General features: G+C 32.3%; 45 protein-coding genes, 1 tRNA gene and 1 pseudogene (1 of these 47 running past the window's edge). 23 read left to right on the forward strand and 24 right to left on the reverse strand.

The window, feature by feature from the left end; genetic code table 11:
- Positions 1–259: 259 nt before the first annotated feature.
- Positions 260–1,453 (forward strand): isocitrate/isopropylmalate family dehydrogenase, encoded by a 1,194-nt coding sequence (locus WC223_03930; protein MFA6923384.1) that lies wholly within the window; start codon positions 260–262, stop codon positions 1,451–1,453.
- Between the two features lie 17 nt (positions 1,454–1,470).
- Here WC223_03930 and WC223_03935 read toward each other — a convergent pair whose 3' ends face one another.
- From WC223_03935 to WC223_03960, 6 genes are all read right to left on the reverse strand, one after another.
- Entirely contained in the window at positions 1,471–3,327 is a 1,857-nt protein-coding gene (locus WC223_03935) for an LTA synthase family protein (GenBank protein ID MFA6923385.1), read from the reverse strand.
- A gap of 68 nt (positions 3,328–3,395) precedes the next feature.
- Positions 3,396–3,992, reverse strand: a complete 597-nt coding sequence (locus WC223_03940) for a hypothetical protein (protein ID MFA6923386.1) — start codon at positions 3,990–3,992, stop codon at positions 3,396–3,398.
- A gap of 59 nt (positions 3,993–4,051) precedes the next feature.
- Complete coding sequence (locus WC223_03945; GenBank protein ID MFA6923387.1) at positions 4,052–5,497, reverse strand: O-antigen ligase family protein; 1,446 nt, start codon at positions 5,495–5,497, stop codon at positions 4,052–4,054.
- 9 nt (positions 5,498–5,506) lie between these two features.
- Positions 5,507–6,484, reverse strand: coding sequence for a Wzz/FepE/Etk N-terminal domain-containing protein (locus WC223_03950; protein ID MFA6923388.1), 978 nt, complete (start codon positions 6,482–6,484; stop codon positions 5,507–5,509).
- 14 nt (positions 6,485–6,498) lie between these two features.
- The gene (locus WC223_03955; protein MFA6923389.1) at positions 6,499–7,482 is read right to left on the reverse strand and encodes a Wzz/FepE/Etk N-terminal domain-containing protein; all 984 of its coding nucleotides are present in this window, start codon (positions 7,480–7,482) and stop codon (positions 6,499–6,501) included.
- Positions 7,483–7,684: 202 nt separating this feature from the next.
- Positions 7,685–9,163, reverse strand: coding sequence for an oligosaccharide flippase family protein (locus WC223_03960; GenBank protein ID MFA6923390.1), 1,479 nt, complete (start codon positions 9,161–9,163; stop codon positions 7,685–7,687).
- A gap of 214 nt (positions 9,164–9,377) precedes the next feature.
- On the opposite strand from WC223_03960, the gene WC223_03965 reads away from it, so the two are divergent.
- Positions 9,378–10,505, forward strand: coding sequence for a glycosyltransferase family 1 protein (locus WC223_03965; GenBank protein MFA6923391.1), 1,128 nt, complete (start codon positions 9,378–9,380; stop codon positions 10,503–10,505).
- Positions 10,506–10,573: 68 nt separating this feature from the next.
- On the opposite strand, the gene WC223_03970 is transcribed toward WC223_03965, so the two are convergent.
- From WC223_03970 to WC223_03990, 5 genes are all read right to left on the reverse strand, one after another.
- Positions 10,574–11,488, reverse strand: a complete 915-nt coding sequence (locus WC223_03970; protein ID MFA6923392.1) for a dihydroorotate dehydrogenase — start codon at positions 11,486–11,488, stop codon at positions 10,574–10,576.
- Positions 11,476–12,240, reverse strand: a complete 765-nt coding sequence (locus WC223_03975; GenBank protein MFA6923393.1) for a dihydroorotate dehydrogenase electron transfer subunit — start codon at positions 12,238–12,240, stop codon at positions 11,476–11,478. The genes WC223_03970 and WC223_03975 overlap by 13 nt, the downstream gene beginning before the upstream one ends.
- Positions 12,241–12,349: 109 nt before the next feature.
- Entirely contained in the window at positions 12,350–12,988 is a 639-nt protein-coding gene (locus WC223_03980) for a DUF255 domain-containing protein (GenBank protein ID MFA6923394.1), read from the reverse strand.
- 172 nt (positions 12,989–13,160) lie between these two features.
- Positions 13,161–13,784, reverse strand: coding sequence for a LysE family transporter (locus WC223_03985; GenBank protein MFA6923395.1), 624 nt, complete (start codon positions 13,782–13,784; stop codon positions 13,161–13,163).
- 31 nt (positions 13,785–13,815) lie between these two features.
- The gene (locus tag WC223_03990) at positions 13,816–15,360 is read right to left on the reverse strand and encodes a GH3 auxin-responsive promoter family protein (protein MFA6923396.1); all 1,545 of its coding nucleotides are present in this window, start codon (positions 15,358–15,360) and stop codon (positions 13,816–13,818) included.
- A gap of 634 nt (positions 15,361–15,994) precedes the next feature.
- On the opposite strand from WC223_03990, the gene WC223_03995 reads away from it, so the two are divergent.
- The 3 genes from WC223_03995 (at position 15,995) to nadB (ending at position 18,945) form a co-directional block, all read left to right on the forward strand.
- Complete coding sequence (locus WC223_03995) at positions 15,995–16,429, forward strand: single-stranded DNA-binding protein (protein MFA6923397.1); 435 nt, start codon at positions 15,995–15,997, stop codon at positions 16,427–16,429.
- Between the two features lie 210 nt (positions 16,430–16,639).
- The gene (gldD, locus tag WC223_04000) at positions 16,640–17,266 is read left to right on the forward strand and encodes a gliding motility lipoprotein GldD (protein ID MFA6923398.1); all 627 of its coding nucleotides are present in this window, start codon (positions 16,640–16,642) and stop codon (positions 17,264–17,266) included.
- 119 nt (positions 17,267–17,385) lie between these two features.
- On the forward strand, positions 17,386–18,945 hold the full coding sequence (gene nadB, locus WC223_04005; protein ID MFA6923399.1) for an L-aspartate oxidase: 1,560 nt from the start codon (positions 17,386–17,388) through the stop codon (positions 18,943–18,945).
- A 326-nt stretch (positions 18,946–19,271) separates the two neighbouring features.
- Here the strand turns inward: nadB and WC223_04010 are convergent.
- A tRNA-Leu gene (locus WC223_04010) sits at positions 19,272–19,355 on the reverse strand.
- A 108-nt stretch (positions 19,356–19,463) separates the two neighbouring features.
- Here WC223_04010 and WC223_04015 point away from each other — a divergent pair.
- The 8 genes from WC223_04015 (at position 19,464) to WC223_04050 (ending at position 32,879) form a co-directional block, all read left to right on the forward strand.
- The gene (locus WC223_04015; GenBank protein ID MFA6923400.1) at positions 19,464–21,017 is read left to right on the forward strand and encodes a DUF4301 family protein; all 1,554 of its coding nucleotides are present in this window, start codon (positions 19,464–19,466) and stop codon (positions 21,015–21,017) included.
- Between the two features lie 310 nt (positions 21,018–21,327).
- Positions 21,328–21,903: an RNA polymerase sigma factor gene (locus WC223_04020; GenBank protein MFA6923401.1), complete on the forward strand. Its 576-nt coding sequence runs from the start codon at positions 21,328–21,330 to the stop codon at positions 21,901–21,903.
- On the forward strand, positions 21,887–23,170 hold the full coding sequence (locus tag WC223_04025; protein ID MFA6923402.1) for a PKD domain-containing protein: 1,284 nt from the start codon (positions 21,887–21,889) through the stop codon (positions 23,168–23,170). The genes WC223_04020 and WC223_04025 overlap by 17 nt, the downstream gene beginning before the upstream one ends.
- Positions 23,171–23,371: 201 nt before the next feature.
- Positions 23,372–25,534: a helix-turn-helix domain-containing protein gene (locus tag WC223_04030; protein MFA6923403.1), complete on the forward strand. Its 2,163-nt coding sequence runs from the start codon at positions 23,372–23,374 to the stop codon at positions 25,532–25,534.
- A gap of 30 nt (positions 25,535–25,564) precedes the next feature.
- Positions 25,565–27,094, forward strand: a complete 1,530-nt coding sequence (locus tag WC223_04035) for a cytochrome ubiquinol oxidase subunit I (protein MFA6923404.1) — start codon at positions 25,565–25,567, stop codon at positions 27,092–27,094.
- An 88-nt stretch (positions 27,095–27,182) separates the two neighbouring features.
- On the forward strand, positions 27,183–28,301 hold the full coding sequence (gene cydB / locus WC223_04040) for a cytochrome d ubiquinol oxidase subunit II (protein MFA6923405.1): 1,119 nt from the start codon (positions 27,183–27,185) through the stop codon (positions 28,299–28,301).
- A 201-nt stretch (positions 28,302–28,502) separates the two neighbouring features.
- A complete protein-coding gene (gene fusA, locus WC223_04045; GenBank protein MFA6923406.1) occupies positions 28,503–30,572 on the forward strand; it encodes an elongation factor G in 2,070 nt (689 codons plus the stop codon).
- 183 nt (positions 30,573–30,755) lie between these two features.
- The gene (locus tag WC223_04050; protein MFA6923407.1) at positions 30,756–32,879 is read left to right on the forward strand and encodes a Tex family protein; all 2,124 of its coding nucleotides are present in this window, start codon (positions 30,756–30,758) and stop codon (positions 32,877–32,879) included.
- Positions 32,880–32,952: 73 nt separating this feature from the next.
- Here WC223_04050 and WC223_04055 read toward each other — a convergent pair whose 3' ends face one another.
- Positions 32,953–34,815 (reverse strand): ABC-F family ATP-binding cassette domain-containing protein, encoded by a 1,863-nt coding sequence (locus WC223_04055; protein ID MFA6923408.1) that lies wholly within the window; start codon positions 34,813–34,815, stop codon positions 32,953–32,955.
- 511 nt (positions 34,816–35,326) lie between these two features.
- On the opposite strand from WC223_04055, the gene WC223_04060 reads away from it, so the two are divergent.
- Both WC223_04060 and WC223_04065 read left to right on the forward strand, forming a co-directional pair.
- Positions 35,327–36,571: a site-specific DNA-methyltransferase gene (locus WC223_04060; GenBank protein MFA6923409.1), complete on the forward strand. Its 1,245-nt coding sequence runs from the start codon at positions 35,327–35,329 to the stop codon at positions 36,569–36,571.
- The gene (locus WC223_04065) at positions 36,568–37,224 is read left to right on the forward strand and encodes a hypothetical protein (protein ID MFA6923410.1); all 657 of its coding nucleotides are present in this window, start codon (positions 36,568–36,570) and stop codon (positions 37,222–37,224) included. Before WC223_04060 ends, WC223_04065 begins: the two co-directional genes overlap by 4 nt.
- Positions 37,225–37,320: 96 nt before the next feature.
- On the opposite strand, the gene WC223_04070 is transcribed toward WC223_04065, so the two are convergent.
- The 11 genes and pseudogenes from WC223_04070 to WC223_04120 form a co-directional block, all read right to left on the reverse strand.
- Positions 37,321–39,231: a tetratricopeptide repeat protein gene (locus WC223_04070; GenBank protein ID MFA6923411.1), complete on the reverse strand. Its 1,911-nt coding sequence runs from the start codon at positions 39,229–39,231 to the stop codon at positions 37,321–37,323.
- Positions 39,232–39,268: 37 nt separating this feature from the next.
- On the reverse strand, positions 39,269–39,712 hold the full coding sequence (locus tag WC223_04075; protein ID MFA6923412.1) for a hypothetical protein: 444 nt from the start codon (positions 39,710–39,712) through the stop codon (positions 39,269–39,271).
- A gap of 20 nt (positions 39,713–39,732) precedes the next feature.
- Positions 39,733–40,647 carry a DUF6624 domain-containing protein gene (locus WC223_04080; protein MFA6923413.1) on the reverse strand — a complete coding sequence of 305 codons (915 nt, stop codon included), beginning with the start codon at positions 40,645–40,647 and terminating at the stop codon, positions 39,733–39,735.
- 215 nt (positions 40,648–40,862) lie between these two features.
- A complete protein-coding gene (locus tag WC223_04085; protein ID MFA6923414.1) occupies positions 40,863–42,014 on the reverse strand; it encodes a nickel-dependent hydrogenase large subunit in 1,152 nt (383 codons plus the stop codon).
- Positions 41,988–42,326, reverse strand: a pseudogene (locus WC223_04090) (nickel-dependent hydrogenase large subunit). Before WC223_04090 ends, WC223_04085 begins: the two are co-directional and overlap by 27 nt.
- Positions 42,327–42,391: 65 nt before the next feature.
- Positions 42,392–42,796 (reverse strand): four helix bundle protein, encoded by a 405-nt coding sequence (locus WC223_04095; protein ID MFA6923415.1) that lies wholly within the window; start codon positions 42,794–42,796, stop codon positions 42,392–42,394.
- A gap of 36 nt (positions 42,797–42,832) precedes the next feature.
- Positions 42,833–43,807 carry a F420-nonreducing hydrogenase gene (locus tag WC223_04100; protein MFA6923416.1) on the reverse strand — a complete coding sequence of 325 codons (975 nt, stop codon included), beginning with the start codon at positions 43,805–43,807 and terminating at the stop codon, positions 42,833–42,835.
- Positions 43,808–43,822: 15 nt separating this feature from the next.
- Positions 43,823–44,248, reverse strand: coding sequence for a hydrogenase iron-sulfur subunit (locus tag WC223_04105; GenBank protein ID MFA6923417.1), 426 nt, complete (start codon positions 44,246–44,248; stop codon positions 43,823–43,825).
- Complete coding sequence (locus tag WC223_04110) at positions 44,245–46,008, reverse strand: CoB--CoM heterodisulfide reductase iron-sulfur subunit A family protein (protein MFA6923418.1); 1,764 nt, start codon at positions 46,006–46,008, stop codon at positions 44,245–44,247. The genes WC223_04105 and WC223_04110 overlap by 4 nt, the downstream gene beginning before the upstream one ends.
- A 24-nt stretch (positions 46,009–46,032) precedes the next feature.
- Positions 46,033–47,175, reverse strand: a complete 1,143-nt coding sequence (locus WC223_04115) for a 4Fe-4S dicluster domain-containing protein (GenBank protein MFA6923419.1) — start codon at positions 47,173–47,175, stop codon at positions 46,033–46,035.
- Positions 47,172–48,986, reverse strand: coding sequence for a CoB--CoM heterodisulfide reductase iron-sulfur subunit A family protein (locus WC223_04120; protein ID MFA6923420.1), 1,815 nt, complete (start codon positions 48,984–48,986; stop codon positions 47,172–47,174). Before WC223_04120 ends, WC223_04115 begins: the two co-directional genes overlap by 4 nt.
- Before the next feature lie 246 nt (positions 48,987–49,232).
- Between WC223_04120 and hypF the strand changes: the two genes are divergently transcribed.
- The 8 genes from hypF to WC223_04160 form a co-directional block, all read left to right on the forward strand.
- Positions 49,233–51,548 carry a carbamoyltransferase HypF gene (gene hypF, locus WC223_04125; GenBank protein MFA6923421.1) on the forward strand — a complete coding sequence of 772 codons (2,316 nt, stop codon included), beginning with the start codon at positions 49,233–49,235 and terminating at the stop codon, positions 51,546–51,548.
- A gap of 89 nt (positions 51,549–51,637) precedes the next feature.
- Positions 51,638–52,804 (forward strand): ATP-binding protein, encoded by a 1,167-nt coding sequence (locus tag WC223_04130; GenBank protein MFA6923422.1) that lies wholly within the window; start codon positions 51,638–51,640, stop codon positions 52,802–52,804.
- A 16-nt stretch (positions 52,805–52,820) separates the two neighbouring features.
- Positions 52,821–53,045 (forward strand): HypC/HybG/HupF family hydrogenase formation chaperone, encoded by a 225-nt coding sequence (locus WC223_04135; GenBank protein ID MFA6923423.1) that lies wholly within the window; start codon positions 52,821–52,823, stop codon positions 53,043–53,045.
- Positions 53,046–53,139: 94 nt separating this feature from the next.
- Complete coding sequence (hypD, locus tag WC223_04140) at positions 53,140–54,219, forward strand: hydrogenase formation protein HypD (protein MFA6923424.1); 1,080 nt, start codon at positions 53,140–53,142, stop codon at positions 54,217–54,219.
- Positions 54,220–54,236: 17 nt separating this feature from the next.
- The gene (gene hypE / locus WC223_04145; GenBank protein MFA6923425.1) at positions 54,237–55,253 is read left to right on the forward strand and encodes a hydrogenase expression/formation protein HypE; all 1,017 of its coding nucleotides are present in this window, start codon (positions 54,237–54,239) and stop codon (positions 55,251–55,253) included.
- 132 nt (positions 55,254–55,385) lie between these two features.
- Complete coding sequence (gene hypA, locus WC223_04150; GenBank protein MFA6923426.1) at positions 55,386–55,727, forward strand: hydrogenase maturation nickel metallochaperone HypA; 342 nt, start codon at positions 55,386–55,388, stop codon at positions 55,725–55,727.
- A 103-nt stretch (positions 55,728–55,830) separates the two neighbouring features.
- Positions 55,831–56,736: a hydrogenase nickel incorporation protein HypB gene (gene hypB / locus WC223_04155; GenBank protein ID MFA6923427.1), complete on the forward strand. Its 906-nt coding sequence runs from the start codon at positions 55,831–55,833 to the stop codon at positions 56,734–56,736.
- A gap of 75 nt (positions 56,737–56,811) precedes the next feature.
- Positions 56,812–57,671 carry the 5' portion of a hemolysin family protein gene (locus WC223_04160; protein MFA6923428.1) on the forward strand. 418 nt of this gene lie beyond the right edge of the window, so only the first 860 of its 1,278 coding nucleotides appear in the window; the start codon lies at positions 56,812–56,814; its stop codon lies beyond the right edge, outside the window.

Genomic DNA, 57,671 nt, shown 5'->3' on the forward strand with positions numbered 1-57,671 from the left:
GATGCATCGCAGCAATTGAATCACAAAGAATTCTCGGAATTGTTCGAAACATTGAAACCCATTGCAAAAGCTGTAAACAGAAATATTATTTAAAAAAGGTTTTATTTTAATATTAAAGCTTTTATTCATTTTTTCTTTTATAGCATTATTCTTAACATATAATAAATCCCCTGAATATTTTTTCAATTATCCATTTTTGTTAAATTTTTGTTTATTTAAAAACATAGTTTATTTTTGAGAAGAAATTAAAAAAGTAATTATGGCAAAAAGAAAAATAATCACAATGCCCGGAGACGGAATTGGAAAAGCAGTATTATATGAATCTATAAGGGTTTTAGATGCCGTTAAATTCGAAGCTGAATATATACATGGTGATATTGGCTGGGAATTCTGGTGCAAGGAAGGCAACCCATTACCTGAACGCACTGTTAAACTTCTGGAAGATAACAAAATAGGATTGTTCGGCGCTATTACTTCCAAACCAAAAGATAAAGCAGCAGCAGAATTAAATCCCGAACTTAAAGATAAAGGTTTTGTTTATTACAGTCCTATAGTTGCAATGCGTCAGCATTTCGACCTTGATATTTGCATGCGTCCCTGCAAAACATTCAAAGGCAATCCGCTTAATTTCATCCGTAAAGGGAGAAAAAATACAATTGAAGAACCCGAAATTGATACGATGATATTTCGCCAGAATACTGAAGGATTATATGGCGGAGTTGAATGGACAAACCCTCCCGACAAAGTTTATGATGCACTTATGACTCATCCTAAATTCAGAGAAAATTTCGCATGGTGTCCGAGAGAAGAGCTGGCAGTTTCCACAAGAATTTTCACAAAAAAATATGTTACAAGAATTGTAAAAGCAGCATTTGAATACGCAAAAAAAAGAGAGTTCAAAGAATTAACAGTTTGTGAAAAACCAAATGTTATAAGAGAAACATCGGGAATGATGCTTAAAGTAGCTCAGGAAATGAGCAAAAATGAATACCCCGATATTAAAGTTGTTGATGTAAACATTGATGCGCAAATGATGTGGCTCACAAAAAATCCCGAAAAATATAATGTAATTGTTGCAGGAAATATGTTCGGAGATATTGTTTCCGATGGTTTTGCTGGATTGGTGGGTGGTTTGGGATTTGCTTGCAGTGCAAATATCGGTAAAGAAGTTGCAGTATTTGAGCCTACGCACGGTTCGGCTCCCAAATATGCCGAATATAAAACTTCTATCGTAAATCCAATAGCCATGGTACTTTCGGCTTGCATGATGCTCGACCATATAGGCGAAATAGAAAAAGCAGAAAAAATAAGAAAAGCTGTTGCAAAGGTTATTGAAGAGGGAAAAACAAAAGCTTACGATATGCTTAAAATGTCCGGCTCACCAGACGTAATTGAAAAAGGTGCTGCCTCAACAAAACAAATGACCGATGCGGTAATTGGAAAACTAAAATAATGAGTTGAGGAATGCTTTTAGTAACTAATGTATTCCTGAAAAAGCACCTGCAGATAAGATTTTCCTTCTTTCAGCAAACTATCTTTATTAATATTTCTAATTGAAATTTCGTAAAAAGAGTTTGTATTTTGAGCCCAAACAAAATGATTATCCGGTCGAATCCAGCCCATGCCGCCGTCTTCAACAGCAAAATAAGCATATTCGGGACAATAAGGATTTAATAAATTTTTACTCCATTTAAAATTTTTATTGTCATAACCGAGTTGAGATAGAAGTGTTGCAGCGATATCGCATTGTGAGCCGATTTTTGAAATTTGTTTTCCGCGATATTCTTTTTTAATTACATTTCCGAATAAAAGAAATGGGATTTTGTGATATTGTGGTGAATAGAAATTCCAATTTTTATAAGTATCGTGTCCGTGGTCGGAAACAAAAACAAATAAAGTATTATCGAACCATTTTTGTTTTTTTGCTTCATTTATAAAATCATAAATGCATCTGTCGGCATAATGCACAGATTTAATATAATCTTCGCCGTGTTTTTTCCAGATAAAATTTTCTTTTGAGGGAATGTCGTAAGGGCTATGTGTGCTTAGAGTGAAAACAGAATATAGAAAAGGTGGTGTTTCTGTTTTTAAATCATAAAGCATTTTATTAAAAATAAATTCATCATGAATTCCGAGTTTGCCTTGTGGAATATTTTTAGAAAAATCAGATACTTCGGTGATTTTTTCAAACTGATTGAATAAAATGTATCCTTTTATATTTCCATAAATTAATTGTCCCCCGAAAAAAAATGAAGTTTTGTAACCATCGTCGTGCAGCGTTTTGCTGAAGCTTGGAAGCTTCACAAACATGCTTGGCTGATTTGTTATTGCAGAATAAGGAGTGGATGGAAAACCACCAAATATGGCAGCCATGCCTTGTTCTGAACGGGCTCCGCTTGCATAAAAATTTGTAAAAAGCATTCCTTCTTTTTCCATTTCTCTGAAATGCGGAGTAATACCTGCGTCACCGCCGAGCGATTCAATCACATCAGCCGACCAACCTTCAAGAATAAATAAAATTACATTCGGTTTTTTTGACTTAAGTATAATTATAGTTGTGTCTTTTTGATTTTTTTTAATCATGTCAACAGTATTATTCGCTTCAATAGTTGAAAAATATATAAAAGGATTTTTGTCAATATATTTTTTATTTTCCTGAATGCTTTGAATAATATTCCATCCCGAATTAACTGCTGCAATATTTAAGAACATGTTTTTTGAAAAATATGATTCGCTTTGATTGATGGGAATTTGCTGTGTGCCTCCGCGAAGTCCTATGAACAAAAGAACAGGAGCGGCAATTAAAAAAAATACCGAGAAAAGAATATTTCTTTTTAAATAATTAATTTGAGTAAAAAAATATTTCTTATAAAAATAAAATCCCGCAAAGAATTGAAATAAAAGCAATGCAATTAAAACAACAAAGTATATTGAGGAAACCGAAGAAACAATTTCTCCCGGATGTTTAAGATATAAAAGAGCTTTATAATTTAGTTTGGTTTGCCATTCTTCATATAAACCAAGTTCTGCCGAAGAAATCAATGAGTAAACAAAAATAACTATTGTGTAATATAGTTTATTAATGAAATTTATCCATTTCAGATTGAATAATGATTGAATAAAAAGAAGAAATGATGGTAAAATAATAATATAGCAGGCGGTTGATAAATCAAGTTTCAGCGAATGAAAGAAAACTGCTGAAATTGAAATGAAATCAATATCATTTAATTTGTTGAAATAAAAAATCAGAAAAATAAATTTTGCAAATGCAAAAAATAAAAACAAGAAAATAAACTGTTTTATTAAAGAAATGATTATTTTTTTCATTTAAAAGATTATAAAATACAAAGTGTCTAATTAGAGTTTAAGTTTTTTAACTTTAAGTATTGATTATTTTATTTTACTTCACAAAAATCCAAGTCGGCATTCATAATTATTTTTAACGGCAGAATCAATATTGTACATTTTTTAATTTTCGCGGCTATTTTTTTTACAGTATTGTCAGGCATTGAAAAGGGCATTTCCGATTGATATGCAAGTGGACCATCGAACTCGAGCGGGTCTTTATAAAAATCAGCAAGGTCGATTCTATTCACAACAATTTTTTGACCCAAAACTTTAGTGTAAATTTCAAATATTGCAGTTACAAGTTTCAATTCAAGCTTGTTTTTTTGCTGATTGTATGATACCTTAATTTCACCTTCAACCTCATCGGTATAACTTAATGAGCCGACTTCCACTTTTATGTTTGAAGTAAAACGGGCTTTGTTTTCCTGTAAAGTTACTTTTGAATCAGTGGCTGTCCATTTGTATTTTCCGCTTAACAGAAAGGTTTTGTATTCATTTTCACCACTGAAAGAACCAATTGCCTTGAGAACCTTGTTGACAGATGATTCGTAAAGTACTACAGCTAAATCACTGTTTTGAGAAAACAAATCTTGCTTTGTAATCAATAGTAATGCTGCAGTTAGAAACATCAAATATTTTCTCATAATATTTAAAATTAAGAATGCATTTTATTAATGCAAAATTATCAATTAAACAAAATAATTTACTGATTATTAGAAGTCGTATTTTTCTCTGCTTTTTGTTGAATGTCAAGAATTGTAAAAATTGCCAGAAATGCCCAGAATGGAACAGAAGCTTTATCGGTGTCAAGGAAATTATTCATTGTGCCGTGGGTGAAATATGTAATTAATCCAAGTATCAACGCAAGGACAATGAGTTTTACTTCTTTGTCGGCAGCTCTTTTGTAAACTTTAATTCCTGTAAAAAGAGAAATAAACGTGATTACGATAAAAGTCAGACTGCCGAGTATTCCCGATTCAGTTAGTGGTCCGATGTACTCGCTGTGAGCATTTCCGTTATCACCGAAATTTGTACTTATTATTGTTTTATCTTTTGAAAGTTGGTAAGGTGCATATTCAAACTGATATGTACCAGGACCCCAGCCAAAAATGGGTTTTTCCTTAAACATTCTTATTGCGGAATTCCATCTGTTTATTCGTTCCAGATTAGATGCGTCCGATGAAACATTTGATATGGATTGAAGGTGTTTTTGTATATCGGTAGATGAATCCTGTTTGTTTTTCTCAATATTAAAAAACAATTCGTTTTTAAAGGAAAAAAATAAGCATACGGAAACTACAAAAATCATTATTACATAATGTGTTTTAATTTTAAAAAGAAGAATCAAAAGTACCAATAACGCGGGAACTAAACTTACCCATGCTGCTCTTGCATACGATAATACGATACCTGTGCAAAAAAGAGCAAATAAAATGAAGCATATAATACGAAGGTTAGGAGAATATTTTTTGTTGAAAACAAAACTTCCTATAACCGGTAAAAACATTGCTAAGGCAGCTCCGTAAGCAGTATGGTCGTTGTAAAAAGGTGTCATAACCCAATTTGCTGATTTGTGAGTGAGACCGTTTGCAATATGATTTGTTATAGTATAAACTATAACTCCGGCAAATGGAATAATATACAACCATAAAAATGTTTTTGCATTTTTAAAATTTTTGAATAATTCAACTCCGATAAAATAAAATACTATAACAAACCACAATCTTGAAGTGAAATATTTTAGTGAAACAATAATGTCGGTGCTGGTAAGAGAGGTGATAGCCATCCATATCAGATTTGCAATGATAGCAATTGTTAAAGGATGTTTCAATATTTTCCTGTCGGGAGTTTCATTGAGTAAAATTTTAAAGAAAAACAAAAGCATGATGCCGAATATCAATGGTTCAGTGGGTATTGACGCTCCTATGTCGTAATTGAGTGTTGTATCATCCAGCTTTATTGAAAGAGGCGTAAAAAAAACGATAAGTAATATGAGTTTATCAAAGGAAAAAACAAACATCAGTGCAACAAGAACTATAAATGGAATTGCATAAATCCAATAATTCTCAAATGCAACAAACAAAGTTGTAAGTGCAATAAAAATCACACTTATAACATACACCCATTTTATTTTGTATTGTTCGAGCAAGAGAAAATATTATTGAATTTTTTGTATTTCACTTTTTATATAATCCATGAAGGACTTGTATTTTTCGACGATGTTAACGATTAGAATCATCATAACAAAAGTTCCGACTGCTGTACATAAAACTATGAGCCACCTTATTGGATAAGATTTTTTATCAGCAGGGTAGGGGCTTGTTACAACTGTGCAATACGATAATTTTTTTTCATAGTCATTAATTGTATTTTCATAAGTTGTTTTGAGGTCATTATAACTGCCCCGTATTCTCCATAAATGTTCACTTGTAGAAGCATAAAGTCCTCCTTTATGTTCGAGGTTTTTTACAAGAGTATCAATTTTCGGAGAAGATTTTCCTGATTGAGATATTTTTTTTAATTGTGCTTTTGTTGCTTCTCTTGCTTGTGCAGGATAGTCGAGTATTTCATAATTAATTCTAAGATGCTGAAGTACATTTTCCATTGAATCCATTTCTTTTCTTTTGCTTTCAAGCCGGTCTTTATTTATTTTAACAACTTCGTTTACTTTTATGCGAAATGATGTGGTGATTTTTTTGTTCACATAATCAATAAATGATTGTACAATCAATGAAGCTGTGTCAGGGTCAATATCGTAAACAACTATTTTAACGGACTCATATTCTGTTTTCTTAATTGAAATGTTCGATTTGAATTCTTTTAAGAGCTTGCTGTAGTATGATTTTGTTTTGCTTTTAATCCTATAATGGTTACCCAGATTGAATTTTTTAATAATGTCATTTGTTACATCCATTGCTTCGAACATTTGGATTAATTGTTCGGTAGGTGTTTCACCTGAATATGGCTGAAGATTTATTGGATATACTATTGCCTCCGATTTATATTTTGGCTTAATAAAAAAAGGTTCGGAGAATATTGCCGATAAAACTACCGAAATGCCAACAATGATTATAAAATGTTTTCGCCATTTGTATATTGTTCCAATAATGGCAATACTGTTAAATTTATTTTCCATGATAATTTTTATGTTTATGGTTTTTGTTTTTCAATAATAATAATTACTATAATACTGACTAATAAAGTGCAAAAAGTGGTAAGTGCTGTGAGCAGCCATCGTATGGGATATGATGCTTTTTCGGGTTTCAGTGCTTTTTCGATTATAAACTTCTGTGGAATATTTTGCTCGGCATCAATTTTTGCTTCCTGATATTTAAGTTTTAAATCACTTAATTTTTCTTTGTCATAAATTACTTCATCTCTCAATGAAACATATTTTCCTCCATATTTCGCAAGCACTTGTAATTTTTCTTCAAGTATTTTAGCACCAGAATTGTTGTTTCTTGCTGTTGCTGCACTCATTTGATCTGTTATGACTTCGGCTTGTTTTTCGTATTCAAGAACACCCAATCCTCTTAATTTATTTAGCGAATCTTCCAAATCTTTAATGTGTTTTTCGAAAAGGTCATATTCATTCTTAACTATATTAAATCCTATTTTTGCTCTTTCTTTTTGTGTTTTATTTATAATAGTATCGAATGAATTTGTGATTTCGTTTGCAATATCGGCTGCAGTTTGGGGGTTGCAATCAAGTACGTCTATTTCAACAGCCATATATTCATTTTTTTTGAAAGTAATCAGTTTTTTATATTTATTGTAAAGTTTTGTATATGGGTATCTTGAATTGAAATTGATATCGTAATGCTCCATCAGGTTGAATTTATTTATAATTCGGTCCCTTACTTCACTTGAATTAAGTATTTGCAGCATTTGTTCTACTTTTTCATCGCTGCCGAATTCCATGATATCCTCTTTGCTTGTTGGGTTTATACTTATTAATGCTTTGGAAATTGAATTTGTTGAACAGGGCAAGAGTATAACGGTTGCTTTATATTTTGGTTTTATAAGAAATGTGCCGGAATATGAAATGATTAAAGTTACACTTATTAATATCAGCAGAATTTTTCGCCACTTGTTAACAACTTTGAAAAGATTTTCGGAATCAAAATAATTCATTGCCGGTTCATTTATTGTTTTTGAAGTTTTTTGCAAAGTTAGAAAAATATTTAAAAAATAAAATTATCTGTTAAGCACTTCAAAAACTGAAAATTGAGTTTTTGTAGATACCTTTTTGTTTCATAATGTATCGTGAGCTCAAAATTAAAACAATAGATAATTAAAAAAAGATAATTATTTTATTTTGGTGATATTTTTAATGTCAACCATATTTAAGTATGTTGTAAATCGCTTTTATACTTATTATTCTAATTGCAAATGCGAGGATAAAACAGGAAATAATCATAATGCAGAAATTGACAAACCATTTGAAATGCAAATAATTTTTTGAAGCGTAATTTATTATAAATATTCCGATAATAAATATGAGTAATAGACCAAGTAACTTATAATTTATTTTAAAACGGAAAATTTTTTGTACATAAAAAACCTGCGTTGTGGCAACCAGAAATTGGGTTGTTAAGCTTGCAAGCGCCGAACCTATTGCCTGATACCGCGGAATAAGAAATATATTTAAAGTTATATTTATAATCATTCCGCACCCCGCAATAATGTTAAGTTGTTTTAAATTTTTATTTGCCGTAAGCAATGTGCTGAAAATATACATTGTTGAAATGCATATAAAGCAACCCATTAAAATAGAAAATATCACCGACGATTGGTGTATCCGTATGTTATATATTTCTGCTATTTCGAATTTTTGTTTAGGATACAAAAGCATCATGATTTCTTTATTATAGAAAAAAGAACCTGCGGCTATTATCAATGCAGGAACAATAAGCAAAGTATAAGATAACTTTACCATATCTTCAACATTATCTTTAAACTTCAGCATTCTTGCATAAATAGGCAATAGCATGCCTGCAAACAAAAATGCAATCATATTTGTTCCGTCAAGCAAACGATATGCAGAAGCGTAAACTCCTGACTGTTCTGCTCCATTAGGCAGCATTCTTTCAAGCATAACTGTATCAATTCTATTGTAGAAAGTCATTAGTAATACAAGAATTGCGAAAGGAAAGCTATGTCTTATTATCATTAGCGAAAATGGAAAATTCCATTTTAGTTTCAGGAATTTTGATTTTGCTTTTCTGAAAACAATAATCATTGCAATTATTGCTGTTACCAAATATCCGAAAGTAATTATTGCAGCATATATTCCGATTGTAAACTTTATCGGAAGATTTCCCCATAAAAATAAAGCACAAATGGGTATCATAATTAATCTGTCGAGAATGGAAATAAAACTATCAATTTTGAATAAATGCAGTCCCGAAAGATTTGAACGGAGATACATTATAAAAGAAATTAAAAATTGCTGAAATGCAAGTAAAATCAAAAAGAGCAAGTGGTCAAAGGAATATTTTATGAAATACGCACAAATAAAAGTTATTATCAGATAAATAATACCGAGAATAAGTTTTAATACAATAATGCTTGAAAGATGCTTGCGTAACAAATGATTATTCTGCGCAATATTAATATTATTGAAATTAATTATTCCGAAATCAAGAAGAATATTAAAAAGAAATGAGAAATTTAATACGGCAAAATAAAAACCATAGTCGGCAACTCCAACCTGATTCTGCACTACTCTGTCAAACCCAAAAATCCAAATTGGTTTTATCAGCAGGTTTAGAAATAGAATTAAACTTATATTCTTTATAAATTTTTTATGCATAAAACTTGAAGTGCAAATGTATCAATTTTAGAAAATATTAGCCATAAATTCACAGATTTAAAAGCAAATAATTTTAAATCTGTGGCTAATTTATGACTTTGTATACATACGCCAATATATAAAACAATTTTTTTTGTAAATAACAAATTTTAACTTTGTTGATTATTAAAAAAACTTTAAATATATATTGTTTATTGTAATTGTTAAAAAATAAATGAAAATTGCTGTAAATACCCGACTTTTAATAAAAAACAAGCTTGACGGCATAGGTTGGTTTTCGTATGAAACGCTGAAAAGAATTACTCAGCAGCATCCCGAACATGAATTTTATTTCATTTTTGACCGGCAACATAGCAGTGAGTTTATTTTTGCAGAAAATATCAAGCCAGTTATTATTGGACCTCCCGCCCGTCACCCATTTCTTTATGTTATTTGGTTTGAATATTCAATTAACAGAATTTTAAGAAAAATCAAACCCGATGTATTTCTTTCTCCCGATGGTTTTGTTTCTCTTTCGTCTCAGGTGAAAACCATAAGCGTAATACATGATATTAATTTTGAACATCTGCCCGAGCATTTACCTTTTTTAACAAGAACTTATTATAGGTTTTTTTTCCGCAGGTTTGCACGAAAATCAAAACGTATAGCAACAGTTTCGGAATTTTCAAAAAATGACATAGTTGAACTTTATAAAATAAATCCCGATAAAATTGATGTCGTTTATAACGGTTCAAACGAAATTTATAATCCACTTTTTGAAGTTGAAAAAAAGGTAGTACGCGAAAAATATACTGATAATTCTCCATATTTCGTTTTTATAAGCTCAATACAGCCGAGAAAAAATCTTATTAATCTTTTTAAAGCATTTGAAATTTTCAAGGAAGAATACAGTTCGGATATAAAACTATTGGTGATTGGTGAAAAGCAATGGTGGACAAAAAAAACAAATACTGTTTTTGATGAAATGAAACACAAAAATGATGTGATTTTTTGTGGTTGGCTCTTGCCAAACGAATTAAAAAATGTTCTTGGTGCCGCTCTCGCTCTCACTTACGTTTCATATTTCGAGGGATTCGGAATTCCGATAGTTGAAGCAATGTATTGCGATACTCCTGTGATAACTTCAAACTGCACGTCAATGCCCGAAATTGCAGGCGATGCCGCACTTCTTGTTGACCCGTTTTCTCCCAAATCAATTTGCGATGCAATGCTGAAAATAGCTAAAGATAAAAGTGTAAGCGCAGATTTAATAAAAAAAGGACAAATTCGCCGTCAGAGTTTTTCATGGCAAAAAACTGCCGACCTGCTGTGGAATTGTGTTATTAAAGCTGTTAATAGTTAATGGTTTGTTCTTCTTATCGGATATCTCGAATAATTTAATTCCAAAATCGCAAATCCTAAATCCTAAATTTATTCTATTGACAATTTACCTACGAGTTCGTTTATGGAATTTATTTTATGTTTACTTAAATAATTTTCAATTCCTTTTATGACTTTTAAGCTTGTTTGCGGGTCAATAAAATTTGCCGTGCCGATTTGAATTGCGGTAGCACCGGCAAGAAAAAATTCAATTGCATCGGCAGCATTCATTATTCCACCTAATCCGATTATCGGAATTTTTACTGCTTTATATGTTTGCCAAACCATTCGCAATGCAATTGGTTTTATACACGGACCCGATAATCCTCCTGTAACAGTTGATAATACGGGCTTGCGGATTTCGGCATCAATTGCCATACCAAGCAATGTATTGATTAATGAAACTGCATCAGCACCTTCAGCTTCAACTGCACGTGCTATTTCGGTGATGTCTGTTACATTAGGGGAAAGCTTAACGATAAGAATTTTTTTATATGTTTTACGTATTGCTTTAGTAACTTCGGCTGCCGATTTGCAACTTGTTCCGAAAGCCATTCCGCCTTGCTTTACATTCGGGCATGAAATGTTTAATTCAATTGCAGGGATTTTTTCAAGAGCATTTAATTTTTCAGCCACTGCAGTATAATCTTCAATTGTAGAGCCGGAAACATTAACAATAATATTTGTATTTAAATCTTTTATTATAGGGTAAGTGGTTTTAATAAAATAATCAATGCCTTTGTTTTGAAGCCCTACTGCATTCAGCATTCCCGATGCTGTTTCGTGCACCCGCGGATAAGCGTTTCCTTCGCGGCTTTTCAAGGTCGTTCCTTTTGTAATAAAACCACCTAATTTATTCAAGGCAATGAAATCTTCAAATTCCTCACCATATCCGAATGTGCCCGATGCAGTGAGAACAGGATTTTTGAACAATAATTTTTTTATGTTAATGCTTAAATCTGCCATGTTAAATCATTTATGTTAAAAACAGGACCTTCGGTGCAAACACATTGGTTTCCTTTTTTTGTTTCAACTACGCAACATAAACATGCACCTATTCCGCATGCCATGATGTTTTCGAGTGAAACTTCACATTCGGTATTTTTTTCTTTTGCGATTTTTGCAACAGCTTTAAGCATTGGAGCTGGACCGCAAGCATATATTTTGTCGAAATTATTTTTTAAAACTGAATTTTGTGTGAGCAGTCCTCTTTCGCATAAAGAGCCGTTTTCAGTAGAAATATAAACCTTTCCGTATTTTTTAAACTCTTTAATTTTAATTATATCTTCTTTGCTTCGTCCTCCGAGCAAAACATGAATTTCGTTATTATTTTCATTCAAACGTTTTGATAAATACAGCAATGGTGCTATTCCACAGCCCCCGCCAATCAATAAAACTTTTTTATTTTTTACCAGATTAAATCCTTTGCCAAGCGGAAAAATTATATTTACAATATCTCCAACTTTATATTTTGAAAGTGCTTCGGTGCCTTCACCAACTTTTTTAATAAACAAACTTATTGTGTTTTTTGATGTGTTTACATCATGTATTGAGAATGGTCGTCTTAAAAAAGTGTTTTTTGATTTGTTGATTAAAACTTCTACAAATTGCCCTGGAAATATTATTGGTAATTTTTGTCGCAATTGCAATTCAAGTACAAAGGTATCGTCCGAAATTGTGATGTTTTTTAATATTTTGAAATCTTTTATATATTTCATTGTGAATATTTAACAAAAGTAATAAATATTGGTCTCTATGTATGATGTTGCACCTTTTTGCTTTGATGTCATACCTTTTAGGTTCGATGCGTAACCTTTAAGTTTAAATTTATTCTTTTATTTCTTTTACAAAAGAATTTTTAAAGCTTTCGAAATCCTGCTTTTTGTAAGCATCTTCGCCGAAGAATTTCATTATTGCTTCGAACTCAGACGGAGGATGATAACCCGGAACATTTTGTATAACATTCATGGATTCGTCCATGAAAACAAAATTGGGATATGACAACTGTCCTTTAACCAGAGTAATTGCAAGCTGATGTGCTGAACGTGGAACCGTCGGGTTAGGATTGATATATGTAGCTTCTTTAAAAATAATTGTGTCTTTTCGTTCGGAATTAAATTTTACGCAATAATAATGTGTATTCATGTATTTGGCAATTACTTTGTTTGTAAAAGTAACGGCATCCATTCTTTTGCACCATCCGCACCAGTCGGTGTATAAATCAATTAATATTTTTTTTGGATTTTGTTTGTTCAAAATTATGGCTTCCTGAAAAGTATACCATTTTATAACAGTGTCGGGAGTTTGCTCTTTTGGCTGTGTTTTAACTTTGTTTGCTTTTGCCTGAGATTGAGCCGGCTTTGGCTTTTGTGTGGTTTTTTGTTTTGGATTAGTATTTTGTATAACCTGACTAAATCCTATTACCGTAAATAGTAATACAATTAAAATAAAGAGTTTCTTTTTCATTTGTTTTGGTTTTTTAAAAAAAAGTTAATTAAGAATATTAATATTATAAGTATATAATACTATAAATGGCTTTATTATTAAATTGCCTAATTGTTGTTTTTATCCTCTGTTAATACGGTTTATAGCTGGTTTATAACAATTAAGCAATAAAATAATTTTATTTCGGCAAAAGCTATGCCAATTTCAGAAAAACCCTGCAAATTAAAATAATTCCGAATAAAATCAACAATATTCCGCTAATTCTGTGAACCCATGATAAAAATTTTTGTGTCAGAAAAAATTTAGTTTTATTAGCAATAAAAGCTTTTAATGTATCGGTTGATATAGCCGTACACAGAGTTGCTAAAAAGAAAACCGAAATTTCTGCTGAAGAATCATATTCGGTATGAACAATTCCTGATGCAGTAAGCCAGAATATTATTACAAAAGGATTGATAGTGTTGAGAACAAATGCCTTCAAAATATAAATTATTTTTTTTGGTGGTAAGCTTTCAACACCAACATCTTCTTTTATTTTATCTTTATAAAAAAATTCATAAATTCCGAATAATATCATAATAATTCCACCTGTTACGCCAATTCCTATTTTATATTTTGTTTCATAAGCAAATTGAGATAATCCGAGATTTGAAAGAAATATACATGTTAAATCGCTGAGAAAAATTCCGAAGGCAAAAGCAAATCCTGCACTAAAGCCGCGTTTTATACTTGTATGAATTAAAGCAAAAAAAACAGGACCAATAAGAATTGATAATCCTAATCCAAATAATAATCCTTTTAATACAATACTTATCATTTAATTTCTTTTCGCTTGTTCATTTGTTCTTTTATTCGATTGTTTTTTTATTTTGTTTAATATATTCTTCCCAATCAGATAACTTGGCATTTTTTAAAACTCTCGGAAATTTATTTTGACCTCCTTCTTTTCCGTGTTTTTTCATCCAGTCGTAAAACATTTGAGAAGGTAGTATTTCTACAAAAACATCTTTTATGGCTTCAATTCTTTCAACGCGATAGTCGTCATTTAATATTTTAAGGTTTTGGTCAATAAGTTTACTTAATTGCTTTGGGTCAACATCTACATTGTCGATACCTACAAACCACTTGTGAGCAAATAAACTTCCGTATTTGATGCCTGCAACGCCAAATTCTCTTATATCAACATTCATTTGTTCTTCTGTCATTTGAATTGCCCTGTTCATATTATCCTGCGATAAATGTTCACCACAAATACTTAGGAAGTGTTTTGTTCTGCCTGTAATTATTATTTCGCATTTGCTTTTTGATGTAAATTTTATGGTGTCGCCTATAAGGTAACGGTAAGCTCCGGAGCATGTTGTAAGGAGTAATGCATATTCTTTATCTTCTTCAATTTGTTCAATTGTGAGAGTTTTGGGATTTTCATTAAGATTTCCGTCATTATCAAAATTTTCTTCATTGAATGGAATGAATTCGTAAAATAATCCGTTATTCAAAACCATCTGCATCGAATTTGTATTCGGACGGCTTTGATAAGCAATAAATCCTTCGGATGCCAGATATGTTTCAATATAAGTCAGAGGTTTTGCAAGTAATTTTTCGAACCCCTTGATGTATGGAGCCAATGAAACACCACCATGCACATAAATAGATAAATTAGGCCAAATGTCGTGAATGGTTTTAACGTTATAATAGCTTATTATTTTTTCAAGTAAAATTTGTATCCATGCAGGAACACCGGCAATAATGCCAATATCCCAATTTTTTGCACTTTTAACTATTTCGTCGAGTTTTGTAGGCCAATCGCGTCCTCTGGCAATTCTTCTGCCGGGTTTATAAAAGTGTTGAAACCAAAAAGGGATGTTTCCTGCTGTAATTCCCGATAAATCACCCTCGTAATAAGTTCCGTTAAAATTCAAATGGGTGCTGCCGCCAAGCATTAAAATACCTTTTTCGTAAAACTCTTTCGGAAAATCATAATATGCCAAAGAAAATATCTGACGAATACTTGTTTTTTTAATTGATTTCAGCATGTCACTTGTAACCGGTATCTGCTTACTTGATGCTTCAGAAGTTCCCGAACTCAATGCAAAATATTTTACATTTCCGGGCCAGCAAACATATGGTTCTCCGTTTAAAGAACGATACCACCATTTTCTAAATATAAGATTGTAATCAAATAGCGGAACATTCTTTTGATAAGCTTCGACAATATTTTTTTCTTTTAAAATTTCCTGAAAGTTGTATTTTTCGCCGAAAGCTGTGATGCTGCCTTTCTTTAGCAATTTCTTCAGAGTTTTCTTTTGGAGTTTATAACCATTTATTTTTTCAGAAGAAGGTAGCTTTTTCCTTAAGTCAATTGCACTTTTAATAATCGAACCTAATATTGGCATTTTTATATCTTCAAATTTGAAAGGGTAAAAATAATAAAATTTATTTTAATGCACATTTTTTAATTAGAATAATAAAATATAAACACAGAACAACAAACAAGAAGGTAACGGGGTATGGGGCAGAGGGCATGGAGCATAGAGCGTAGAGCATAGGGTGTAGAGTTTGGGGACTAAGAAGCAATCGGTGATTAGCAAAAAAAAATAATACTTTTTCGCTATTGTCCGGCTAAATTTTGTTTGCATTATATAATTTCGTGCCTACGGCACTTTAATAAATTGAAATTTGCTTATTCTACCAGAATACCGTACCTACGGTACTTTTTTAGCCTCGTTAGAGGCGACATTTTGGTAGAAATAAAACTTTTTCTATGTTCGACGGAAACTACACAATATTGGAAAGTTTCTACTGCTGAAACAATTTAGTGAAACCGATTACCGATTACCATGTTTTTCAGCGAATTCTAAAAAAAGTGATTCGAATTCTAAAAATATTCCAGCTAATTCTAAAATGTGCTTGACACGTTTGTTTTTTATATGTTATTTTGCTACCGATAAAAATATGATTAATAATTTTCATAAATTTGTCTGTTAAAGAAATAGTTCAATTTATTTACTAATTTAAACTTAATAAACAATGGCAGGAGTAAACAGAGTAATTTTAATCGGTAATCTAGGTAAGGATCCTGAAGTCCGACACTTGGAAAATAATGTAAAAGTTGCAAGTTTTACCATGGCAACAAGTGAGTCGTATAAAAATAAGGAAGGGCAGAAAGTTACAACAACGGAATGGCATAATATTGTTGTGTGGCGCAATCTGGCTGAAATTGCAGAAAAATATCTGCATAAAGGCAGTCAGATTTATGTTGAAGGCAAACTGAGAACCCGCTCATGGACAGATAAGGAAAATAACAAGAGATATATCACCGAAATTATCGGAGATAATTTTGTTATGCTCGGTTCTAAAAAAGAAGATTCATCGGGAGAACATGCGGTGTCTGATAATGCGGTTGCTGCTACCGAAGCTCCGGCTGTAAACGAAACTCCGGTTGAAGACGACCTCCCGTTTTAAAAAGCGAAAAAACAAGTTTCTACTTTATTATTTGCAAAAAAATAAAACGTTTGTAGTTTGTGGCTTGTTGTTAATTTCTATTTTTTTTCTCATAGCTCGGGGGCGTACAGTTCTGAGCTATGATTGTTAAAAGGTTATTAATAAATCAGGTTAAACAAAGGGTTTATTTGTATCTTAGCAATTTCATTTCTCATTTAATGCCATAAAATAATGTATAATATACGTTTGCTCAGTATTATTTTTTCTTTTTTTATATTATTCTTTTTTTGCTCCTGCGGAAATGATAATAATTTTATTCCAAAACCGATAGGATATTTAAGAATTGATTTACCTGAGCATTCATACAAATCATTTGATACATCTTATCCTTACAAATTTGATTATTCTTTGTATGCAAAAGTTGTTAAAGATACCGAACGTAATAAAGAGCAATACTGGATTAATATTGAATATCCGAAATATAAAGCTAAAATATATATTAGTTATAAAACAGTTGATGATAATCTTGGAAAATATATTGAAGATTCTCATACTTTTATTAATAAACATATTCCAAAAGCAAATTCAATTAATGAAAATACAATTATAAACTCCAAAAAAAGAGTTTTCGGAGTTGTATATGATATTGAAGGAATAGGAGCAGCATCACCGCTTCAGTTTTATTTAACCGACAGTACAAAAAAATTCATCAGAGGTGCTTTGTATTTCAATACCAAGCCAAATAACGATTCCATCGCTCCGGTTATTGGATATATTAAAAAAGATATTGCTCGATTTATTGAGTCGTTTGAATGGAAGAAAGTCGATAGTCATAAGTCAATAGTAATTTGTTATTAGAAAAATACGAGGTATGAAGTAATAGGTATGAAAAATATCCTGCTTCATAACTTCATTTTTCATTTTTTTTCTCTCTCTAAAATCTTTGTATCTTTGGTGGAAATAATTAAGTGTTATAAATGCAAAAAAAAGTTGACTTTTTGGTTATTGGTTCAGGAATTGCAGGATTGAGCTATGCATTAAAGGTTGCGGAACATGGAAGGGTCTGTGTCGTTACAAAATCAACTGCTGCTGAAACTAATACGAGATATGCACAAGGTGGAATTGCAGCAGTGTTATACACTCCCGATACTTACGAAAAACATATTAAAGATACGCTCGAAGCTGGTGCTGGTTTATGTGATGAAAAAATAGTGAGAATTGCAATTACGGAATCAACCGAAAGAGTTCAGGAGTTGATTGACTGGGGAACTCATTTTGACAAAGACAAATCGGGAAAGTATGCTCTTGCAAAAGAAGGTGGTCATTCAGAATTCAGGGTTTTGCATTTCAAAGACAATACGGGTTATGAAATCCAGAGAGCATTACTTGAAAAAGTAATTCAGCATCCTAATATAGAAATTTTCGAATATCATTTTGCGATTGAAATAATCACTCAACATCATCTTGGCATAAAAGTAACAAAAGACACTCCCGATATTATGTGTTATGGAGCATACATTTTAAATCCATCTGGAAAGGTTGATACTATTTTGTCAAAAACAACATTAATTGCTACAGGTGGAGCAGGTAACGTATATAGTACTACAACAAATCCTGAAGTTGCTACAGGCGATGGAGTGTCCATGGTTTACAGGGCAAAAGGCAGGGTTGAAAACATGGAGTTTATACAGTTTCATCCTACATCTTTATATAATCCAGATGAAAAGCCATCATTTCTTATAACCGAGGCATTACGCGGTTTCGGTGCAATATTAAAAACAGCCGATGGAAAAGAATTCATGGAAAAATACGATAAGCGTAAATCGCTTGCTCCTCGCGATATTGTGGCGAGAGCAATTGACAATGAAATGAAACTCAGCGGTGATGACTATGTTTGCCTTGATTGCAGGCATATTGATAAAAATGAACTAATAAGTCATTTTCCCAATATTTATGCTAAGTGCCTGAGCATTGGTGTTGACATTTCTAAAGATATGATTCCTGTTGTGCCTGCTGCACATTATATTTGCGGTGGAATTAAAACAGATGAATTCGGAAAAACATCAATAAAAAATCTATATGCTGTTGGTGAATGTTCTTCAACCGGATTGCACGGGGCAAACCGTCTTGCTTCAAACTCTTTGCTTGAAGCAATTGTGTTTTCGCACAGAGCAAGTATTGACGCTGTTAAAATAATATCTTCAGCCAGTTATTGCGAGAAAGTACCTGAGTGGAATTCCGAAGGAACTGTGTTGAATGAGGAAATGGTTCTTATTACTCAAACTCTGAAAGAATTGCAGTTTATTATGAGCAATTATGTTGGTATTGTTCGTTCAAATTTAAGGTTAAAACGTGCTTTGGACAGGCTTGAAATAATTTATCGCGAAACAGAGGATTTATATGTAAAATCTATCATAACACCTCGATTATGTGAATTGAGAAATTTAATAAACTGCGCATATATAATTATCAAATCAGCAATTAGAAGAAAGGAAAGTAGGGGATTACATTATTCATTGGACTATCCGCAGGAATAAAAATAGTTTAAAGTTTGAGTCCACTCCGAAAAGTAAAATTAAAAATGCCACAAAATCACCAAAGCACCAAATATTACAAAATAAAGAATATCAACCAAATACTTTTAGTAGAATTTTGTGTTTTGGTGGCGAAAAAATGGGTTTTCGGAGGGGACTCAAGTTTAGAAAATTTTAGTAAAATAGGGCTTTTAATAATGAATGGCTTAGCATCTAATAATAAATGCGGGGTATGATGTAGGAAGTATGAGTTAAGAGGGGAATTTGCTAAAATATTTTTTATAAAAATTATTATTAATAGCAATCAATTTAACTGTAAACTAAATCAGTGCCCGGAACAGGACTCGAACCTGCACAATCTTACAATCACTAGTACCTGAAACTAGCGCGTCTACCAATTCCGCCATCCGGGCTGTGTTAGTTTAAAGTTTTCAGTTTAAAGTTAATTTTCAGATTAAAGATTTCAGTTTATATTTGCAAAGATAAAAAAATAAAAACTTTTTAAACTTTAAATTTGATTTATGTTTTCCGAAAAAGATTTACAGCACATATCGGCAAAAGGAATAAGAAAAGAAGCAATAATAAGGCATATCGAGCATTTTAAAAAGGGATTTCCTTTTGTTGTTCTTGATGCGCCTGCAATAAATGGCAACGGAATAAAAGTTTTTACGAAAAATGAAACAGGCGATTTATGCCGGAAATATGATAAATACGTAGCTTCGGGAACTAATGTGATGAAATTTGTTCCTGCATCGGGAGCCGCAACAAGAATGTTTAAAACATTATTTTCTTTTACCGAGTGGTATAAAAACACAGAGCATGATTACGAAAAATATTTGTCTGATAAAAGTTTTAATTCAGTTTTTAATTTTATTTCCAATATTAAAAAATTTGCTTTTTATGACGATTTAAAAAGTGCATTAAAAAAAAATAATTTAGATATTGATATTTGCCTGAAAGAAAAAAAATACAATGAAATAATAAATTGTCTTTTGAAAGTAGAAGGACTTGATTATGGAAATCTCCCGAAGGGATTATTGAAATTTCATAAATACGAAAATTCAAACAGAACTTCTCTTGAAGAACATTTGGTGGAAGGAGCAAATTACTGTAAATGCTGTGGAAATACAGTAAGCATTCATTTTACTTTTTCACCCGAACATATTGAAAGATTTGTTGAGCATATTAATTCTGTTCTTCCTTCTTATGAAAAAATGTTTAAAGTAAAATTCATGATTTCATATTCGGTTCAGAAATCTTCAACCGATACAGTTGCTGTTGATATGAAAAATGAATTGTTTAGGGAAAAAGACGGTTCGATTCATTTTCGCCCTGCCGGTCATGGTGCTTTAATCGAAAATCTGAATGATATTAAAGGAGAAATTATTTTTATTAAAAATATTGATAATGTTGTTCCCGATATTTATAAAGAAACAACTTATACGTATAAAAAAGTATTGGCAGGCTATCTGATAGAAATAAGAGAAAAAATAAAAAATTACCTTCAGAAACTTGAGAATAATATTAATGATAAAAAAATTGACGAAATAAAAGAATTTTCAATGAAAACACTTTGCATCGGTTTTCCTGAATATTTTGACGAAAAAGAAAAAGATGAAAAGATAAAATATTTATTTAATGTTCTTAATCGTCCTGTGAGAATTTGTGGAATGGTTAAAAATGAGGGTGAACCAGGAGGAGGTCCATTTTGGGTGAAAGATAAAAATGGTCAAATATCATTGCAGGTAGTTGAGACTTCTCAAATAAACATGAATGATGGTGAGCAAAAAGAAATTCATAAAGCATCTACTCACTTCAATCCGGTTGACCTCGTTTGCAACGTAAGAAATTATAAAAACATACCATTTAAGTTGCTTGACTTTACCGACCCCGATACAGGTTTTATTTCAACAAAATCAAAAGATGGCACCGAAATAAAAGCTCTTGAACTCCCTGGTTTATGGAACGGAGCAATGGCAAAATGGATAACAATATTTGCAGAAGTTCCGCTTATTACATTTAATCCTGTTAAAACAATAAATGACCTTTTGAGAAAAGAACATTTGAATCAATGAAACAATAATTTCTGAAGGCATAAAAAATGGAGAGCAGAAATTATTAAGCCGAATTAATATTTTTTTGTATTAAAGAGGATTTGAATTATTGCACTCTAAGGATGAGATGCGGGTTTTTAATGATGCCCTCACGAATATTTTCGGTATAATAATAAAAAGGTGTTTTTTTGTAAAAAAAAATCTTTAAAAAAATACAAAAAATAACTTGTAAATCAGTTTGTTGTGAAATTTATTTGTAAATATTAGTAAAAAAAATAGAAATTCTGCAACCATCAGGCGTTTTTTTTTGTCTTTAAAATAGAAAGTCATCATGAACTTGAAAAACGATATAAATGCTGAAAACTTATTAAAAAGTTGTATAAAGGGTGACAGAAAGAGTCAGCAGAGTTTGTATGAGGGGTTTTATAAAAAAATGTTACTTGTGTGCTTGAGGTACTCAAATAACATGGATACAGCCAAAGATATTTTACATGATGGTTTTATAAAGGTTTTTGAAAATTTAAAAAAGTTTGAAAATAAAGGTTCTTTGGAAGGCTGGATTAGGAAGATAATGGTTAATACGGCGATAGATTATTTGAGAAAAAAAGATTTCAAAAATCTGGATTTAGAAAATGAAGTTTTGTTTGAATGGCATGAGAGCGAAGATGAAATCCAAATTGCTGAGGAATATCTGGAGTTAAAAGGAGAATTGATATTAAAAAAGCTTCAGGAATTAAAACCATTATACAGAGCTGTTTTCAATTTGTTTGTTATGGAAAATTACTCACATATTGAGATAGCAAAAGAACTTAATATAAATATTGGAACTTCAAAATCCTGCTTGTCAAGAGCAAAATTGAAATTAAAGGAATTATTAAAAATATATGAAAATGAGTTTAGCAGATAAAAATATGAATTTTGATGAATTAATACGGAATAAACTCGAAAACGTAGAGCTTCCTTACGATACGAAAGGATGGGAAAAACTCGAAAAGAGTTTGCCTCAAAGCAAAACCATTATTCCTAAAAAGTTTATTTTTGGTGCGGCATCTGTAATTATATTAGTTGCAGTGTTAACCACATATTTATATGTTAATAATAAAAATAATATCAAACAAAGCAATAACAAAATAAATAATATTGAAATTAACAAAAAGGATAATATTAATACATATGCTGATAATGATGTAAAGAATACAAATGACAATATGAATTCTCAGCAAAATAACACAGGCAATGAAAATATAGCAATGCATGGAGTTTATGAAAATGCAAAGAGGAATACAGAAACCAGACAGATTACGCCGGTTGTTTCGACTCAATCATATAGCAACAACAATTGGAATAATATTGTTGAAAATAATAATCCCGTAGCCATTGTTAATCCTAACAATACTGCAAATATACTGAGAAATCCTAATGCGGGATTCAGCATCAGTTCAAGAGAAGGATGTTCACCTTTGAAAGTAACTTTCGCACCTGAAGAAAAAAATGATAGTTTGCTTTATTTTTGGAATTTCGGAAATGGTATTACATCTGCTCAAATGAGTCCATCATATATATATAATGATGCCGGAAATTATAATGTAACACTTACAATAAAATATCCTAAAACAAAAAGAACATCAACATCCGGTCTTGCTGTTGTAGTTAAAGCATCGCCGAATGCTGAATTCACATGGGCGGTTAACGATGGCAAATACTCTTTCAGTCCTAATAACAGGAACTCTGATAAATACATATGGAACTTCGGTGATGCCGGAAATTCTGATGAGTTGTATCCCGAACATCAATTTGTTACAAACGGCAGCTATAATGTTCAGCTTACTGTAACTAATGGCAACGGATGTTCTGTAAATAGTTTAAAGAAAGTAGATGTAAAAATAAAATTGTTTAGAATGGCAAATGCTTTTTCACCCAACGGTGATGGGTTAAATGATAAAATAGGACCTGAAGGAAATTTGTCTAACTACGAATTTAGAATGAGAATTTTCGATAGCAGAACAGGAAATAAGGTATTTGAAACAACAGATTTTACAAAGAAATGGGATGGAATAATACAAAATAATGGGCAAAAAGCTGCACCTGGTCTTTATGTTTGGGAAGTAATTTTAAAAGACCAAAATGGAAACATCAACCCGCCAGAAAGAGGTACCATAACACTATTACCATAATGAATCTTTTTTCACTTTCAATACATATAATTAGTCAGAAGCCCCGTTTTTTCGGGGCTTCTTTTTAGTTATTTTTCTTTTGTAAATTTTTTTTGGGGTTCTAAAACTTTCCTGCGAATTCTCAAAAATCCCATACAAATTCTAAAAAGTGTTTTCCTGTATATTTTATTTTTTAAATTTGCAGTCGAAAAAATAAATTAAGTGGAAAATTACGAATTCGATTTAGCTTATGAATTGGTTGAGAACACCGGCAAATCTCTTTTTCTTACAGGGAAAGCAGGTACGGGAAAAACTACATTTTTAAAATACGTTGCAAATAAATCAAAAAAGAAATTAATTATTGTAGCACCAACCGGTGTTGCTGCCATTAATGCAGGTGGAGTTACCATTCATTCAATGTTTAATTTGCCTTTGCTGAGTTTCATCCCATCAAATGATTTTGTTGACCCGAATATAGCAATTAACAGAAATGAATTAATAAAACATTTTCATTACAGCAAAGAAAAACTCAATGTGCTTGTTAAATTGGAATTGATGATTATTGATGAGGTAAGCATGGTAAGAGCCGACATGCTCGATGCCGTTGATATTGCGTTGCAATTTGCAAGAAGAAACAAAAAGCCATTTGGCGGAGTTCAGGTTCTTTTTATTGGCGATATGTTTCAATTGCCGCCTGTTATTAAGGATGAAACAAAAGAAATTCTGGATAAATATTATAAGAGTCCTTACTTTTTCGATAGTTTGGTTTTAACCGAGAATCCTCCTGTAAGCATTGAATTGCTTAAAGTTTACAGGCAGGAAGATGAAAATTTCATCAATATATTAAATAAAATCAGACATCAGGAATACGATAAAGAAGCATTTGATATGCTGCATTTAAGGTACAATCCAACATTTGAACCCAAAGAGAACGGTTATATTTATTTAACAACTCACAATGCCACTGTTGACCGCATTAATCAAACTCAACTCGAAAAAATAAAATCACGAGCATATTTTTTTGATGCCGAAATTTCAGGTGATTTCAGAGAAAATATGTATCCGAATGACAAAAGAATTATTTTAAAAGTCGGGGCACAAGTAATGTTTATTAGAAACGACATGGGTGTTTCAAAAAAATATTTTAATGGGAAAATGGCAACCGTAACATATTTAACTGACGATATTATAAAAGTTAAATTTGAAAATGAAAGTGATGATTATATTGTAGGAAAAGTTGAATGGGAAAATAAACAATACTTTGTTGATAAAGAAACAAACGAAATAAAAGATGATGTTATGGGAATTTTTTGTCAATATCCTATTCGTTTGGCATGGGCTGCAACCATTCATAAAAGTCAGGGCTTAACTTTCGACAAGGCAATAATTGATGCCGGACGTTCATTTGCACCCGGTCAGGTTTACGTTGCTTTAAGCCGTTGCAGAACGTTGGAGGGAATTACTTTAAAATCAAGAATAAATCAGGATGTAATATTTTCCGATGATGCAATAAATTCATTTCAGGATGAATTGTGGAATTTGAGTGCGATACAAGAAATTATTGAGAAAGAAAAATTGCCATATAGCTTGGAAAAAATATATAAAGCTATTAATATGCAAAATCTGATTTATGGTTTTATGGAGTGGAACAAAGTAATTGCCGAGAAAAAAATTCCCGATAGAGAAAAGGTGTTTGAATTATGTAAAAACATCAGTGATTCGTTAAGCGAATTAAGTGATGTCGAACAAAAGTTTGTTAAGCGATTGAAAGAAATGTATGACAGCCATGAAAAAAAAGAAATTACATGGCAGCAAATTGAAGATAGATGTGTGAAAGGAATAGAATATTTTGTAAAATTATTAAATGAAAAAGTTTTATTTCCATTTGAACAGCACGGGGAATCAATAAAGAAAGCAAAAAAAATAAAAGGATATCTGAAAATTGTAACAGGACTTAAAGCGGAAACAACAGGAAAAATAAAACAATTAAAAGAACTTTATCTTTTAGAGAAAAAATTATACACTTCAAAACCTGAAGATGAACAAAAAAATATTGTCAAAACCAAAGAAGAAACTGAAAAAGAAAAACTATCAACTTACGACATAACATTTGCTTTATTGGAAGAAGGCAAAAGCATTGAAGAAGTTGCGGAAGAAAGACACATGGCAACGGGAACCATATATTCTCATGTTTCAAAATTAATATTGGAAGAAAAAATAATTGCTGCGAAATATATTGAGCAGGAACGCCTTGATACAATTTTGAATATCATAAAACAACAGGAAAAACCATCGTTGAAAGCTATTAAGGAAAGTTTGGATGAAACTTTTTCTTATGGAGAAATAAATATTGCAAGTGCTGAATTTTACAGAACAAAATCGTAAAGTCAATTTATTAAGATAATTATTTATAATATGGCAAGCATTGATTTATCATTAGCAGATTGGTCGAGGGCGCAATTTGCGTTAACAGCCATTTATCACTGGTTGTTTGTTCCGTTAACACTTGGTTTATCAGTGATAATGGCATTAATGGAAACCATTTATATAAGAACAAAAAATCCCGAATGGAAAAGAATCACAAAATTCTGGATGTCTTTATTTACTGTAAATTTTGCAATTGGTATAGCAACAGGATTGATTTTAGAATTTGAATTCGGCACAAACTGGTCAAATTTTGCATGGTTCGTCGGAGATATTTTTGGTGCGCCATTGGCAATTGAAGGATTAGCAGCGTTTTTCCTTGAAGCTACTTTTTTTGTGGTAATGTTTTTCGGCTGGAATAAAGTTAGCAGAAAATTCCACTTGCTTTCAACATGGCTTGTTGCAATTGGTTCAAATTTATCTGCATTCTGGATTTTAGTTGCAAATGCCTGGATGCAATATCCTGTCGGCACAAAATTCAATATGGATACAGCTCGAAATGAAATGCAAAATTTTTGGGATGTTGCATTTTCCCCTGTTGCCAATGTAAAATTTATTCATACTGTTACTTCAGCTTTTGTTCTTGCTTCGGTTTTTGTTATCGGAGTTAGCGCATGGTATTTGTTAAGAAAAAGAGAGTTTTTTTTAGCAAAAAAAAGTATTTATATAGGAGCTGTTTTCGGATTATTATCATCGCTTATACTGGCTTTTACCGGAGATAAGTCTGCACAGCACGTTGCAAAATATCAGCCGATGAAACTTGCTGCAGTTGAAGGTTTATACCATGGACAAAAAGGTGCGGGACTTGTTGCTATCGGAATTTTAAATCCTAAAAAAAGATTTGATAATAACGAAAATGAATTTTTATTCATGCTGAGATTTCCAAAATTACTTTCATTGTTGAGTTTCCATGATAAAAATTCTTTTATTCCGGGAGTGAACGATTTAATAAATGGAAATATTGAAAACAGAATTATTCCTGCAAAAGAAAAAATTATACAAGGTAAAAATGCTGTTCTTGCGTTGGCAAATTATAAATATGCTGCAAAAAAAAACGACACGGATTTAATGAGTATTTATAAAAATGAATTTTATGAAAATTATAAAAACATTGGTTATGGCTATGTTGACGAAGTAAAATATCTTGTACCAAATATTCCTTTTGTTTTTTACAGCTTTCATTTCATGGTTTATTTGGGAGTTTACTTTATGCTCTTTTTTGCATTTATAATTTATCTGTCATACAAGAAAAATTTCGAAAAGCAAAAGTTGCTTTTACGAGTTGCTGTTTGGTCAATACCTTTGGCATATATTGCATCAATGCTTGGCTGGCTCGTTGCTGAAGTTGGTCGGCAGCCATGGGTGATTCAGGATATAATGACTACGAATGCTGCAACTTCAAATATACCGGTAAAATCGGTGCAAATAACTTTTGTGATTTTTGCAATTATTTTTACAATATTATTTATAGCAAATATTAAAATTTTAACGAATTTGATAAAACAAGGACCAAAAGAATAATGATTTCTGGTTCTATTATATTTTGAGTTTGTAAAAATAAAAATGTCAAAGATTCACAGATAAAAAAAAGATTAATATGTTTGAAACAATGTCTTTGTACCAACTACAGCAATACTGGTGGATAATAATTTCTTTGCTTAGCGGTATTTTTGTTTTTTTAATGTTTGTACAGGGAGGTCAAACATTTATGAAAACTCTTCCGCAAAACGAAGAAGAAAAAAAAATATTGATTAATTCACTCGGCAGAAAATGGGAATTAACTTTCACTACATTGGTAATGTTTGGCGGTGCTATGTTTGCTGCGTTTCCATTATTCTATGCAACAAGTTTTTCGGGAGCATACTGGCTATGGCTGCTGATTTTATTTTGTTTTATAATACAAGCTGTTTCTTATGAATTCAGAATAAAAAAAGGAAATTTTCTCGGACATAAAATATATGAAGGTTTTTTATTAATCAACGGATGCTTTGGAAGTTTTCTTATCGGAATTGTTGTTGCAACTTTTTTCAATGGCTCGGGATTTTCTCTTAATCAAAATAATATAGTACATTGGCAAAGCAGCATGCAGGGACTCGAATCAATTTTTAATGTTTTTAATTTGTGTTTGGGAGCAAGTGTTTTATGGTTAACCCGCTTGCTCGGTTTGATGTATTTTATAAATAATATTGAAAATGAAAAAATATTAGAAAAAGCTTTTAGAAAGCTTAAATTTAATACGGTTTTGTTTTTATTGTTTTTTCTTGCATTTATTTTTCAATTATATTTATTAAAAGGGTATGAAACGGACAGCCAGTTCTCCATTGTGTTTCTCGAAAAAAATAAATATTTTCACAATCTTGTTCAAATGCCTTTAATTGGCTTTTTATTTTTAACCGGAATTGTTTTGGTAATATCCGGGCTTGCAATTTCAATATTTAAAAAGTATAAAAATGGAATCTGGTTTTCGGGTATAGGAACAATTTTAACTGTGTTTGCATTAGTTGCTATCACAGGGTTAAATCATACTGCTTTTTATCCGTCGAACTTCGATTTGCAAAGCTCATTGACAATCGCAAACAGTTCATCAAGCAAATATACTCTTGCTGTAATGGGTTATGTAACTCTTATAATTCCGATTGTCCTGATATATATATGGTATGTCTGGAAAAAAATGGATTCAAAAAGTATTAGTGGTGATGAAATAAAAGAAAATTCTGATACGTATTAACCACATTTGTTTTTTTCTCCTGCAATTATCAGAAAGGCAGATTAGGAAAATTCCTTTATATTCCTTACTTTTGCGCTTATTAGAAAACAACGTAGGTGTTAAAATCCGCAATAAACAAATAACCAGTAGTTAGCAGAAATACCCCTTTAGAAAAGTTTTCCGAGAAAAATAAATTTTAAGCGGAATAAATAAAATTTTAATATGCCACTGAATAAATTAAGAAACATTGGAATTGCTGCTCATATCGACGCAGGCAAAACAACATTAACAGAAAGAATATTATTTTTTACAGGGGTTACAAGAAAAACCGGAGAAGTTCACAACGGAGAAGCAACCATGGATTTCATGAAACAGGAACAGGAGAGAGGTATTACCATTGCTTCGGCTGCAATTACATGTATATGGAAAAATTCGCAAATTAATTTAATTGACACTCCGGGACATGTTGATTTCACAATTGAAGTAGAAAGGTCGTTGAGAGTTATTGATGGAATGATAGCTGTGTTTTGCGCAGTTGGAGGAGTTGAGCCACAATCGGAAACAGTATGGAGTCAGGCAGACAGATATAAAGTTCCGCGTATTGCTTTTGTAAATAAAATGGATAGAACAGGTGCTGATTTTTTTGATGTGGTTTCAATGATGAATAAAAATCTTGATGCTAAAGCTATTCCTTTTCAAATACCAATAGGCGAAGAAGAAAATTTTAATGGTTTTATAGATGTCCTCGAACGAAAAGCATATATATTTTCCGAAAACGAATCTTATGCAAACGAAGTTCCAATAGAATATAAAGAAAAATGCGAAGAAATAAGGTCATTAATAGTTGAGAAACTTGGCGACTACGATGAAGAAATAATGGAGCTTTTTATTAACGAAAAAGATATTCCCGCTGAATTGCTCAGAAAAGCTGCAAGAGTTACAACTCTTAAACTTATGATAACACCCGTATTTTGCGGAGCGGCATATAAAAACAAAGGAATTAAGCAATTGCTTGATGCAGTTGTTGACTATTTGCCTTCACCTGTTGATGTGGGAGCTGTTATCGGAATTGATGTTGATGACCCCGAAAAAACACGCTCGCGTAATCCTTCTATAAAAGAACCTTTTGCTGCACTTGCTTTTAAAGTAATAAATGACCCGTTTGTTGGTCAGCAAAATTTCATAAGAATATATTCGGGTATTCTTAAAGGTGGCATGCAGGTTTTGAATTCCACAAAAGATAAACACGAAAGAATTGGAAGATTTTTTAAAATACATGCAAAAGACAGAGTGGAGATATATGAAGCCGGACCCGGTGATATTGTTGCACTCGTTGGAATGAAATATACTAAAACAGGCGATACTTTGTGTGATAGCGAACATAAATTGCATTTAGAATCAATACATGTACCACCTTCTGTTATTGAACTTAAAATAACTCCGGCAGAACAAAAAGATAAAAGTAAACTTGGAGAATCATTGCATAAACTAACAAATGAAGACCCATCTTTCTGCGTAAGATATGATGAAGAAACGTGTGAAACAATAATTGCAGGAATGGGTGAGTTACATCTGGAAATATTAATTGACCGGCTTAAACATGAATTTGGCGTTGATGTTGTTGTTGGCGAACCGTCAGTTTCGTACAGGGAAACAATAACTCAGGAAATAGAATGTGAATATAAACATGCAAAACAATCAGGTGGTAAAGGACAATTTGCTCAAACAGAAATGCGCATAGAACCTAATATGGGAAAAGGATATGAGTTCATTGATAAAATAAAGGGAGGAGCAATACCGGCAGAATATGTTACTTCTGTTAATAAAGGAATCATGAAAACTTTAGAAGCAGGGGTTCTTGCCGGCTTTCCTGTTGTTGATGTTAAAGTTACATTGATTGATGGAAAGTATCATCCGGTTGATTCATCTGACATGGCTTTTCAGCTTTGTGCTTCCAAATGTTTTAAACGTGGTTTTTTAAAAGCAAATCCAATACTTCTTGAGCCAATAATGAAAATAGAAATTAATACTCCCGATGAACACATAGGCGATATATCCGGAAATCTAAACAAACGAAGAGGCAGAATTGAAGCAATGCGAAGATTTAGAAAAGGTGCACAAAAATTAAATGGTTTCGTTCCTCTTATGGAAATGTTCGGATATGCAACACAGTTGCGAAATATTTCGAGCGGAAGAGCAAACTATTCAATGGAATTTTTTAATTATTTGCCTATACCAAAATCCGTACAAGATGAAGTTATAGAGAAAATTGAGAAAAAAAAGGAAAAGTAAAAATCTGAAATCATCCTGCTTTGGCTGTTAGTTGCTTGATGTTTGCAAATTATATTAATATTATTTTCAAACCGACAAACATTTTTTATAAAATTCTTATTTTAGTAATATGATACTTCTGTAAGTTTATAAATAATATTATAATTTTACTTTATAAATCTTAAAATTTCCAACGATTTTTTTATGGCTCAGAAACATGTTGAAATAATATCAAAACAATTAAACCTAAGTAAAGAACACGTAAATAAAACTATTGAATTGTTCGAAGGCGGAGCAACTATACCATTTATCAGCAGGTATAGAAAAGAACAAACCGGAAGCATGGATGAGGTTACGGTTGCGGCAGTTAAAAACTTAATGGAAAAACTTATTGAAATTGATAAACGTCGTGAAACCATTATTAATTCAATAGAAGAACAAGGAAAGATGACTGATGAGTTAAAACAGAAATTAACTGAAAGTTATGTTTTATCGGAGCTTGAAGATATTTATCTGCCATATAAACAAAAACGTAAAACCAAAGCAAGTATAGCGAAAGAAAAAGGACTTGAGCCTTTGGCAATTGCTATTATGAATCAATTAGAGAAAGATATAAATTCTTTTGCCGGAAAATTCATTAATGATAAAGTTGAAACTATTGAAGAAGCATTGCAAGGAGCCAGAGATATAATTGCCGAATTGATAAATGAAGATTTAAAAGCAAGAGATTCTATTCGCAGGTTGTTTATTAATGAAGCAAAAATATATTCGAAAGTAATTAAAGGTAAAGAAACAGATGGTGTTAAATTTATAGATTATTTTGATTACAACGAATTGCTTAAAAGTTGTCCATCGCACAGATATATGGCTATGTGCAGAGGAAATGAAGATGAAATACTAAGAGTTTCGGTTGAACCGGAAGAAGAAAAAGCTATTAAAATATTAGAAAATATTTTTATTAAATCTTCAAATGAATGTTCAAAACATTTGAAGAAAGCAATTACAGATTCATATAAACGACTTTTATATCCATCAATAGAAAATGAAATTAAAGCAATAACAAAAGAAAAAGCAGATGATGAAGCAATAATCGTATTTACCGAAAATCTTCGTCAGTTGTTGCTTGCACCGCCTTTGGGGCAAAAGAGAGTTCTGGCAATTGACCCTGGATTTAGAACAGGTTGCAAAGTTGTATGCTTAGATGCACAAGGAACATTGATGCACAACGCAACCATATATCCTCATCCACCGCAAAAAGAAACAGGAGCTGCCGCAGCAAAAATAAATCAACTTGTGAATGCATATAAAATAGATGCAATCGCAATTGGCAACGGCACAGCAGGTCGCGAAACAGAAACATTTATAAAGAAAGTGAAATTTGAACGCGACATAAAAGTTTTTGTTGTAAGCGAGAATGGCGCATCTGTTTATTCCGCCTCGTCGGTTGCCAGAGAAGAATTTCCTGAGTATGATGTAACCGTTAGGGGCTCTGTTTCTATTGGAAGAAGATTGATGGACCCGTTGGCTGAACTTGTTAAAATAGATGCTAAGTCAATAGGTGTGGGGCAATATCAACATGATGTTGACCAAACAAAACTTAAAAATAGTTTGGACCAGGTTGTAACGCTTTGTGTTAACAAGGTTGGTGTTAATTTGAATACTGCCAGCAAACAACTGCTGACTTATGTTTCGGGTTTAGGATCGGTTTTGGCTCAAAATATAATTGATTATAAAAAAGAAAAAGGAGTTTTTAAATCGAGAAAAGAACTTATGAAAGTTGCCCGTATGGGCGATAAGGCATTTGAGCAATGTGCCGGTTTTCTTCGCATTCCCGATGCCAAAAATTTATTGGATAATAGTGCCGTTCATCCCGAAAGATATAAATTGGTTGAGAAAATGGCATCTGACCTTAATACAACTGTTGATGTTCTTTTGAAAGATGATGCTGTTCGTTCAAAAATAGATATTAATAAATATGTTTCTGATGAAATTGGTTTGCCAACACTTCGGGATATTATTCAGGAGCTTGCAAAACCCGGAAGAGACCCGCGTGAAACCATTAAGGTGTTTGAATTTAATCCAAATGTTCATTCGGTTAAAGACCTCGTTGTTGGCATGACATTGCCCGGAATTGTTACAAACATAACTCGTTTCGGTTGTTTTGTTGATGTCGGTGTTCATCAGGACGGTCTTGTTCATATTTCACAACTTGCAGATAAATTTGTTTCCGACCCGAATGAAATTGTAAAATTGCATCAGCATGTTAAAGTAAAAGTTTTAGAAGTTGATGAGGAAAGAAAGAGAATACAATTGTCTATGAAAATTTAAAAAGCTGCCACAGATTCACAGATTATAAAAAAGTTTTTTTTCTGTGAATCTGTGGCAATTTTAAGATTACAGATTACGTCTTTTCACTCAACTCAAGCCAGCGATTTGATTTTTCTTCAAGTTGTTTTTGTATTTCGTTGTAACGAATAGTATCTGTAGTTAATTGTTCATTAGTGCTATTTCCCAAACTAAAAGCTAACTCGATAATTTTTTTTTCATTCTCTAAAATTTCAATTTCTTTTTCTAATGCTTCAATTTCAATTTTTTCTTTAAATGTGAGTTTTGCTTTATTTTTTATTTTAGGAATTTCGCTTTTTGTATTTTCGTTTTTATTTATTGCTGCTGCATTTTGTTTGAGCTGCTCACAATAATCTCTGTATGCAAAATAATTTCCCGGAAAATCTTTAACCACACCATTTCCTTCGAAAACAAATAAATGGTCAACTATTTTGTCAATAAAATATCTGTCGTGAGTAACTACAACAACGCATCCTTTAAAAGAGGTAAGGTAATCTTCCAAAACATTTAATGTTAATATATCGAGGTCGTTTGTCGGTTCATCAAGAATAAGAAAGTTGGGATTTCGCATCAAAACAGTTACTAAATATAATCTTCGTTTCTCTCCTCCGCTTAATCTGCTGATAGAATTATAATGCATTGAATAAGGAAACATAAAATAATTCAGGAATTGTGCTGCGGTAACAATACTGCCGTTTCCCATATCAATAACTTCTGCAATTTCGTTTACTACATCAATTACTTTTGTATCCTCATTAAAAGTTATACCTTCCTGTTTATAATAACCGAATTTAATGGTTTCTCCTATTTCAATTCTGCCTGAAGCGGGTTTTAAATCTCCTGAAATAATATCTAAAAAAGTAGATTTTCCTGTTCCATTTTTTCCAACAATTCCTATCTTTTCGTTTTTATTAAAGTTATATGTCAAGCCGTTCAATATTTTGAGTTCACCCCAATTATAACAAATATCTTCAAGTTTAATAATTTTATTACCCATTCTTGAACTCTGAATATTTATTTTAATTTTATTATTCTGAATTTTATTTTCTGCTTTTGATTTTAATTCATAAAAACTATCGATTCTGTATTTTGCTTTTGTGGTTCGTGCCTTTGGCATTTTGCGCATCCATTCCTGTTCTTTTTTCAATAAATTGCGGGCTTGGGCAGTTTCCTTATTTAAGTTATAATATCTCTCTGCCTGCTTTTCAATAAAAAAAGAATAATTCCCATTATATCTAAAAACGGAGCCATTGTCTAATTCAATAATTTCGTTGCAAACCCTGTCTAAGAAATATCGGTCGTGGGTAACCATTAGCAAAGTTAAGTTTGATTTTGAAAGAAATTCTTCGAGCCATTCTATCATTTCCATATCGAGATGATTTGTCGGTTCATCAAGAATCAGAAACTCCGGTTCGGTAATCAATATTTTTGCTAATGCAATGCGCTTACACTGTCCGCCCGAAAGCTCGCTTATGTTTTGTTTTAAGTTAGAAATTTTAAGCTTATCTAAAATTTGTTTAATGCGGTTTTCATATTCCCATGCATTGTGCAAATCCATTTTTTCTGAAGCAATTTGTATTTCGTTTTTATTATTGCTTAAAATTGCTTTTTCATAATTTGCAATAGTTTTGGTAATATTATTTGAAGATGAATATACTTCATCGAATATATTATTTTCGGAATTTAAAACGGGTTCTTGTTTTAAATAAGCAACAACTATATCTTTGGTAAGCTTCACGGTTCCGGAATCGGCGCTGTCAATGCTTGCAATAACATTAAGTAAAGTTGTTTTACCTGAACCGTTTGTTGCAATTAACGCTATTTTTTGATATTGATTAACAACAAAAGATATATTTTCAAATAAAACTTTTTCTCTGTATGTTCTGGTAAGATTTTCAACCTGTAAATAAGTCAGCATAATTTTTTTTTCCTGATAGCTGCAAATATAGTTAAAAGAGCGAATAAGTGTTATGTCAGGCATAAAATGTTATAAAAATAAAAACCGAAGTACGATGTGGGAAGTACGAAAAAAATCGTAAATAAAATTGAATTAACGAAAGTGAAAATATTATATTTGTATGAGAAATAATAAAGTAAATAATGTTTTGAAAGGTGTTCGAAGCTATACAAATTAGGGATGCCGGAATATCTTTATTAAACATTTAAGATAGTTATAAGCCATTTTAAAAGACATGTATATGAGAAAATATTTATTTTCAATTTTGTTAACTTTAATAGCAGCGACTTCATTTGGGCAAATATTTTAGGACTTAACTTTTGATGACACCAACTACCTCGTTAGCGGCAAGTTTTATAGCGAACTGCTACTATAATTCAAAGTAAAAAATAATAGTAAAGATAAACTTTTTACTCAAAAAATATTAAAAAAATAAAGTGTATTTTTGCGATATTATATTAATTTTACATAAATGATAGATAAAAAACCATATATAGAAACAATTATTGAAATAAGCCGCTCCTATTTGGAAGAAACATTTTCAAATAAAGAAAGGCTTATGGAGTTTTTGCAAACAGTTGACTATTTAAAAACAAAAACAAACAGAAAAGAGATTATTGATAATTTTACAGATATTTATATTGATTTTGTTAAAAAGGATTATCAAAATCAATATAAAAAAAATAACACAAAACTTGTTAATTTTCTTGAAAATAAAGACGATGGCGTAAAAATTATATGGGGAAATTGTTTTGATGTAATGCGTGGGATGAAACCGGAATCAATTCATTTAATGGTTACATCGCCACCATATTATAACGCTCGTGAATATTCTCAATGGAAAAATTTGAATGATTATTTAGACGACATGAGAATGATAATTCGTGAGGCGTATCGTGTTTTGGACAACAATAGAGTTTTTGTTTTTAATGTGGGCGACATTTTTGATAATGACAATATTACAACAAAATCAACATGGGGAAAAAGACGTATTCCGCTTGGTGCTTATTTTACAAAAATATTTGAGGAAGAGGGTTTTACCTTTGTAGATGATTTTATTTGGGACAAAGGTGAGGTACAAAGCGAGCGACATAAAAATGGAAACAAGCCCTATCCTTTTTATCAATACCCGATGAATTGTTATGAACATATTTTGATTTTTCATAAACACAGAAACGATACAACACGATATCCTTGCCCTGTTTGTGGGTGTATAAAAGTTAATGGCAATGCTTATTCGGAAATTGGATTAAAAAGTTGGGAATGTAAAAATTTTGAATGTTTTGAACGCAGTGAGGCAAATCGTGGGAAAAGATTTTCGCTTAAAACGATTACTACACAGGGTAGGCAAGAAGAAAAATTTGCTATTGAAAAAGAATATATAAAAAAATGGCGCAGAGATATAATTAAAATCAATCCTGTCATAAAAATAAATTCAAAAGGAGAAAATACTTTGGGACATACTGCACCATTTCCTGCAGAAATTCCCGAATTTGCTGTAAAAATGTTTTCTTATCCAAATGAATATGTTTTAGACCCTTTTGGTGGCAGTTTTACTTCTGTAATAACAGCAAAACAACTTGGAAGAATTGGTGTTGGAATTGAATTAAATAAAGAGATGTTTGGCAAAAGCAGTATGCAAAATTTGACGAAATCTTTGCACCCGCAATTATTTAATACAAAAAATATTCAAATTTCAGAAATTAATTTATTATGAATGAGTTAGAAGAAAAGAAAAAACAAGTCATTGGACTTTATGGCGAAATGCGTTTATCAATGGAATTGCACGAACTTGGTTGGCAAGTTCATAGGGCTTATATTGATGAAGGCATTGATTTTACAATCACAAAATACTATTGCCAAAGTTGTAAAAAATACAGTAATCAATATATTCGCTACACTATTCGCAATGGGAAAACGGTTAAATGCGTTACTAATCTGTGTGAGCATTGCAAAGAAACGGAGTTAGAAGTAATTTCTCGGTATTTACAAGTAAAAACTTCCGAAGGGATTAAAACCGAAAAAGACGATGTGAGAAAATTTAGTTTCCACCCTAAAATTAGGTATAATATGGGTAAAGAGGTGTTTTATGTTTGGATTGCTATTTTTGATGACACAAAAGAGAAAAAATGCCATTTTTACATTCTCAATACAAAAGATGTTAAAAAATTTGATAACATAAAATTAGACACATACCAAATTACAGATAATCAAAAAACTGAATTACCAATCAAAAATGATGGTGTTGTATTAAAAAAAGGAACAGTAAATACAGGATACGACTATTCTGTATTTAACACACGGTTTTACAATGATTTTGGTGCATTAGAAATTGAAACAAAAAAACAGCAATACAAAACCAGCCGCTAACATGGGCTTAGTGTTAGCGGGCAGAAATTAGTATTTGATAATTCGGTAATTATTTGAAACGAGAGTAACGAAGAAATCGGACATTCTGGACAAACTCTAATTAACTACATCGCCTCTGAGTGTTCTGAATCTTTTTCGGGCTTCAATAACGAAAACACTTCCGGGATATTTTGTGAGGAGTTCCTGATAAAATTCTTTTGCTTTCGGAATATCGTTTAAAAATTTTTCATTTAATTCTGCAAGTTTAAAAAGAGCATCGTCGCCACGTATGTCGCTTTCGTATTCGTCATAAACTTTTTTGTATAATTCTGTAGCATCTTTATAATTGCCAACTGCAAAAAACAATTCTGCTTTTTTATAAACAGCATCATCGGCTATCGGATGTTGTTTGAAGAAGAGAAGAATTGAGTCAAGTGTTTTTTGAGCTTCATCATATTTATTTTGAAAAGCAAGTAAATCGGCTTTTGCATAAAGAAGGAGGGGAGTTAAATTGCTGTCGGCATCAATATTGTCGCTTATCAGCAATGAGAGTTCAATGGCATCGTTAGATATTAGTTTTGAAGTAGCGGCTTTAAGAATGTCAAGTTGCGCCTGTGCCCATTTAAAATCGCCTCTGTAAAAAGACAATTTTGCATTTTTAAATCTCGCAAAATGTCCGAGCGGGTCATTTTTTAAAGCTTTTTCAACCTGTGAATACAATAGTGTTGCTTCCCAAACTTCTCCCGTGAGAACATAAACATCGGCAAGTTCGATTTTACATTGTGCTTTTGCCTGCTGTGAACTACCTGAAATATCAATGGCTTCACTTAGTATATTTATTGCCGTATCGGTATTGTTAAGATAAAAAGCTTCGAGATGTGCGTAATCTTTCAGAAGATAAACAGTATTCGGATTTTTTCCCAGCTCTTCAATTGTTGAAGTATAAATTTTTTCAAGTTCTTTTAGTTCTTCGGTTGTATAATTTCTTTTGGTTGTAATCTTTTGCATCATTACATTTGCCAGATAAATTTTGGCGGAAATAAAATAAGGATTATCTTTTCCTTTATTTATAACATGTTGGTATGCTTTTATAGCAGTTTCATAATCTTCGTTATCCAAAAATATTTTTGCCACTTCAATTAATCTGTGTCCGTCTTCTTTAAATCTTCTGTCAATTGCTTTTGCCTGAATGAAAGCCGATTCGAAATCCCTGAGTTGAATCGCAAGCCAGACAAGCATTTCGGAGAAAATAAGATTTTCGGGATTTTTCTGAGATTTGGTGATAATAAGATTTTTCAAAATATCGGTTTTCTTATTGTCCTGGTCGTTGGTAATCACAGTTTGAAAAACACCCTGAATCTGCTCGAGATATTCGGGATTTGTTTCTATGGCATCAAGATACTCGCCAAACATCGAAGTGTAATCATTTATTTTTCCGTAAACATTTGCCAGTTCAATGAAAAAGGGATAATAACCTTTTAATAATTTTCTTCCTTTAAGATATGTTCTTATTGCAAAATCAAATTCCTGTTTATTTTCAAAAGCTGCTCCAAGTTCGAGTACCTGCTGTTGATTTGGCATCAACTCATCAATTATATTTTTGAATTGTTTTTCAAATTTTTTATTTTTATTTTGAAGCTTGTAAACATATCCAAGGTCAACTTTATATTTTGAGGATTCGGGATTTTGCTTTATTTGTTTTTTTATAAATTTTTCGGCTTTATCATATTCTTTGAGTTCAATAAAACAATCAAGGTATGGCTGATAATATAAATAAGGATTAGTGTTAAAAAGTTTTGAATATAATCCTATTGCTTTATCGTACTCTTTATTTTGAAAATATTGTGCTGCAAGCTGCTCATCTTTATTTTGACGACCATTAATGTTTTGAGAAAAGGAATGATTATTAAAAATCAAAAATAAAAAAACAAAAAGAAATAAAGTTTTGAATACGCTATGGCAGATGAGTTTCAAATTATGTCCTTTGATATGTATGGTAAACAAATTTTGAGATTGAGGATTGAACATTTGTTTTTTTTAACAACAAACCACAAACGTATTTCATTTATTTTTTCAATTCTCCGGCTGGAGTGAAAGCAATATATGGTTTATCTTTTTTATCGCATTTCAAATAAAGATAATACAAAGTTTCCATATTTGTTGAAGATGCCATGACTTCTTTTATAGGGCAATCTTTAAATTCGCTTTTTTTAAAACCTTCTTTCACAGCAGCGGGCAGATTGTCGAAACTCATGCCTATTGTGGCACCGTCGCATTTGCCATCAGCAGTATTATATGCAGTGAAACATTTGAAATTATCTATTTTGAATTTTACATTGTATGTTTTTTTTGTTTTACTCCATTTTGCAGAAGTTGCAGTAGGATATTTTTCTTTAAAAGTTTGTAATATGTTTTTCGGAACTTTTGCTTCATCAATTTTGTCTTCCTGTGCTTTTACAATTGCAAACTGCACGAATAATGCTGTTAGCAGAATGATTAGTTTTTTCATATTTTTTTTGATTTTTAAATTTATTTAACAGGCAATTTATATTTAATTCCGAATTCGCTTAAATATTCGGATAGTGAGCCGAGTCCTAATTCTTTTCTTCTTTTGTCAACATTTTTTTCATCGTCAATAGGGTAAAGTTCATTTTTCTTCGTTTTTTCGTTTAATTTAATTTGAGTACCGTAAGTTTGTTTTCTGTTTTCGGCAACGGCAATTTTATCAACGATAACAACATAGTTTGATGCACTTGCTTCTTTATTGTCAACAGCATTTTTAAAAAATGAAATATAATTTTTTTGTGTCAAAAGGTCGGAGTTTTGAAAAATCAGAAAAGCACTGTTCGAGGCATTATTTCCAACTTCCGACAGTTTAGGCCATCCTGTTTTATCAAGCATTTCCATGAATCTTTTCTGCAAAGTAAAATTTATTTCATTCTTCAATCTTTGCAGTGAATCTATTTGTTTTGAATTTTTTCCGAATATTTTTTGGAGGTTTTCAATGTCTTTTACAAATGCCATGTTATAAGCATTCATATCAATAAGTTCAATTGTCGGGTCTTTCTCAAGGTTAGGATTGTTTTTCAGGAACTGGTCGGCAAGGGAATTTTTTACCGGCAACCATTTTTTGTCTTTTCGTAAATTATATAAATCAGGGTCGCCAAGCACCATTTCAGGTATTATGGGTTTCTTCATGTATTTTTTTATATAAAAGAAAGATGAATCGGTTTTGTTGAATAATGCAAAAATTGCAGCCAATGTGTAATACCGCGAATTTATTGTAGTGTCTCTTTTTATATCTCGCTGTAAGAATTTTTTTGCTAATTTGAAATTTCCGGCTTCAAAGGCACTGTCGCCAAGTGTTGACAGGTTCTGATTTTGAGATTTAATAACCGCAACGTTGAACAATAACATTGAAATAATAAAAAATAATTTTTTCATAAAAAATAATTTAAAGATTATTTGGAAAACAAATCTAAGTAGATTTTTATTAACTCGCAAGAATGATTGAATGTTTTATGGCTAAATTGTTGAAATGCTTAATTGTTAAATTGTTTAATTGCTAAAATATTATAATAATACGGGTATTATAATAAACAAAAAAAACGCACTGTTTTTTTAATTCAGTGCGTTTCAATAAAAATTAAATTAATATTCTAATCTCTTTTAATCGTTCTTAAAATGTTTCCTTCTTTATCACGGAAATTCACAATCATCGGCATTTGTCCGGGTAAACTATGGGTTGCACATGAGAAACAAGGGTCATAAGCACGAAAAGCCATTTCCACCATGTTAAGAATACCATCATCAACAGTAACTCCTTTTTTAATCAAACCCTGTGCTGCTTTTTTGATGGACATTGTAATTGCAGCGTTGTTATTGGTAGTTCCAACAATTATATTTGCTTTTGTAACAATTCCTTTTTTGTCGGTCCAGTAATGATGAGTTAAAGTTCCACGCTGTGCTTCAACAATGCCAACACCTTCACCAGGTATATCCCCGAGTTTTGCACGCAAATCCTTGCTTGTAATTTCGGAATCCTGAGCTAATTCAAGACATCTTTCAGCAGAATAGAGCAATTCAACAAGACGCGCCCAATGCATTGCTAAAGTATTGTGAACGGGCTTGCCACCGAGAGTTTTATACATTTTATCATATTCAACTTGAGCAAGCGGAGTTGCCATTCCGTCAGCAGCATTCAAACGGCCAAGTGGAGTAGCATGATAAACACCGGAATCTTTTCCTTCGACAAAACCTTTCCAGCCAATTTTTTTAAGATACGGGAATTTAAGATATGTCCATGGTTCAACTCTTTCTTCTACATAATCGCGATATTCACTTGGTGAATATTTGCAATGCTCTTTACCTTCCTGGTCAACAACTCTGACTTTACCATCATAGAAATTAACTTTGTTGTTTGCATCAACAAGTCCCATGGAATATAAATTTAGTTTATAAGGACCGTTTAGAATAATATCAACATAAGTATTATTTGCAAGAACAACATCTCCGAATATTTTTAATGAAAATTTTGCAAATTCGATAAATCCTTTTGCTTTTTGTTCAATATCTTTTCTTTCATCTTCTTTCAATCCTTTTCTAACACCACCCGGAATGTTAAGCATGACATGGGTTTGATGTCCACCGAGTAATGCCTGAATTTCCTGAGCAAGACGGCGCTGTTTTATAACTTCGGTTCCTATTTCAACACCAACTTTTCCGATAACACCGAGAACATTGCGTTCGGCAGCGGGTGCAGTTGGACCAACAACAAAATCGGGAGCAGCAAGAGCATAGAAATGTGCAATATGACTATGAACAAAATGAGCCATGTAAAACAACTCTCTGATTTTTTTTGCTGCAGAAGTTGGCTCTACACCAAATACAGCGTCAACAGCTTTTCCCGAAGCCATGTGATGACAACCCGGACAAACACCGCAGATTTTTGTAACAATCTGTGGAACCTCCTCAACGGGACGACCTTCAACAAATCTTTCAAATCCTCTTAATTCGGGAACCTGAAAATAAACATTTTCAACATCACCATCATCGGTAGTGAAGATTTCAATTTTACCATGACCTTCTAAACGGGTTATCGGGTCTATTGTGTATCGTTTCATTTTCTATTGTTTGTTTTAAATTTAATATCTTTTTATATGCAAGTTTAAAGTATAATGTTTAAGGTTTAAAGTTGTTCGCATTTTTTATATTTTGTGCCTTTAATTTCGGAATTTTGTAAATAATCCATTAGTCCCTGAATCATTTGGCTTATTTCTATGCAACGGGTATTGATATTTTTAAATTCATCATTTGATATATAATTCACATCAAATGCTCTATGATTTTGTGAACGCAATTCCCCTGCTGAACCTTTTGAAATTCCAAGAAATTGAATAAACTCACCCCTTCCACCTCTTTCAAAACCTTCAGCAATGTTATCCATAATTGAACCACTTGATTTCCGTTCTTGTTTTTTTAGTTCAAAGTCCTTTGCAAATTCACCTTTACCTGATACCTGATAAATTATTTTATTTAATTCCCTTGCCTTTTTCCAAACTTCCAAATCTTCAAATCTCTTAACAGTTGCCATTTGCAGAACTTTAAACTTTAGACCTTAAACTTTAAACTATTTTATATTTTTTCTAATAATAGCACTGGGTAAACTAAAGCGATAGAAAGTTCCTGCAGGGTCTTCTATATCTTCAATAATTTTTTCGATTTCAGCATCTTCTTTTGCATCAATCATTGTAGCAATAGCCGAGAGCATTTTTGCTCCGGGGTCTTTTGCTTCGGATGATGGTCCGTAACAACCGCGACATGGAGCGTTGCCTTTAATGCAGCGCACTCCGCAACCGCATCTTGTGGCTGGTCCCATGCAAATCACACCTTGTTCAAGGAAACATGTTTCGCCATCGTCTTGTATTTGCCATGGACGGTAAAATTTCTTTATAAGTTTATTGTCCGATTTTTTTCTTTCACATTCATCGCATTGTGCTTTGTCTCTTGCTCCAACTACTGAACCTTTCGGCGGAAGTTGGGCACCGGTAACAATAGCCATAAAAACTTCAACGAGCCGTTCTGTCTGCGGAGGGCAGCCCGGCAAATAATAATCCACATCAACAACCTGGTCTAAAGTTTTTACATCATCATAAAATTCAGGAATTGTAAGTTCACCTTCGGGAACTTTATATTTTGTTTGTGGTAAAATTTTATCGGGGTTCAATGTAGATTCGCTATCGAAATATGCTCTTCTGAAAATTTCACTTTTTCCGGAGAAGTTTGCAAGACCAGGAATTCCGCCCATGTGAGCGCATGAACCATAAGCCACCATCACTTTGGTTTTCTGTCTGAGAAGTTTTGCCATGTGTTCATTTTCACTGTTGCGAACAGCACCATTGAACAATGTTACGTCAATATTTCCGTCGGGCATTGCTTCAACGTCTTTAACTTTAAAGTCGAGAGCAATTGGCCAGAACACCAAGTCGGCATGCTCAACGACAGTGAAAAGTGCTTCATGTACGTCAAGAACTGAAACGTCGCAACCACCGCATCCTGCACCCCAGTACACCGCAAGTTTTATTTTAGGTTTTTCATTTGCCATTTTATTTCCTCCTGATTAAATAAATGTTTCAACTGTTTTTTTTATTTTGCTTGGACCTAAATTCCTGATGGTTTCAGTGAAAGAGTCAATAAGTTCGGCAAATTGCTTTCCTTCGCTGGCACTTATCCATTCGAGTTTAAGTCGATTTTCTTCAATTCCCATTTGCTTAATGTATTTCTGCAAAAGATAATATCTTCTCAAACATTTGTAATTACCTTCATGGTAATGACAATCTCCCGGATGGCAGCCACAGATTAATACTCCGTCTGCTCCTTCTTTAAATGCTTTGAGAACGAAAGTAGGGTCAACTCTTCCTGAACACATCACACGTATTGTACGTGTGTTTGGAGAGTATTTCATTCTTGATGTTCCTGCTAAATCAGCACCGGTGTATGAACACCAATTGCACAGAAACGATACTATTATCGGATTATTGCTCATTGATTTACCTCCTGTAATTTTTTATCAAATTCTAATGATAATGACATTGACATAATTCCTTCTATTTGTGATATTATTTGCTGGTCGGTAAAGTGCCTGCTTCTGATAGCTCCTGTTGGACAAGCAGAGCCGCATGTTCCGCAACCCTTGCATAAAATTTCGTTAACAACGGAAACTTTCTTTTCTTCATTAAAGCTTATGGCAGTGTATGGACAAACTTTAATACATGTCTGACAACCGCAACATATATCTTCATTTACCCATGCGGTAGTAACTTCAACGCTAACTGAACCTTTTGCAATTGTTCCGAGTATTCGTGCTGCTGCTGCTCTTGCCTGACAAATTGAGTCGGAAATATCTTTTGGTCCTTGACAACTGCCTACAATATAAACACCGTTTGTAGTTGTTGCAACAGGGTCGAGTTTCGGATGTTTTTCAATATAGAAAGCGTTGCCGCATAAGCTTATTCCGACTGCGTGAGCAATGTCTTTTGCATTATCATGTGCTTCCATGCCTGTCATGAGAATTACCATGTCAGCAGGAACTTCAACGGTTTCACCGGAAAGTTTTTCATTCATTTCAATAATTAAATCACTGCCCTCGCCCGATTTTGCTTTTCTGATTTTTGGTAAATCATTTTGCTGGTCGAACATTAAGAACATTACTTTTCTTTTTGATGTTTCCGAATATAATTCTTCGCAGCCCTTGCCCATTGCTCTCATGTCGGCATATAATTCAAATATATTTGATTTTGGTAATGCCGACCTTAATTGATTTGCATATTTTAAAGCCGTCATACAACAGGTTCTTGAGCAGTATTCGTGATAGTCCTTGTTTCTGCTGCCAACGCAATGTATTATTGCAATATTTTTTGGTTCGCTTCCGTCATTCTTTATAATTTTACCGCTCAATGCCATTTTTTCAAATTCGCTTGAAGTAATTACATTTGGCAATGAGCCATAACCGTAATTTGCAACCTTTTTTGCTTCAAATGCTTTTAAGCCGGTAGCAACAATTATATTTCCGAAATTAAGTTTTGTTTCCTTACCGTTTTTCGGAGTTATTGTAGTTTCAAAGTTTCCGACATAACCATAAATTTCTTTTATATCGGTTTCTAAAAACAACTGGATATTTTTATTATTCTGAACTCTTTTTATTAAAGGTAAAAGCATTTGTTGTGCACTCAGCATGTATGGGAATGTAAGGTCAACGTTTGCAGTATTACCGCCGAGTTTGTTTGTTCTTTCAACAAGAAAAACAGTTTTTCCCGAATCTGCAATTTCGAGAGCCGCTGATATTCCTGCGATGCCGCCGCCAATAACCAATGTGCTGGGATTGATATCAACAGTTCGTTCATCAAGAGGTTCGTGGAAATTAACACGATTTATTGCTGCCGCAATAAGTGCTTTAGCTTTCTTTGTTGCTTCGCCCCTGTCGGTATGAACCCACGAATCCTGTTCACGTATGTTTGCCATTTCAAAAAGATAAGGATTAATTCCTGCTTTTTGCAATGCTTTTCTGAAAGTAAGTTCATGTATTCGCGGTGAACATGCTGCAACAACAACACGATTCAGATTATGTTCTTTTATATCTTTAACAATAAGGTCTTGCCCCGGGTCAGAACACATGTATTTGTAATTCTTTGCAATCACAACATTGGGAAGTTTACCCATTTCCTCTGCTACGTTTTCAACATCCACCATTTTTGCGATGTTGGTTCCGCACCAGCAAACGTAAACACCTATTCTTGATTTTTCCATTTTTTTATCTTTTTATATAGGTTTTTATTTTTCTAAGTTTTTTTTGTATGCTGCCTTTTTCAGGTTAGCGAAATAAACAGCAACAGGACGATATGCCAGATGCGACCACTTGGAAAAAGGCACTTCAATAGTCAACATAGGCACCAGACACATTAAATGAATAAGGTAAGTTACATAAGTTGCAACAGGCATTCCTGATATTCTGAAGAAATGCAGCATGATACCGGTGAGCGTGGTTAAGAATAAAAGTACCAGAAAAGTCCAGTCGGTATAATGTGAAAATTTGCTGTTTTCTTTTGCTTTCTGAAATCTGTTGTAAATAAAATAAATTATTCCGGCAAATAATCCTACGGTTGCTATGTAACCCAAAAATCGCTGGGGATGCAAGATAGGGTGAATTACGTCAGTTTGGAACCATTCAAGGAAAAATACAATCATTGTAAATAACACAACATAACTCAACATTAAAAATAAATGCAGAAACCAATAGGTTTTAGAGTCATTGCATTTGTTGAATTTTTTTTGTGTAATGAAGTTCCATGCAAGAGAAAAAACTTCTGTTATATATGCAGTAAAAGGAATTTTGACGGATTTATCTTTAACAATAATTTTCAGCCACATATTGAAAACATTTGTAACAAGAATAAAAGCGAGAACACCAGCCATAATCCAGTCGCCAAGGTGAATTCTTTTCCATGGGGCAATTTTGTTGATTAAAACACCTCCGTCTCTTCCAAGCCAGCTTCCTTCACCGGAAGGAAAGAAAGTAAAACTCACATAAAGTATCAGAACAAAAATTGCAATAGCAAAAATTGCTCCTATTTCAAACATCTTTGATGTATAAATTCTTTTTGCAAATCCTGTCCAGTCGTAAACAGTCGTGAGGTATCTTCTCATTGTCATCATTGTTTCGCCGGGGTTTGCGTTTCTGGGGCATGTTTTTGAACAATCACCGCAGTAATAACAAAGCCATGGTTCAACGCTGCCTGCAATTGTGTCTTTAAGTCCCATTTGCATGGCTCTATATCCTTTTCTGGGAAACAGGAAGCCCTGTTCTGTCAATGGGCATGTTGCAGTGCAGTTACCGCAATGGAAACATTCGTTCCATGTACCTTTACCAAATTTTTCAATATCTTTTACAAGATTTGGATTAACTCTTTGTATCATATTTTTTCCTCCGATAAAGTAAGTTTCTTAACTTGTGATTCTATTTCCGCAAGTGATAAATCCTTAACACTTTTATTTATTTTACCTCTTACAATATTTTGTAAAACACGGGAAGCAGCGGCAGATGCTTGTGCCACTGTATCGGGAATGTCTTTTGGTCCCTGGCAAACGCCGGCAATTGATATTCCGCCTGTAAATGTATTCACAGGATTGCTGATATAATTTGCTTCCATAAACCATCCATCTTCAGTTTGTGAAATTCCGAGCATTTTTGATAATTTTGCTGCATCTTCTCTTGGTTCCAAACCGACTGCAAGTATTGCCATGTCGACTTCCTGCTCAATTAATTTGCTTGCTAAAATATCTTCACCGCGCAACATTAATTTATTGTTTTTTCCTTCAATTTTTGCAGTTCTTCCGCGGATTATGCTTACACCTTCGTGTTTGATTCTTTCATAAAATTCTTCGTAGCCCTTGCCGAATGCACGCATATCAATAAAATATTCGAAGACCTTTGCATCGGGTAATTTTTCAACAACAAGATGTGCAAGTTTTAATGAATACATGCAGCAAACCTTTGAGCAATATTTATTGTAGTTTTCATCGCGGCTTCCGATACAATGGATAATTGCAACACTTTTAGGAACATCAGCATCGCCTTTGAAAACCCAATTGTTTTTTTTATCCTGACTTCTGTAAACAATATTTCCACCAGTTGGTCCGGCAGCATTCACTAATCTTTCAAATTCAAGTGATGTAACAACATTTGGCAATTTGCCGTATCCGAATTGTTCTGCGCGTTTTGCATCAAAAACTTTGAAGCCGGTTGCAACAATTATATTACCAACATTGATTTCAACTTCTTCATCTTTCTCATCTAAATTTATGCAGTCGGGAACAGGGCATATTTTCACGCAAACCTTGCATTTCCCGCTTTTAACATAAGTACAGCTTTCACCATCAATCAAATATTTATTGGGAACTGCCTGCGGAAAAGGGATATAAATAGCTTTTCGCATTGCAGTGCCTTCATCAAATTCGCTTGGTGCGTTTCCTGGGCATTTTTCAGCGCAAGTGCCGCAACCGATACAAGTTTTTAAATTTACTCTTCTGGCTTTCTTCAGGATTATTACTTTATAGTTGCCGGGAGTTCCTTTAATATCTTTAACTTCGCAATATGTCATCAGTTCAATATTGGAATGTTGACCAATTTCAACCATTTTCGGAGTGAGGATACATGCCGCACAGTCGAGCGTGGGGAATGTTTTATCAAACATTGCCATGTGTCCTCCTATTGTTCCTGACTTTTCAACCAAAAAAACTTTTTGTCCTGCATCAGCAATTTCAAGTGATGCCTGAATTCCTGCAATTCCTCCTCCTATAACCAATGTGTTCGGATTTACGGAAACTTCTGCTGTTTGTGTTGCCTCTTCAAAAGGTACTGCATTTACAGCACATGCGAGAATTGCTTTGGCACGCTCGGTATCGCTGTTCCTGATTGCTCCGTGTTCCCTGAATGAAGCTATTATTACATCTTCGGCTTTGTTACCGGCTAAAACCATTGCTTTTGTGAAAAAACTTTTTTCCATACCCGGTTTATCGCCTGCAATAACAAACCGCTTGATGTTTTTCTCTTTTATTTTTGCAGCAACATTAGTTGCATCGGACAATGAAATTTCATCAGCGTTCCAAATAGCAACAACATTATAATAATTTTTTATATAAGATGTAACTTCTGTAAAATTCACTTTATCTTCATATCCGTTTGCTGAACTTTGAAAATAGATGCCGGTTGATTTTGTGTCTGCCATATTTTATATTTTTTACTTTTAATAATAAAATCTAAAAAACCAAGTAATGCATTGGTTCCATGTTAAAATTACTTAAAAATTTTCGAATTAACCAGTCACTTTATGAAAGTTGTAATTATATTAAATCATAATTGTTAATAATTTAACAAAAGTAAAAAAAAAATAATAATAGCAAATTTTATTAAAGATTTTTTTTTACTTAATTATAAGATTCTACATTTGCAAGGGTTTATAATTTTATTTTTTTTGATATTAAGAGATATACTTAATGTAATTTTAAATAAAATACTTATTGTGTTTGAAAACAAGGACATATCATTATTATTACATATAAAAGGACTGGTTCAGGGAGTGGGCTTTAGGCCTTTTGTATATAGAATAGCCACCGGTCTTGATTTAAAAGGTTGGGTTGAGAATAGGAACGATGGTGTTTTTATAAAAATTGAAGGCAGTGAAGAAAAAACAAAAAGTTTTCTGCAATTATTAAAAGCCGAAGCACCGCATGCATCAATAATTTCAGATATTAAAATTACTCAATCGGAATTTGAAAATTTTCAAAGATTCGAAATAGTCAGAAGTCATAATATTTCGGAAGAAATAACGGATATTAGTCCTGATATTGCTGTTTGTAATGATTGCCTTAAAGATTTTAAAAATCAGCAGCATAGAATAAATTATCCATTCATAAATTGTACTAATTGTGGTCCGCGTTTTACTATTATTCGGGATTTGCCTTATGACAGAGATAAAACCACAATGAGCAAATTTATAATGTGTGAAATTTGTAAAAAGGAATATACTGATGTTTTAGACCGTCGGTTTCATGCACAACCTGTTGCATGTAATAATTGCGGCCCAAAATATGAGTTGTTTTGTGAAGACAATGTTATTTTAGAGTTTAATTTGATTTTGAAAAAAACTGCTGAGTTGATTGATAAAGGAAAAATAGTTGTAATAAAAGGTCTTGGCGGATTTCATATTGCTTGTGATGCATTGAATGGTGATGTTGTTAAAAGATTAAGAACATTAAAGCAACGCGACAGAAAGCCGTTTGCTGTTATGTTTTCCGATTTAAAATCAGCAAAAGAATATACCGAGATGAGTGAGGAAGAAGAAAATTCTCTTACATCATGGCGAAGACCAATAGTTATTTTAAAAGAAAAAAAAGAAAAAAAAATTCCTGTAGAAGTCAGCAATGATTTGGGAACAATAGGAGCAATGTTGCCATATATGCCTTTTCATTATTTATTGTTTGAAAAATTAAAAACAAAAGTAATTGTATTGACAAGCGGAAATATTTCGGATACGCCAATAATAATTGACAATGAAAATGCAAAAAAAAAATTATCGGAAATTTATGACGCATTACTTTGTTACGACAGGGATATTTATAACAGAACTGATGATTCGGTTGTTTTTGTTGCAAACGGAAAAGAAAGAATAATAAGGCGTTCGCGCGGATATGTTCCGAATGCAATTAATCTGAATTTTAGTGTTGACGGAATAATTGCAGCAGGCGGCGAACTGAAAAATACATTTTGCATTGGAAAAAAAAATCAGGCAATATTAAGTCAACATATCGGCGATTTGAAAAATGTTGAGACATTTGAATTTTATAAACAAACCATTGAACAGTTTAAGAAGCTTTTCAGGATTAATCCGAAATTATATGCAGCCGATTTGCATCCCGATTATTTGTCAACAAAATATGTAAAAGAAATTGATGACATTGAAAAAATATTTATTCAGCATCATCATGCACATATTGCTTCGTGCATGGCAGAACATAATCTTGATGAAAAAGTAATTGGCGTTAGCTTTGATGGCACGGGTTATGGCGATGATGGAAACATCTGGGGAAGCGAATTTTTTATTTGTGATTACAAAGAATATAAAAGAATGAATCATTTCGAATATATTCAGATGCCAGGCGGTGATAAGGTTGCAGATGAACCATGGAGAATGGCGGTTTCGTATTTGTATAAATATTATGAAAAAGATTTTCTGAAATTTGATTTGCCTTTTTTGTTACAAATTCCAAAAAATAACATTGAGCTTTTAATTACAGCAATTGACAGAAAAATAAATTGTCCTCTGACTTCCGGTGCAGGGAGATTATTTGATGCGGTTTCTGCTTTAATTAATTTGTGCACCGTTTCAAATTTTGAAGCTGAAGCACCAATGCGTCTTGAGGCAATAATTGAGGCGAATTGCAATGAAACATATTCTTATGAAATAAATAATACAATTTCTTTTAAAAAAACTTTTTGGGAAATAATAAATGACATAAATAAGAATATTCCTGCTTCAATTATTTCGGCGAAATTTCATAATACAGTAATTCATGTTATTTTGGAAGTAGCCGAAAATATGAGAGAAGAATATAAAATAAATAAAATTGTTTTATCGGGTGGAGTTTTTCAAAACAGGTATTTATTGACAAAGGTTGAAAAGGAATTGTTGGAAAATAAATTTGAAGTTTATTCTCACAGCAAAGTCCCTTCAAATGATGGTGGGATTGCTTTGGGGCAACTATCGATAGCAGCAAAAAAAACGGATTGAATTTTGTTTAATATATTTTTTTATTTAAAAAGATTTATTAATTTTGGGCAGATTTGCAGTTGAATTGCAAATTTGTCCAAATTTAAAATATGTTAATTACCAGAAAAATAGAACCGGAATTAAAATCAATTGCCAAAGTTTATCCTGTTATTACAATTACGGGACCGAGGCAATCGGGAAAAACTACTTTGGTGAAAAAGATATTTGGCGAAAAAAAATATGTCAGCATTGAAGACCCAGACAATAGAGAATTAGCTAAAAGCGATCCCGTGGGATTTTTAAACCGCTTTCCTGATGGAGCAATATTCGATGAAATACAAAGGGTACCCGATATTTTATCATATATTCAAGGAATAGTTGATAAAAAGAAGAAAAAAAACATGTATGTATTGACAGGAAGCAATCAATTTCAATTACTCGATGGCATTAATCAATCTCTTGCAGGCAGAACAGCATTATTAAAACTTTTACCTTTTGATATTTCAGAAACTCTTAATTTTCATAAAAATTTTTCAGTAGAAGATTATATTTATTCGGGATTTTATCCTGCCGTACATTCTGAAAAAATAGAACCGGTAAAAGCATACAGAAATTATTATGAAACATACATAGAAAGAGATGTAAGGCAATTGATAAATATTAAAGATTTGATGCTTTTCAGAAAATTCATCCGATTGTGTGCAGGCAGGACAGGGCAGATTTTTAATGCGAGCCAATTGGCAACAGAAACCGGCACTTCTGTTAACACAATTAAGTCATGGATTTCAATTCTTGAAGCTTCTTATGTTATTTATTTGTTGCCACCATGGTTTGATAATATTTCCAAGAGATTAATAAAATCACCAAAGTTATATTTTATTGATGTTGGTTTAGCTTCGTATTTACTCGGCATTGAAAACAAGCAGCATATTATAAATCATCCTTTGAGGGGGAATTTATTTGAAAATTTAGTTCTGATGGAATTAGTAAAGCAAAGATTAAATGATGGATTTGAACCTAATTTTTATTTTTTCAGAGATAAACACGGTAATGAAGTTGATATTATTTTTGGCAATGCAAAAGATTTAATTGCAATTGAAATAAAGTCATCCGAAACATATCACAGTAGTTTTTTGAAAGGAATAAAATATTTCGAAAAGTATTATAAAAAAAACATGAAGAATGGATTTGTTATTTATTCCGGTAAAAATGAACAATCAATAGAAAACATAAATCTTGTGAATTTTTTAAAAACGCAAAGTGTTTTAGAAAAATAATTTAAATTTTAAATATATGTGTTTAAGCATTCCTGCTCAGATTCAAAGTATTGAAGGCGATATGGCGAAAGTCAGCATAGGTGGAACAATTGTTAATGCAAGTTTACAATTGCTCGATGAACCTAAAGTGGGTGAATTTGTTTTACTTCATTCCGGCTTTGCAATTTCAAAACTCAGCAAGGAAGAAGCTGCCGAAACGATAAAATTATTGAGAGAACTGGGGGAAATTGACAATGAATAATTAATAATGAAAGAATATTAATACCTCTGTTTAATATTTAACTACCGGTATAAATAAAGAGCGATAACTTAAAACTATAAACTGAAAACTGAATATGAAATACATTGACGAATACCGCGATAATACTTTAGTTTATAATCTTGTCAGAAGAATAAAAAAGATTTCTAAAAAAGAAATTTCCCTGATGGAAGTTTGTGGTGGTCACACGATGTCAATTCAGAAATTTGGCATTCCTTCATTGTTGCCGGAAAATATCAGATTGATTTCAGGTCCGGGTTGTCCGGTATGTGTTACAAGCAAAAAATTTATTGATAAAGCAATCGCATATTCCTCAATGAAGGATGTTGTAATCACTACATTTGGCGACTTAATCCGCGTTCCGGGTTCAAAATCATCACTTGAAAAAGAAAAAGCAAATGGTGCAAATATTCAGATTGTTTATTCGCCGCTTCAGGCATTACAGATTGCTAAAGATAATAGAAATAAAAAAATAATTTTTCTCGGCATAGGTTTTGAAACTACTTCTCCCACGAGTGCTGCTGCAATTGCAAAAGGTTATGATGAAAAAATAAATAATTTTTTCCTTTTAAGTTCGCACAAAATAATGCCTCCTGCAATGTCGGCATTGATTGATGAAGGTGTAAAACTAAACGGATACATTTGTCCCGGTCATGTTAGTACAATTACCGGAAGTGCCATTTACGAACCTATTGCTAAAAACTATAATCTTGGTTGTGTGATTTCGGGGTTTGAACCGACAGATATTTTGCAGACAATTCTGATGCTGGTTAAGCAATTTGAAAACAACGAAGCAAAAGTAGAAATACAATACAAAAGAGCTGTTAAACCTGAAGGAAATGTCAAAGCGAAGCAATTGCTGGATGAGGTTTTTGAGTTACGTGACGATTGGTGGCGCGGATTGGGAATTATAACAAACAGCGGAAATACTTTAAAAAAGAAATATGAAGCATTTAATATCGAAAAGGTGATTCCTGTTGATGTTACCGAACCCGAAGAACCCAAAGGAAGTGTTTGCGGTGAAATTTTAAAAGGATTAAAAACCCCTAAAGAATGTAAATTATTTGGAACTGTATGTACTCCATCAGAACCAATTGGCGCTTGCATGGTTTCTGGAGAAGGAGCATGTCAGGCGTATTTTAAGTACAATAAATAATGAATAAATAAATAATAATGAATAATGAAAAGATTTTATTAAACCATGGTAGTGGAGGAAAACTCACACACGAATTAATTTCGGGATTGTTTGTTAAATATTTCGATAATGATATTTTGAGGAAGCAAACCGATTCTGCTATAATTAATGTTGACAGTAATTTGCTTGCATATACAACCGATTCGTATGTTGTTGAGCCGATTTTTTTCCCGGGTGGTGATATAGGGAAGCTCGCTGTTTGTGGCACTGTTAATGATTTATCGGTTTCGGGTGCAAAGCCACTTTATATTTCTTGCGGATTTATTATTGAAGAAGGTTTTTTATTTTCAGAACTCGAAAGAATTGTAAAATCAATGGCTGGTGAAGCAGAGAAAGCAGGAGTAATAATTGTTACAGGCGACACAAAAGTTGTTGATAAAGGTAAATGCGACAAGATTTTCATTAATACATCTGGCATTGGAATTCTTGATGAAAAAAGAAAAAACATAAGTTATGGTTCAGAGATTAAAGTTGGTGATAAAATTATTGTAAATGGAAACATTGGTGAACACGGGGCTGCAATATTGTGTGCAAGGAATTCATTGGAATATTCTTCTGATGTGAAATCTGATTGTGCTTCGTTGAATAAATTGATTTCAGAGGCACTTCAGGTATCAGACAAAATAAAATTCATGCGAGATGCAACAAGAGGCGGCTTAGCAACCGTTTTGTGCGAACTTGCTGAAAAAAATAAATTCGGAGTTGAACTTGACGAATCACAAATTTCTGTTCGGGAAAGTGTGAGGGGGTTGTGCGAAATATTCGGGTATGACCCGCTATATATGGCAAATGAAGGAAAGGTTGTTATGGTTGTTGGAAAAGAAGATGCAGAAAAAGTTTTAAAAAAAATAAAACAAAATGAACTTGGTGAAAATGCAGCAATAATTGGAGAAATAACCGGAACAAACAATAAACTTGTTGTCATGAAAACAGGAATAGGGGGGAAGAGAATTATTGATATGCTTGCAGGAGAACAGCTACCGAGAATATGCTGACAATATTTCAAGAAAAATATATTCATAAAAAGTAACATTTTGTTAGTAACATTTTGTTACTTTGTAAAAATAAATTATTATGAAAAAGACACCTTTTCAAAAAAAACGGATTTGAAATTTTAAACCGTTAATATGCACGAATTATCAATTGCACAAAATATTATTGAAATTGTTGAAGAAAATGCACGGAAATTAAAATTAAAAATAATTTCTGAAGTTGAAATTGATGTTGGAACGATTTCGGGTGTTGTTCCCGAAAATCTTGAGTTTGCAATGGATGTTTCTGTAAAAGATACAATACTTGAGAATGCAAAAATCAAATTAAATATTATCAAAGCAAAAGCAAAATGTCTGAAATGTTCGAACGAGTTTGAAATTGAAGAAATATATTCATTCTGCCCCAAATGTAACAGTTTTGAATTTGAGATTATACAGGGTAAAGAATTAAAAGTAAAATCAATAAAAGTTGATTAGAAAAAATGTTTGATGTTTTTTAATAGGACAATAGCGAATAAAAGTATTAAATATATACAAATGATTAAATTTGCAAATCTGAAATTCTAAATCCTAAATCAAAATGTGTGATACTTGCGGATGCGGTCAGCCCGATGACCATATAAAAATAAGAAAGCCCGGAGAAGAGCATGAACACAGGCATGAACATTCTCACGAGCATAGTCATGACTTTGAGCATGAGCACGAACATGAACATGATAAAAAAAAACATAAACACAAACACGAGCATAATTATGAGCATTCACACGAACATAAATCTCATGAGCACTCACACAAGTACGAGCATGATGAGCACACTTACGAACACGCTCAGTCAAAAGAAATAAAAATCGAACAGGATATAATGCAAAAAAACAATTTGCTTGCAGAAAGAAATCGCGGGTATTTTGAAGCAAAAAATATTTTTACATTAAATCTTGTAAGTTCACCTGGTTCAGGTAAAACATCTCTTCTCGAAAAAACAATAAAAGATTTAAAAAAAAAATTATTTTTTTTTGTAATAGAAGGCGACCAGCAAACAATGAACGATGCAAAAAGAATTGAAGCAACAGGTGCTGCGGTAGTTCAAATAAATACGGGAAATGGCTGTCATCTTGATGCTGATATGATTAATAAAGCTGTTAAAAAACTTGATGTTAAAGAAAATTCTGTTTTGGTAATTGAAAATGTCGGAAATCTTGTTTGTCCTGCATTATTTGATTTAGGTGAATCGAAAAGAGTTGTGATAATAAGTGTAACGGAAGGTGAAGATAAACCACTCAAATATCCTAATATGTTCACAACTTCAGATATTTGCATTATCAATAAAACCGACCTTTTGCCTCATGTTGATTTTAATGTGAAAAAAGTAAAAGAATACGCATTGAGGATTAATAACAAACTTGATTTTTTTGAAGTATCAGCAAAAACAGGTAATGGAATGGATGAATGGTATGAATGGCTTTTGAAATTTGGAGGTAAGAGGTAGGAAGTAGGAGCTAAGAGGTACGAGTTGTGAGTTTTTGGCTGTGAGTTAGAAATTATTAATTATTAGTTAAATAAAATGTTTGGAGAAATTTTTTTAGTATTATGTTTGATAGTATTGAATGGCATATTTGCGATGTCTGAAATTGCAATTATTTCTTCGAGAAAATCGAAACTTGAAGATTTGATGAGAAAAGGAAATAAAAATGCAAAAGCAGTATTATTTCTTATTGACACACCGAGTAAATTTTTATCAACTATTCAGATTGGAATTACATCAATAGCTATTTTAATTGGATTTTTTGGAAGCATGGAACTTACCATAAATACTCAAAACATTTTAAGCAATTCGGGATTGATAAACCCATATTCTCATAATCTCGCAATTGCAATTGTCGTAATCATCATTACTTTTTTATCAATTGTTATTGGTGAATTAATACCGAAAAGAATTGGAATGTCAAATCCCGAAGCAATTTCATTAATTGTAGTAAAACCCGTAATGTTGCTTTTAAGGATTACCACACCCTTTGTTTGGTTATTAAGCTTTTCAACAGATTTTATTTTTAATGTATTTGGCATAAAGAAGAAATATAAGTCACAGGTTACAGAAGGAGAAATAAAAGCATTAATTGAAGAAGGAACAAATGTTGGTGAAATACAGGAAATAGAACAGGATATTGTTGAAAGGGTTTTTCATTTGGGTGACCAGAGAATTGCAGCTTTGATGACAAATCGCACAGATATTATTTGGCTTAATGTTAACGATACTGTGGAAACAACTAAAAATAAAATTGCCACAAATAATCATTCTGTTTATCCATTGTGTAATGAAGATATTGACGATGTAATGGGAATTGTTTATTCAAAAGATTTATTCATTGCACTTTTGAATGAATCCAATCTTGATTTAAAAAAATACATGAAACCTGTTAATGT

It is taken from the genome of Bacteroidales bacterium, assembly GCA_041671145.1.
Taxonomy (GTDB): Bacteria; Bacteroidota; Bacteroidia; order Bacteroidales; family JAHJDW01; genus JAQUPB01.

Coding starts and splice junctions, on each gene's coding strand:
- WC223_03980 (MFA6923394.1), bottom strand. CDS start 12,988: ATGAAAAAGAAACTCTTTATTTTAATTGTATTACTATTTACGGTAATA.
- WC223_03950 (MFA6923388.1), bottom strand. CDS start 6,484: ATGGAAAATAAATTTAACAGTATTGCCATTATTGGAACAATATACAAA.
- WC223_03940 (MFA6923386.1), bottom strand. CDS start 3,992: ATGAGAAAATATTTGATGTTTCTAACTGCAGCATTACTATTGATTACA.
- WC223_04130 (MFA6923422.1), top strand. CDS start 51,638: ATGTTAATTACCAGAAAAATAGAACCGGAATTAAAATCAATTGCCAAA.
- WC223_04055 (MFA6923408.1), bottom strand. CDS start 34,815: ATGCTGACTTATTTACAGGTTGAAAATCTTACCAGAACATACAGAGAA.
- WC223_03975 (MFA6923393.1), bottom strand. CDS start 12,240: ATGAAATATATAAAAGATTTCAAAATATTAAAAAACATCACAATTTCG.
- hypD (MFA6923424.1), top strand. CDS start 53,140: ATGAAATACATTGACGAATACCGCGATAATACTTTAGTTTATAATCTT.
- WC223_04070 (MFA6923411.1), bottom strand. CDS start 39,231: ATGTTCAATCCTCAATCTCAAAATTTGTTTACCATACATATCAAAGGA.
- gldD (MFA6923398.1), top strand. CDS start 16,640: ATGTATAATATACGTTTGCTCAGTATTATTTTTTCTTTTTTTATATTA.
- WC223_04115 (MFA6923419.1), bottom strand. CDS start 47,175: ATGATACAAAGAGTTAATCCAAATCTTGTAAAAGATATTGAAAAATTT.
- WC223_04075 (MFA6923412.1), bottom strand. CDS start 39,712: ATGAAAAAACTAATCATTCTGCTAACAGCATTATTCGTGCAGTTTGCA.
- WC223_04100 (MFA6923416.1), bottom strand. CDS start 43,807: ATGGCAAATGAAAAACCTAAAATAAAACTTGCGGTGTACTGGGGTGCA.
- hypE (MFA6923425.1), top strand. CDS start 54,237: ATGAATAATGAAAAGATTTTATTAAACCATGGTAGTGGAGGAAAACTC.
- WC223_04060 (MFA6923409.1), top strand. CDS start 35,327: ATGATAGATAAAAAACCATATATAGAAACAATTATTGAAATAAGCCGC.
- fusA (MFA6923406.1), top strand. CDS start 28,503: ATGCCACTGAATAAATTAAGAAACATTGGAATTGCTGCTCATATCGAC.
- hypB (MFA6923427.1), top strand. CDS start 55,831: ATGTGTGATACTTGCGGATGCGGTCAGCCCGATGACCATATAAAAATA.
- WC223_04050 (MFA6923407.1), top strand. CDS start 30,756: ATGGCTCAGAAACATGTTGAAATAATATCAAAACAATTAAACCTAAGT.
- WC223_03990 (MFA6923396.1), bottom strand. CDS start 15,360: ATGCCAATATTAGGTTCGATTATTAAAAGTGCAATTGACTTAAGGAAA.
- WC223_03935 (MFA6923385.1), bottom strand. CDS start 3,327: ATGAAAAAAATAATCATTTCTTTAATAAAACAGTTTATTTTCTTGTTT.
- cydB (MFA6923405.1), top strand. CDS start 27,183: ATGTCTTTGTACCAACTACAGCAATACTGGTGGATAATAATTTCTTTG.
- WC223_03985 (MFA6923395.1), bottom strand. CDS start 13,784: ATGATAAGTATTGTATTAAAAGGATTATTATTTGGATTAGGATTATCA.
- WC223_03965 (MFA6923391.1), top strand. CDS start 9,378: ATGAAAATTGCTGTAAATACCCGACTTTTAATAAAAAACAAGCTTGAC.
- WC223_04015 (MFA6923400.1), top strand. CDS start 19,464: ATGTTTTCCGAAAAAGATTTACAGCACATATCGGCAAAAGGAATAAGA.
- WC223_04080 (MFA6923413.1), bottom strand. CDS start 40,647: ATGAAAAAATTATTTTTTATTATTTCAATGTTATTGTTCAACGTTGCG.
- WC223_04035 (MFA6923404.1), top strand. CDS start 25,565: ATGGCAAGCATTGATTTATCATTAGCAGATTGGTCGAGGGCGCAATTT.
- nadB (MFA6923399.1), top strand. CDS start 17,386: ATGCAAAAAAAAGTTGACTTTTTGGTTATTGGTTCAGGAATTGCAGGA.
- WC223_04135 (MFA6923423.1), top strand. CDS start 52,821: ATGTGTTTAAGCATTCCTGCTCAGATTCAAAGTATTGAAGGCGATATG.
- WC223_04105 (MFA6923417.1), bottom strand. CDS start 44,248: ATGAGCAATAATCCGATAATAGTATCGTTTCTGTGCAATTGGTGTTCA.
- WC223_04025 (MFA6923402.1), top strand. CDS start 21,887: ATGAGTTTAGCAGATAAAAATATGAATTTTGATGAATTAATACGGAAT.
- WC223_03970 (MFA6923392.1), bottom strand. CDS start 11,488: ATGGCAGATTTAAGCATTAACATAAAAAAATTATTGTTCAAAAATCCT.
- WC223_03960 (MFA6923390.1), bottom strand. CDS start 9,163: ATGCATAAAAAATTTATAAAGAATATAAGTTTAATTCTATTTCTAAAC.
- WC223_04110 (MFA6923418.1), bottom strand. CDS start 46,008: ATGGAAAAATCAAGAATAGGTGTTTACGTTTGCTGGTGCGGAACCAAC.
- WC223_04120 (MFA6923420.1), bottom strand. CDS start 48,986: ATGGCAGACACAAAATCAACCGGCATCTATTTTCAAAGTTCAGCAAAC.
- WC223_03955 (MFA6923389.1), bottom strand. CDS start 7,482: ATGAATTATTTTGATTCCGAAAATCTTTTCAAAGTTGTTAACAAGTGG.
- WC223_03930 (MFA6923384.1), top strand. CDS start 260: ATGGCAAAAAGAAAAATAATCACAATGCCCGGAGACGGAATTGGAAAA.
- WC223_04095 (MFA6923415.1), bottom strand. CDS start 42,796: ATGGCAACTGTTAAGAGATTTGAAGATTTGGAAGTTTGGAAAAAGGCA.
- WC223_04065 (MFA6923410.1), top strand. CDS start 36,568: ATGAATGAGTTAGAAGAAAAGAAAAAACAAGTCATTGGACTTTATGGC.
- WC223_03995 (MFA6923397.1), top strand. CDS start 15,995: ATGGCAGGAGTAAACAGAGTAATTTTAATCGGTAATCTAGGTAAGGAT.
- WC223_04020 (MFA6923401.1), top strand. CDS start 21,328: ATGAACTTGAAAAACGATATAAATGCTGAAAACTTATTAAAAAGTTGT.
- hypA (MFA6923426.1), top strand. CDS start 55,386: ATGCACGAATTATCAATTGCACAAAATATTATTGAAATTGTTGAAGAA.